Below are 57,671 nucleotides of genomic sequence, written 5' to 3' on the forward strand. Positions count from 1 at the left end.
ACCCCCAAAGTTTTTTACAGTATACCATACTGTCTAACTTTAGGGGTGCAGTTCACACATGGCAGATGGCTCTTGCATAACGGATTAATAAACTTTGTCCGGTTTTCGGGCATTGTTTTACCGCTTATTCACTTACGTAAGGCATCATAGCAAGGTGACGGGCACGCTTGATTGCTACGGTAAGCATACGCTGATGATGAGCGCAGGTACCTGTAACTCTGCGAGGAACAATTTTAGCTCTCTCAGAAAGGTACTTTCTCAGTTCAGCAACGTCTTTATAGCTGATACTCTCAGCTTTTTTCTGGCAGAACGCACAAACCTTTTTGCGGCCTTTTCTCATGCGGTTGCCTCTTTCAGGTCTCTCATTTCTTTCCACGGTACAAACCTCCTTTAAAATAGGTTACGTTAATACAAAATCACACTGGGGTTAAAAGGGGAGATCGTCATATCCCTCAACCTCTTGAAAATCCCCGACATCGCCGCTGGAATAAGCCACACCGCTATCAGCGGGGGCACCAGCCGGAGCAGGTGCAGAATAGCTCGATGTTCCCTCTGTTCTGGGAGCGCCCTCAACAAAGTTTACATTGTCGCAAACAACCTCGGTTGCTCTGCGCTTAATGCCCTGTTTATCTTCATAGCTGCGCACCTGCAATCTACCCTCAACGAGAATAGGCTTGCCTTTGCTGAAATATTTGCAGACAAAATCTGCGGTATTTCTCCACGCAACACAATCGATAAAATCGGCTTGTCTTTCCGCGCCCTTGGTAAAGGGGCGGTTTACAGCAACGGTAAAGGATGCCACAGAGACATTGCTCTGGGTTTGACGAAGCTCGGGGTCAGCAGTCAGTCTGCCAAGCAGCAGTACTTTATTCACTTAACACACCGTCCTTTAATTACTGCTCGTTCGCAACGATAAGAGTGCGAAGAACGCCGTCTGTGATTTTGTACACACGATCGAGCTCAGCAGGGAAATCAGGAACAGAAGTAAAGTTTACTACAAAGTAGTAACCCTCGGTCTCATCCTGGATGGGGTAAGCAAGCTTGCGTTTGCCCCAATCAGCCTCGCTGTCGATAGTACCGTTATCGCTGATCAATGTTTTGAACTTCTCTACGAGAGCGGTAACAGCCTCATCACCGTTTGTAGTGCTGAAAATCGCAACAGTCTCGTAGCTCTGGGTTGTTTTTGCCATTAAAATACACCTCCTTATGGACATTAGGCCCTGCAAAGCAGGGCAAGGATAGTTAGGCCGCACCCAAGCTTACACAAGGGCGGACAATAACAGACTGATTATAACAGAACACACCTGTAAAGTCAAGCTATACCCCATATTTTTTACAGATTTCCGCTAAATAGCTGCGAAAATCATCTCCAACCTCGGGGTGTGTCAGGCCAACCTCAACAATTGCCTGCAAAATACCCAACTTGTTGCCCATATCGTAACGTGTGCCTTCGTACTCCACACCCACCATGCCCTCAATCACTGCAAGCTCGCGCATGGCATCGGTGAGCTGAATTTCACCGCCTGCACCGGGCTTGAGATGCTCAAGAATCGAAAAAATTTTCGGGGGCAGAATACATCTGCCAAGAATGGCATAGTTTGAAAAAAGCTGCTCTCTGCGCGGCTTTTCAATCATATCGGTAACACTGTGACGGTTGCCCTCTAGGTGCTTTGTTTTCAGAGAGCAGTATTTCAAAATCTGCTCGGTAGGCACCTCTTTAATACCCACAACACCCTTGCCGTACTGCTCATACGCATCGCAAAGCTGCCCGCAAGCGGGTTTCTCTCCAATAATCACATCATCGCCGTACAGCACTGCAAACGGGTCGTTCCCAACAAAAGCCTTGGCACAATAAACAGCATGCCCAAGCCCTTTGGTCTCTTTTTGGCGGATGTATTGGATGTTGGCGAGATTGGAGATTGCAACCATCTCTTCATACACCTGTTCCTTGCCGGAATTGAGCAGCTTTTGCTCCAACTCGGGTGCACGATCAAAATGGTCTTCCACTGTGGTTTTGCCGCGGCTGGTAATGATTAAAATATCCTCAATGCCGGATTTTACCGCCTCCTCAACAATATATTGAATGGCGGGCTTATCTACGATGGGCAGCATCTCTTTGGGCATTGCCTTAGATGCAGGCAGTACACGCGTGCCAAGGCCCGCAGCGGGTATCACAGCTTTTTTAATCTTCAAGGTATCGTCCTCCTGTAGCAATCGATATTACAATATTTGATAGGTAGTGAGCAATAATACATAAAAAAGAATATAAGCCACAAGCAATGCTATGCCCAAAGCGACAACTAAAATCTTGTTGGTTCTGCCGCCAATTGCGAGCGCCTGTGCATATTCGTTTTCTGGCCTGCCGTTGTAATCTTTTTTAATATCACGCACACGGCTTGTTACAAAACGGTAGTAGATCTTATTGGCAAAAAAGCCGCTGCCCATGCATACTGCAAGGTATACATAGTGCAGTATGTTCGAAATCATCAGCAAATTGCTGTAAGGTGTAAAATCTACAGGCGGTGCATTTGCAATGATTAGGCTCTCCATAATATCGGGGAACGTATAGTAAACAAGCAAAAGGTTAGGCACCATACTCAGCACAAACAACGCCAGCAGTATCGTCCCAATCTTATACATCTTTCGGTTAAAATAATAAAAGAAATTGAAGATGATTGCTGAAAAATTCACGCTGACTGCGTTTTTTACCATATCAAACAGCTTAAAACGAGGCAGATAATAAAAGGTATTTTCGCCCACGAACTGGGCAACCTCCTTTACAGGAACACCGCCGATTTCATCCTCAAGTCCAATACCGAATTGCGCAGCACGCTGGCTTTGCTGTGTGTTCATATTGGGCTGATAACCGCCCTGAGATTGAAAATTACCCTGATAGTTCGGTATCTGTTGCGATCCAGTATCAAGCTTAATACCGCAGGTGCGGCAGAATAAGCTGCCAACTTCATTATTGTTGTTGCAGCGCGGGCAGGGAAGGGTTTCTTTACTATGCCCGGCAGGAGGCGCTGGGGTGCCTTCATTTGGGTTTTTCCAAAACACGCCCGATGCATGCTGCTCGGTAAATGCGCAGTATCCATGCTCCTTGTAGCAGGCTCTGTGATGGGGTGCGCCGCAATCCGGGCACACTACGATATCATCCCCGTTTTTAAAAGCCTTGCTGCAGATAGGGCAGGGGACACCAGTGTATTTATTCATCGGTCATTTTACCTCCATTTTGCAAACGCGATACATACCGCTTAAAAACCAATAATATTATTATAATATATTCTGGCAAAAAAACCAATATCAAAACAAATGAGTTTACAAATGTTCACAGATACGTTAGAATTGTAAGGATAAATATTTGTGTTGAAGGTGAGATAGATGATAGAATACGACGAACTGCGCCTAAAACTGCTCGATTTACAACCACAGATTGTCGACCTTGCCGATGCTATCGGTATGGAGGCATTGCAGGAGGAGCTTGATGAGCTGCATCAGAAAGCGGCTGCACCAAATTTTTGGAACGATATGGAGAATTCTTCTAAGGTTTTGCAGCGCACCCGTCAGATTGAAAATAAAATAGGTGCGTACGAAAGCCTTGTAAGTCAATGTGAGGATGCATTGACCATGATCGAAATTGCAAACGAAGAAAATGATACCTCGGTACTCGGAGAGATCAAAGAATCGGTGGAGAGCATAGAAACCAACCTGGAAAACGAAAAGCTTTCTACACTGCTCACCGGCGAGTACGATGCCAACAATGCCATACTCACATTTCACGCAGGTGCGGGTGGCACCGAAAGCCAAGATTGGGCACAGATGCTCTACCGTATGTACACCCGCTGGAGCGACCGCCATGGGTTCAAATATAGAATTCTTGATTACCTCGACGGCGATGAGGCAGGGCTTAAAAGTGCCAGCATCATGGTTGAGGGGCTCAACGCTTATGGCTTTTTAAAATCTGAGGCAGGCGTGCACCGTCTGGTCCGCGTTTCGCCGTTCGACTCTGCGGGCAGGCGTCATACCTCGTTTTCGTCGCTCGATGTCATGCCTGAGCTGCCAGATGACGCTGACGTGGAGATTAACGAGGAAGATATCCGTATGGAGGTATACCGTTCATCCGGTGCAGGCGGACAGAAGGTAAACAAAACATCCTCAGCGGTGCGTCTTATTCATATCCCCACAGGTATTGTGGTGTCGTGTCAAAACGAGCGCAGTCAGTTCCAGAACAAAGAGATGTGTATGAAGATGCTGCGTGCAAAGCTGGTGGAAATCAAAGAGCGTGAACACCTCGAGAAAATTTCCGATATTCGCGGGGACCACAGCGTTATCGCATGGGGCAGCCAAATTCGTTCGTACGTGTTTATGCCGTATACCCTTGCGAAAGATCACCGCACGGGCTTTGAAAACGGCAACATTCAGGCGGTAATGGATGGCGAGCTTGATGGCTTTATCAATGCCTACCTCAAAGCAGCAAGCCAGGGCGAACTCAATAAACAATAACACAAAAATAAAATGCGGGGCGAATGATTTTCGTCCCGCATTTATTTTTAAAAATATTTCAATCTTATATTGACATTTTTTTGTGAGCGGAATATAATACTAATAAATCATATAAGAATAGTATGAATTAAGTTGTAGAGGGATGATACTCATGCTTGAAAGCCGCAGACACTCTGTAAATGGTATAAAACGATGTTGTCGCTCACATAACAGAAACTATAAACAAACAATGGCATATAATATAAGGAGGAAATGATATGAAAATCGCAAAGCATCTTTATGAATTGATCGGCAACACCCCATTGCTGGAGCTCTCCAATTACAGTGAGGTAAAAGCTGTAGGTGCAAAAATAGTGGCGAAGCTGGAGTACTTTAATCCCTTGTCCTCCGTAAAGGACAGAATTGGAATTGCAATGATTGATGATGCGGAAAAAAAGGGGCTGCTGAAAGAGGGCAGCGTCATCATTGAACCCACCAGCGGCAACACCGGTATCGGTCTTGCTTCTGTAGCAACAGCAAAAGGCTATCGCATCATTATTGTTATGCCTGAAACCATGAGTATAGAACGCCGTAACCTGCTCAAAGCGCTGGGCGCAGAGCTGGTGCTCACCGAGGGTGCCAAGGGGATGAACGGTGCGATTGCCAAAGCAGAGGAGCTTGCAAAAGAAATACCGAATAGCTTTATTCCCGGCCAGTTTGTAAACCCTGCAAACCCCGCTATTCACCGCGCAACCACCGCTGAAGAAATTTGGCGCGATACCGCCGGCAAAGTCGATATATTTGTGGCAGGCGTAGGCACAGGCGGTACAGTAACAGGTGTGGGCGAGGGGCTGAAAGCACATAACCCAAATGTCAAAATTGTTGCGGTAGAACCGTCCGATTCACCCGTCCTATCGGGCGGCACGCCCGGTCCGCATAAAATTCAGGGCATTGGCGCTGGATTTATACCCGTTATTCTCAATAAAACCGTAATTGACGAAATCATCACCGTCAAAAATGAGGATGCATTTGAAGCAGCACGCAGTGTTTCAAAGAATGAGGGACTGCTTGTAGGTATCTCATCGGGTGCGGCAGTGCATGCGGCGACAGAGCTTGCAGCACGCCCCGAAAATAAGGGTAAGCTCATTGTAGTGCTGCTGCCCGATACCGGTGAGCGCTACCTTTCTACACCGTTGTTCGACTAGCCGCCTTGTGTAAAAACAAAATAATGTTCCTCTTGAAAAATGTACGGTGATGTGGTAAAGTAATCTCATATTGATACAAATGCGATGAGCAGGAGAAGTAATTTGCGCGCGCGCAGCAGAGAGAGGACATGACCCGCTGAAAGTGTCCTTAGCGTTTGCCGCAGATGAAATGCACCTGTTAGCAGTGTGCGACAAAGGCGTATTGCCGAGTATCGCAAACCGTAAGCCTGCGTTATAGGCTTTGAGTCCCAACCAGAGTGGAACCGTGGCATATTTGCCGCCTCTGCCTTTTCCATGTCATTGTGATATGGAAGGGCAGAGGCGTTTTTTATTTATAGGAGGAACGATTTATGTTTAAAGGTCTGCGAAAGGATGTACGCGCAATTCGCGAGCGTGACCCCGCAGCACGCAGCAGCGTGGAGGTGTTTTTACTTTATTCCGGCCTGCATGCACTTATTTTTTATCGCTTTTCTCATTGGTTTTATACTCACAGGCTGTTTTTTATTGCGCGGCTGATCTCTCAGTTTGCACGGTTTTGCACCGGCATTGAGATTCATCCCGGTGCGAAAATTGCACGCGGCGTGTTTATCGACCATGGCGCGGGCGTTGTCATCGGTGAAACCGCCGAAATAGGTGAGGGCTGTACCATTTATCAGGGTGTAACACTCGGCGGTACGGGTAAAGATAGGGGCAAACGCCACCCAACTCTCGGAAAAAATGTCATGGTAGGCAGCGGCGCAAAAATTTTAGGCCCTTTTACGGTGGGTGACAACGCGAAAATTGCTGCCGGTGCCGTGGTGCTGGAGCCTATCCCTGCCGATGCAACTGCAGTGGGTGTACCTGCCAGAGTAGTACGGCAGGGCAATAAAAAGGTCGCCCAGGATCTCGATCAGGTACACATCCCTGACCCTGTTTCACAAGAGCTGTGCAAGCTGATGATCAAAATAGCGGCACTGGAAAAGCGTGTGAAAGAGCTTGAAGACGGGGCAGAGTAATCGAAAAACAAAAGAACGTACGCAGCACTCTATGAGCTGCGTACGTTCTTTTATTTTTAAAGATGCAGTAATCTTTCTGCTATCGAAAAATAAATTACCAAAGAAAAAGCATCTACAACCGTGGTGATGAGCGGAGCCGCCATAATAGCGGGGTCAGCCTTCACCAGCTTTGCAATAATCGGCAGGATACCACCGATGGTTTTTGCAAGCACTACGGTTGCAAACAATGTGAGAGCCACGGTCAGCGCAACCATTTCGTTGCCGGGGTACGTAACCGCCAGCCGAACAAAATTTACCGCGCTGAGCACCACGCCTACCAGTACGCTGACACGTATTTCCTTCCACATTACCGCCAGCAGGTCTTTGGTGCTGATCTCAGAAACTGCCATACCACGTATCACCAAGGTGCTGCTCTGCGAGCCTGCGTTGCCGCCGGTGTCGGTGAGCATAGGGATGAATGTAACGAGTAAAGGCATCGCGGCAAATGCCGCCTCGTACCTGCCTAGGATGCTGCCGGTGATCATGCCTGAAATCATCAGTACCAACAACCACATAATACGGTTTTTGGCAAGGGTAAATACGCCCGTTTTCAGGTACGGCTTCTCTGATGGAATCATCGCCGCCATTTTCTCAAAGTCCTCGGTGGCTTCCTGCTCCATAACATCCACCGCGTCATCAACTGTGACGATACCCACCAGACGTCCCTCATGGTCGACTACGGGAACCGACAGCAGGTCGTATTTTGCGAACAGCTTTGCCACGTCTTCACGGTCTTCTAAGGTCGTTACCGAAATAATTTCGGTATCCATAATGTTATCAATGCTGTTTTCGTCGCTGCTGAGCAGCAGATCTTTCACGGTCACCACACCGTCAAGAATGCGCCGCTCATCAATGACATAACAGGTATAGACGGTTTCGCGGTCTTCGCCGGTACGGCGGATGTGTTTGATGGCATCCTCCACGGTCATGTTATGCCGCAGGTCGGTGAACTCAGCCGTCATAATGCTGCCTGCCGAGTTTTCGGGGTACTGTAAAAACTGGTTAATGAGCGCGCGGGTGTCGGGTGTCGCGTTTTTCAGTACACGTTTCACCACGCTTGCAGGCAGCTCTTCGAGCATATCTACGGCGTCATCCACGAACAAGTCCTCAACAATCACTGCCAGCTCTTGATCGGTGATCGATCCGATGATGTATTCCTGTGTGTCCGACGAAAAGTTTGCGAATACATCTGCTGCCAAACCCTTAGGCAGTGTACGGAAAGTAACAGTTGCTTTTTCTACCGGCAGCGATTCAATGAACAGCGCAATGTCCACCTCGTTCATGCCTGCGAGTATATCGCGCAACTCACGATAATTTCGAGTGTTAACAAGCTCTTCCAGCTTATCAAAATCAATGTAATTTTCCATTTCTGTCATCCTCCTTGTGTTTATTCCGAGAACCAAGGCAGGAAGCTCAAAAATGAACAAAACCGCACAGAAAAAAGACGGAATCTGCCTCCGTCCCGAAGTCTATACGGTGATATCAATTGCGTTTTTGTTTAAAGGCGTTTTAACGCACAGAAAAACAAGCAGGCATTGTGCAAGCCATACTGCGCAAATGATAATCACTGTCCATATTTGTACTTCGACCGCATATGTCCACTTGTCTTTCCCCCTTTAATACTATTTTATACAAAAAAAGTTGTGACGTGTTCCGTCACAACTCTAGTATACCTTTGTTTAACAAATTATGCAACCCTTTTGTTGTTTTTAGCGTGCACTCAGCATAATTCTGCGGATGTCATTCCCCTGAAATTGCAGTACATTATAGTTACCGATCATACGTGAAACTACGCGGTCGGCATATTGACTGTCCAACTCTTTAAAAGGTAGATTGGTACTGATAATAGTTGGCTTGCGATGGTTAATACGCGTATTGATAATGTTGTAAAGCATTGCGGTGGTAAAGCTTGTAACAAACTCCGAGCCCAGGTCATCCAGTATCAGCAGGTCGCACTCCAGCAGCGCTTCCAGCGTATCGTAGCTGGTGCCCTCGCGTGAAAACTTCTCGTCTTCCGCGCGGCGGAACAGATCTTGTACCGAGCCATAGATGACCTCATAGCCCTTGGCAATCACCTCGCTCGCAATGGCTAACGATAGATGTGTTTTGCCAAGTCCCGTTGCACCCAACATCAGCAAATTTTTATCGCAACGCTCATCAAAACCGGCAGCAAATTGCTGGCACAGCTTGAAGATATCTTCCATGCGCTTTCGCGGTGAAATACCGTTGTTGTCTGCCGCAGTGGGATAATAATCAAGACGAAAGTTGGAAAAGCTCGAAAGCGACAGGGAAGAGGTGGAGTTAAGCCGCCGCAGCTTCTCATCGCGCAGAATCTTCTCCATACAATCACACATTGTGCCACTAATGTAGCCCTCGTCCTTGCATTTTGCACACACAAATACCGGCTCAAGGTAATTTGCCTCCACGCCGGCATGGTGAAGCAGTGCGGCTCGTTCCTGCTGAAGTGTAAGATTTTTGCTTTTTACAGCAGCTACTGCTTCTTTGGTGTCTTTACCGCCTGCCATAACCGCATGCACCAGTTCCATCCCGGTGCCGGCCAATTCGTTTTCGATTTCACGCAGGCGTGGAAGATGGCGGTACAGCTCGGTCTTACGCGCCGAGGCTTTCGCTTTGGCATCGTTGCGCCGCTGATTCAATATACCCAGCGCATATTCAAATAGCTCCTTGGAATAGCTCACATCCTACACCTCCTTTAGTTCAGTTTAGGCGAGCTGTTCAGCAAATACTGCTCAAACTCGTCAATATCGTACGAGGATTTCGGCTTCTCCCGCTCGGCTTTTTGCCGTGCAAATGCTGCCTCCTCTTTGGTGGCTTGTTCGGGGGTTGAGATGTTCTGACTGTGCCAGTTGGTGAGTACCTTGTTGATATAAGGGAAGCTCACCTTACCTGTGTGCTCGATCGAACGCTCATAAGCGAGCTTGACGATTGCGATATCAAACCGATAATCCCGAAACCACGTTCTGACAAACTCATTTTCTTTCGAGGTCAATGCACGGTCATAAATGCCGAACGCTGTTTTAACCAGTTTAGTTTGTGCATCCGTCTCTAAGCTCTCTTTAATAAAATGCTCCGCCTTATCAAAGGTGTCAATGCCGCGCTCCTGCCAGCTTACCGCAACCTTTTCTATGTACCGCAGATTGGTTTTGCCCACCTGTTTGCAGTATTCAATCACCGTGAGCAGTACATCAACCGAAATCCCTGCCCAGTCGTATAGTGCTGCCAGAGTGGAGATGTCCGAGGAGGTGAGCGTTTTACCAAGGGCCGCCTCAGCCTCCGTTAGAAGGGCTTTTAATTCACTGCTTTTCTCAATCATCTGTGCGATCTCGGCAGGCCGCGGCTTTTGCAGCGGTGCACTGCCCACAGAATGCTTCACAGCTTTTTGCGTCTCCGTCGTTTGCTGTACTGTGCGGGCAGGGGGGAGTACTGCCTGTTGTGTTGCGGGCTCAGTCTTCCCTGCACTGAGTGCCATACCGTCTATGTCGGGCTGAGCACATACCACACCTGCTGCTATCCAGTAGTTGAGTGCATCCTGCGTGTCGCCCGCCGAAAGGTTCAGCAGCGCGGCAATATCCGCAAGCTGCATCTCGCCGCCCGCGTTTCGCAGCAGTATTAACAGCACCTTTAGTTGTGCCGCTCCGCACATCTTCATATGTTGATCTACAATCTGGGTGGGAACCGCAAATACCGAGTTCCACAACCCAAAGTCCAGTGAGTATTTCATTCGTAAGCTACCTCTTATCATCCATCGTTGCTGTTTCAGTATCTACCATTATAGCAGATTTTGACGAAACAGTCATTTGGAATCTTTTTTTAAGAAACAAAACTTTTTGAAATTGGTGGTTGACATGGTAAATAATCTTTGCTATAATAAACCAGTCGACAGATGACAGATGCGGGTTTAGCTCATTTGGTAGAGCGCCACCTTGCCAAGGTGGAGGTAGCGAGTTCGAACCTCGTAACCCGCTCCAACGCAGATTCTGCGTGATTAAATGCACTCACAGTTTTGTGGGTGCGTTTTTATTTTACTTTAATAAAAAAGAGTGTTTCGTACGAAACACTCTTTTTGTCATTTATAGATATTTTTTTATGACACTGTACTCCTTAACCATAGCCTCAAACGATACCCTGCAATTGGCAGGGCTGGTAGAGGGCAGGTAAAAGGCGGGATATTCCACTGCGCATGCAGCCAGCTTGGTGTACAGCTTGGTTGCTGCAGCCCCCGTGGTAAATACCTGCCGAATATCTGCCGTGGAGAAAATTCGGCTGAAATCATTTGCCACAGGCTTACGAATGCTGCTGTCATCTGCACCCTCAATCTCGCATTGCTGCAGAACATCCCACAGCGCAATGTGTTGGTCAAGCAAAAAGGCCTGCTTTTCCGAATTTGTTTGCGGCACAGCTGTATTCAGCACCGCCGCAGTTACCCGCCAAAAGCGGTTTTGCGGATGCCCGTAATAAAAGCCTACTTCGCGCGATTTGGGCGAGGGCATGGTGCCAAGAATTAAAATACGCGACCGTTCGTTAAAAACGGGAGACAAGGTATGCTGCACTTTATCCATTAGAATTCTATTTCCTTTACCTTGCTAAGCCCAATGCAGCTAAACACAATTGCAACGGCGCCGGCCGCCACTGCCACAATTCCTAAAATCAGCCCGGTAATTGAAAATCCTTTCATAATATCACCTCGTATTTTTTAGTATAAACCAAGGCGCGAATAACTGCAATACCTGTCTTGGCTCGTTTCTTTCATTAGCAATGCCATCGTGCAGAAAAAATGTCATCAATCTCTTTTTGCAAAGCGTCAATACCCGCTTTCCATTTTTCAATTGCATCATGGTCCTGTGCCAAAACAGCCCTACGAAGTCCTACCTTGTAGATTGTCAATCTGCTTTTTAAGGCGGAAAGATTATTAGACAAGAAAACACCTCCATTTACTTTATTATAACAGAATCAAAAGAATTAAGCAAAATAACCAAAATATTTTAAAAATGTTATTTTTATTTATAAAAAGGTTAATTTTGTAAATTATGTGCCGAACTGTATAATAAGGGTAATTATCGCAATAAGTCTAAGCAAGGTAGATAGCTAAAATTTAAGAGGAGTGTATGAAATGCTAAAGCGATTGAAAATTGGCCCCAGAATTCTCGTTAGTTTTGGTCTGGTATTTCTTTTGTATGCAATTACAATGTGTATTTCTCTGTTTAGTATCAGTAGTGTCGGCGAAAAATTGGATAATTTCTACAACAAAGATTTTTCGGTGGTAAATACAGCCTGGAACGTAAGGCTGTTAATGACAAGTGCTGAGAAGAATATATTTAGCTCGGTTACCGATGATAACCCGCAAAACACGGCAAATTTTTTAAAGCTGGCAAGAAAAAATCTTGAAGATTTAGAAGATGCGAACATGGAACTGAACGAAAAATTTACCGGCGATCCGGCACTTTTAGAAACGTACAACCAAGCTATGAAAAAAGCAAAACCTGTTCGAGAGCAATTAATTAACTCTATAGCAGGCGGCTATTGCACCATAGCGCTTCAAACAATGAATAAAGAATATTTGCCGCTGATGAAAGACGCAAACAGCGCGTTGGATCAAATTTCTGCCATCGCGAGCGATTCGGCAAAAACAGCGGTAGATGGCGGCGCAAAGATACGCAAGCAGGTTGTGGTTACGCTTTTGGTATTCAGCATAGCCAACCTGGTTGTCATTGCTTTTATTACCCTGGCTCTTACAAAAGGAATTGTTAAGCCCCTGAGTGAGATTGAGAAAGCGGCGCATGAGCTTGCCAAAGGCAATCTGCAAAAAGAGATTACCTACTCCGGTAGCGACGAGGTTGGCATGCTTGCACAAAGCATGCGTGAAACCATAGAAAAGCTGAAATTGGTGATTGAGAATATCGGCGTAGTGTTAGGCAAGGTTGCAGATTGCGACCTGACCGCCGAGGTTAATGTCGAGTATGCCGGCGACTTTGCCCCTGTAAAGGAAGCGATAGAAAAAATCCTTTGCGCAATGAACAGCACCATGCACCAGATTGAGCAGGCATCCGGGCAGGTTGCGGGCGGTTCCAATCAGGTTTCGGGTGGCGCGCAGGCATTGTCGCAGGGCGCAACCGAGCAGGCGAGTGCCATTCAGCAGCTAGCCGCGTCTATTAATGAGGTTTCAGAACAGGTCAAGGTTACCGCATCCGGTACCAATGCCACAAAAGAGCTTGTGCACATCACCGGAGATGCGCTAATCAAGAGCAACCAACAGATGCAGGTTATGCTTGGTGCAATGGAAAATATCAACAGCTCATCCAAAGAGATTGGCAAAATTATCAAGACAATCGACGATTTTGCGTTCCAAACAAATATTCTTGCACTGAATGCGGCGGTAGAGGCTGCACGCGCCGGGCAGGCGGGCAAAGGCTTTGCCGTGGTGGCAGACGAAGTGAGAAGGCTTGCCTCCAAGAGCGCCGAAGCAGCGAAAGATACTGCCGATTTGATTGAAAAATCAATGAAACAGGTTGCCGGCGGCACCAAAACCGCAAACGAAACGGCAAAATCCTTGCAGTATATTGTAGAAAATACAAAAAAGATAACGGGGCTGGTAAACGAAATCTCTGCGGCGTCCACCGAGGAGGCGGCGGCAATTACACAGATAACCCGAGGTATTGAGCAAATTTCATCCGTGGTACAAACAAACTCGGCAACAGCGGAAGAGAGTGCCGCCGCGAGCGAGGAGCTCAACGGGCAGGCGCAGCTTCTTAAGGGGCTTGTAAAAAAATTCAGCCTAAAAAAAGCCGATGTTAAGGATGAGGTTTGCCCTGAAGAGCCCTCTGATGAAGAGGCAGAAGAAATCATCACGTCTCTCGACCAATTTGAAGCAAAGGGGGACTCGGGGAAATATCATTTGTAAAAAGCTTTCGTTTACAACAAGTGATTTGGTCTTAGCAATCCATCGCTTTTTTGGGAAAAGTATCGAAAAAAGCGACTATTTGTAGAATTGCATAAATTATAATTAAATATTTGTCTATATTTGGATTAATTTTTACTTAACTTTTGGATTCAACCGTACGATATATGTAGTAGAACAGAAAAAATGCTGTTCGCAAGCCAAACAAGGACAAGGCGCCGTTCCTGTTTGGCAACACAAAGCGTTTTAGGGAAAGGATTCCCTGAAATAAAAAAAATACATGGAGGTAAAATTATGATTATTCAACACAACATTATGGCTCTTAACGCTCACAGACAGCTGGGCGGCAACAACGGTGCAGTAGCAAAAAACCTTGAGAAACTTTCTTCCGGTTTTAGAATCAACCGTGCAGGTGACGACGCTGCTGGTCTTGCAATCTCTGAAAAAATGAGAGCACAGATCAAAGGCCTTGAGAGAGCACAGGCGAACGCACAGGACGGTATCTCTCTGGTACAAACCGCTGAGGGTGCTTTGACCGAAGTTCACTCCATGCTCAATCGTATGGTAGAGCTGGCTACCCAGTCTGCAAACGGCACTTATAAAAATGACGTTGACCGTGAAGCTCTGCAGAGCGAAGTAGATTCTCTGAGCGCAGAAATCAACCGTATTGCAGAATTCACCGATTTTAACGGAATTAAATTGCTCGATGGCACCATGGGCGGCTACAAGGGAGCAGATATTGCTGCCGGCGTTGGTCATGCTGCAAACCCTGCAACTGTATCGGGCGGAAAGCTTGCTAATAACGATGCAATCAAATTCAGTGTTGATGCCACTGGTAAAGTAACTGTAACAGACCTAGGTACTAATGGAAGCGCTGATTTTCTTACTAAAGGTGTTACTGTCAACGGTGATGCTAAGAATCCTTCCGGTGCAGGTACATACAAGTTTACCATCTCAATGGATAAGACAAAAGCAACCGCTGAAGAGTACGAGAAGTGGAACGGCGTAGAAATTTCTTTTACATCCACCGGCAATGGTACCCCAACAGCAGCAACCTTTACCGTTACAGCAGATGCTGACGGAAACATCGGCGGCGGCCTGAACTTGCAAATCGGCGATTCTGCTGACCAGCAAATTAGTGTTGCAGTTGCTGACATGAGCACTAAGGCACTGGGCATTAATACAGTTGACATCGGCACAGAGGCTGGTGCTAAGACAGCAATTCAAACCATTAAAGATGCTATTAACAAAGTATCCACCAACCGCTCCAACCTTGGTGCTGTTCAGAACCGTCTCGAGCACACCATCAACAACCTCGGCGTAACCTCCGAGAACATGACCGCTGCAGAGAGCCGTATCCGCGACGTAGATATGGCAAAAGAGATGATGGCGTTCACCAAGAACAACGTCCTCACTCAGGCAGCTCAGGCTATGCTTGCTCAGGCAAATCAGCAGCCTCAGTCTGTTCTCCAGCTCCTCAGATAAGTTTTAACAAACTAAAAAAGAACCACCCTTTGGGTGGTTCTTTTTCTATGTTCCTAGTGCCTTGGGTTTGCCTTAACAACCAGTATCGCCTGCACCAGTGCGGTGGTTACCTCTGTACTGTGCTGCTGCTCAACAAGGCTGAGAACTGCCTTGTTTTTTTCGTTTATTACAACATATTTGGACGGAAGCTTATTTAGTGCTATGGCTACAATATCTTTTTTGCATTTATCGCATTTACAGCAGCTAAACCGCTCCAGTGCAGCCTCCAGCTTTGAAAACACAAGCCCCTCCATCAGGTTAATTAAGGTGTTTTCACCCTGTTCCTTCATCTGGGCATCGATACCGCTTTTGTACAGGCTGCCAATGGGCGTGGCTTCTTCCGGTGCGGGGGCTGCTTGCAAAGAGGTTGCTTCCGGTGCGGCAGCCTTGATGGAAGACGGCATAATCTTGCGGTACATGGCGTCTTTGTCTATTTCTTTTTTGCTTCGTGCCATACTGATTAAGCCCCCTTTGCAATCATCTCGTCAATCAAGGCGGTATAATCTGCCGTAACGTTGTTTTTAGGTGCATACTGCATCAAGCTGCGCTGCAGAGACTGTGCCTCGCTTACCGCAACGCTGTTGCGTATAAATGTGTCAAAAACAGGGATGTCCAAATCCTTTGCAATCAGCTCCACCGTGCCGCGGATTTCGCCGCTGAACAGGGTGCGGGGGTTGTGCTTGGTCAACAAAATGCCAAGGATTGAGATGGCAGGGTTGCAGCGCTTTTTAACTCGCTCAACCGTTTCATAAAGCTGGGTAATGCCCTGCAGGCTGAAAATATCGGAAAGCATGGGTACAATCACGCCGTCCGACGCGGTAAAAGCGTTGACGGTGAGAATACCAAGCGCCGGCGGGGTGTCGATAAAGATATAATCATAAAAGGGCAAAATGGGCTGCAAAGCATTTTTGAGTAAAAACTCACGGTCGGTGTCGGTGAATTCCAGCTCAATACTGCTGAGTAAAATGTTGGCAGCAATAATGTCGATCAAATTGGTTTTCTGTATCGCAAACTGGGTTTTCAATTCGCCCTTTAAAACGTCGTAAATAGTAGCGCTGGTTTCTGTGTCCGCACCCATACTGAAGCTCAGGTTCCCCTGCGGGTCTAAATCGATCACAAGCACCCGAAAGCCACGTTCTTTTAAACCGATGGCGAGCATGCCGGTAGTGGTGGTTTTTCCCACACCACCCTTCTGGTTGGAGACGGACATAATTTTACACATTGCAAAATTCCCCCTTGAAGTAGGTACTTCGACATAAAGCATTCTAAATCATATTATATAGTCTTTCTTTACGTTTGACAATATCTGAATAACAAAAGCAAAAGTTCAAAATAATTTCAGTCAGCTATTAAGTTTTTGCATAATGATACGAATAATTATTATAGAGGATCATGATTGGATTGAATGGATACGGCGCTGTTGGAAGCGCGGGAAAGGGTGTTAGTTATGGAGATTAAACCAACGGCAGGCTACAATATTTACAAAGCGAATATGCGCAATACAAGCAACCCCGAAAATTCTTCGGCGAAATCTGCTCCATCAGCAGCCACAGGCAAGATGGACACCATTTCCATCAGTGCACAGGGCGCGCAGCAGAAAGAAGCGGCAAAGCTCACAGCTGCTATTACCAAAGAGGTTACCGCTGACGCAGATGCCGCTAAGATTGATGCACTGAAAAAAGCGGTTCAAAACGGAACTTATCACATTCCTGCCGAAAAAATTGCACAGGCAATATTAAACGGGCTGTTTGCTTAGAAACAGCAGATGAAAGAACGGAGGTGAACGCGCTTGAACAGCAGACAAGAATTGTTGGATTTTTTATACGAATATGCCGGCTTTTTCAGTGAAATGGAGCAGACAGAAACGCAAAAGTTGGACAACCTGCTTTCACGGCAGCTGGAACGCATAGAGCATTCCATTTCAATGCAACAGGCAATGGATAAACGGCTACAAAACCTGGAAAAGCGTCGTGCAGATCTCCAAACGAAACTGGGCTTTGATGGAATGTCCTTCAAAAATATCATAGAAGAATTTCCCGAGGAAAACAGGGCGGAGCTCAGCCGTTTGTTTGAACGTATTGAAAATTCACTTGATAATATCAAGTTTTTAAATCAAAAATCTATGAACGTTGCAAAATCAAGGTTGGAGGAAATGGGGAGCAATGCTCAGTTTAAGGTTTCTGCCAATCTTTCAAATTATAGTGGATATACAACCAAAGACAGCAACCAAATGCCAGCACACTCTATTTTAGAAACGAAGGTATAAGACAATAGAGAAAATAATAAAGCAAGGGGGCCCATTGTTTTGAGACCTACATTTATGGGATTTGAAACTGCAAAACGCGGTTTAATGGCAAACCAGAAGGGTTTGGATATTACAGGACACAACCTGACCAACGTTAACACCAGGGGGTACACCAGGCAGAGAGTGGATTTTGTTTCGGTTACCATGTCGGGTCAAAATTCGCGCTATCCGGTTAATCAGGCTGCATTTGCAGGGCAGGGCGTAAATGTGAACGGTGTATCGCAAATACGCAACGCTTTTTTGGATAAACGCTTTCGTGAGGAATGCGGCGATGTCGGCTACTACGACCAGTCAGCCGCAATCTTAAGTGACGTTGAGTTGGCGTTGGATGAAATTCAGGGAACCGGTTTGCAGGGTGCAATGAAAAGCATAACCGAGGCACTCCAAAATTTCAGTTCCAATGCAGATCAAGTCACTCATGCAAACATCGTCCTTACATCTGTAAAAAATCTGACGCAAATTCTTCATCAGTTCGATACCAAGCTCAACAACATTGCAGAACAGCAAAAATTCGATTTAAATGTTGCGGTGAATGATGTCAACTCCATTTTAACGCGCATAGCAAACCTTAATAAAACCATTTCAGACGAAGTCTTTACAAATTCAGAATATACAAATGAATATTACGGCCCCAACGAGCTGCTGGATGAGAGAAATCTGTTACTGGACGAGCTTTCTACTTATGGCGCGCTCACAGTATACCCCAACAAGGATGGCTCGGTGAAGGTTGAGTTCAACGGGAAAACTGTAGTAGAGGGTTCTACCTATGATACTTTGGAGCTCCATGCCGGTAACACAGTGTCGCTGACATGGCAAAGCAGCGGGAAAAAAGCCGATTTGCCGACGGGCTCGCTAAAAGCATATGTCAATATGCTCAACGGTAGAGGAACCGCTGCTACAGGCGAAGAAAACTTTTCAAAGGGTATTCCGTATTTTAAAGATAAGATTGACGCTTTTGCACAGCAGTTTGCAAGGCTGTTCAATCAAACTGTACCCGATTGCGACGACGCCGGTACACCTGGGCATGACCCGCATGACCCTACCGGAACACGCTTTAAAGCACTTTTGCAGGGTGGTGCAGATGGAACAATCACCGCGGGCAGTCTTACAGTTACCGATGTATGGAATGACAACCCCGGTTATATTATTCCGCCGGGCTGTGTTTCGGGCGGTGAAAAAAACAACCCGCATATTTTAGCACTAAAAAATCGTTTTAACGAAAAAATTAGCTTTGGTGAATTCGAAGGCACCTTTGGTGAATATGTAAACTTCTACAATACAACAATTGGCCAAGAAGCTACATTCTATAGCACGCGCCTCAAAGCAACCGCTGCAATTGCAGATAATCTGCTTGATAACAGAGACGCAATCTCGGGCGTTTCCCCCGATGAAGAGGGTACAAACCTGATGCTGTATGACAAGGCTTATAAAGCAATTGGCCGTCTGATGACCGTGATGGACGAAGCACTGGATGTGCTGATTAATAGGACCGGAATGGTCGGCAGATAACAAGATTTTATGACATACGGAGGATTGATGAACAGTGAGAGTAACACAAAATTCATTAACCAGATCTTATATGAGAAACCTCAATAAAAATCTCTCTGATTTAGCAAGATCCAACGAGAGATTGACAACTGAGAGAAGGTTCAACCGTGTATCCGAGAGCACCTCGGATGCTGCACGTGCCTACACAATCAGAGATCAGCTTGCACACAACGATCAGTATCTCACCAATATCCGCGATGCCAAGGGTGAACTCTCCTCGGCTGAAAGCAATATGATGTCCGTAAGCGATATCCTGAAAAAAGCACAAGAGCGAGTACTGCAGGGCATTACAGGTACGAGTTCAGATGTACAACGCGAAATTCTTGCAAGGGAAATCGACAACCTTAAAGATGAGATGCTTCAGTTGGCTAACGCTAAATACGGGGATAAGTTTTTGTTCTCGGGTTCCAGCAACGATACAGCGCCATTTACCATAGTTAACGGTGATTTATTGTTTAATGGTGTAAGCGTTAACAATACCAACGATCGAAATTTGTTTAATGAAAACAACGACGTTTACCTTGATATCGGGCTTGGGCTCACAATGACAGGGCCAAACGTCGATACAAAAACAGCATTTAAAATTTCAACCTCGGGTGTTGATGTGTTGGGTTTTGGCACTACAATGATTAATGGTGAGGCTGCGCCAAACAATCTGATCAATCTACTGGATGAAATTTCCACAAAACTGCGTGCGGGTGATACCGATGCGGCTGGGTCGCTGATGGAGCATCTTAAAACAAGAAGCAATGATTTGTTGATTGCGATTACGGATATTGGCAATCGTGACAGCTTTTTGGGGCAGAATGTCAATCGCATTGAAAATGATATTCTAAATCTGAAAGAAACTCAGAAAAAGCTTGAAGGAATAAGCCTCGAAGAAGAATCCATCTACAACAAAAGCTATGAAATGGCATGGATGGTTACCTTGCAGCTTGGCTCCAAAATTATTCCCCCATCGATATTCGATTTTATGAGATAGTATTCATCTAACTGTATGAGATAGAGGTGTTATCATGCAACTGCTGAAAATCACAAGCGTTCCGATTAAAATTTCCATGAGGGTTGAAAGTCCGCGGCTGGAGATAAAGCAGCCAAAGCCGGAACTTACGATCCGCCGTGTACCCTCTAAGCTATCCATGGAATCAAAAAATATTAAAGCAAAAATCGATACTTATGAAGCACGCGATAGCCTTGGGTTTAAAACCTCAAGGGCTCTCAGCGATGCCGCAGCAGCAGAGGGAATGCAGGCAGCTGCCGAGGCAACCGCGCAATATGCGCAGATTGGCAACCAGATGGCAAAGATTCATAAAGGTGCAAACCTGCCTGATATTGTATATCCAAAGCTGCTTGATCAGCGCACTACTTATCTTAAGTTTCTGCCTGAGGTGGGCCCCAATATATCATGGGAACCCAATCAGCTGAGTATGGAGTATACCCCTACAGAGCTTAATTTTGATGCAAAAATTTTGCAGAATTCTATGGAATATATCCCCGGCCAAATACAGTTCGACGTTGAACAGTACCCCAAGGTTCATATTGAATATTTGGGTAAGCCGATGTATGTGCCGCCCAGTGCAAGCCCAGATTATGAAGAATAGTATATGAATACAAAAAAACAGCTATGCGTTAGAACAGTTCTTGCATAGCTGTCTTTTTCGTTGTATCATCAGCTGATTTTGTATATCAATCTGAAAGGTGTGGTTTTATGGTGAAAATTGAGACGAGAGATTTCGGCATTGTCGAGATCGATGAAAAAGAGCTGATTTATTTCAGTCAATCGGTTTATGGCTTTGAGCATCTTTCGAACTATGTACTTCTCGCAGACGAAGCTATGGGAGAAAGTATTCGGTGGCTTCAATCGGCAGAGGATAAAGATGTTTGCTTTATTGTAATAAATCCCGCCGAACTTTTTGCGGATTATGCACCTGTTATACCGCAAGAGATACGCCTTGAGCTGCATGCAAAACCAGGTGACCATCTGGATTGCTGGGCAATTGCGGTGATTTGCCCGGACTTTAAAAAGTCGACGGTTAATCTAAAAAGCCCAATTATCATCAATCGTGAAAAAATGAACGGCGTTCAGCTGATTCTGGAACAGAACTATTCCATTCGCACCCCCCTCTTTGACCAAAAGAAGGGGGTGTAAGAAGATGCTTATTTTATCGCGTAAAAGCGGTGAATCTTTGATGATCGGCAACGACATCGAGATTATTATAACCGAGATAAGCGGTGATAAGGTGCGCCTTGGCATCGTTGCCCCCAAAGATGTTGAAATTTACCGCAAAGAGCTATACCTCACCATAGAGAGCAACCGGCAGGCGGTTGATAAAGTTGACTCTAAGAATCTACTGCAGTTTATGAGCAGCTTCAAGCATCCTGACTAAAACTGCAGATCCTCAGGCAAAGCTTCTTTTTCGTTGAGCTCGGCCAGATAACTCTCCAAGTTTCTAACCGAGGCGGAGGAGATGCTTACTACTTTGCATAAATAGCTGGTTGCAAGCGAGCTAAAGCGAATTTTTTCGGTCACCTCCGCAACTACCTGCTTAAACACAAAGGGGCTGGTAAGGTTGACCATTAACTTTTGCCCAACGTCAATCTGCTCTATAGATAAAACCTTAATGGATTCTTCGCTCAAATAGTAGATGGTTCCAGATATTTTTGGTGCATGGTAGAACGAGAAAAAAGGTTTATACTCATAAAGTGCCAGTTTTGTGTGCACGCACACGTTTGCAGTGAAAATTTTCCTCGCCTGAGCCAAAAGCTCATCTGATATCGAGGTAATCCTCAGCAGCTTCCCCGAAGACAGATAAACAAGCCCTTTAAAGCAAAAGGACTCCTCACCGTTGAGCAACAGTGTGACTTGAACGGGAGTTTCTAATTTAAGCAAAGGGACAAATTCATTTTTAAAATCAACGGTGTTTCCCTCCGGGGGGATACAGACACTACCGTATTCCAACAGCTCATCGTCTTCAGATTTTAAGACGGCATCAAGAAAAATGGGGTACATATTATCGAATGGCTCCTCTCAAACTTGGAGCATCCCTGCTTTGCAAGGTCTGCCAGTTATTATTACTATCATATTACATAATCGGCATTTTGCATAGTATCATTAGTAAATTCATCAGATCATTTTTTTATGAGAAGTAATTTAGTTGATTTGCCGGAGGAAAGGCAGTAAGATTGTAAGCTCTTATCGTTTATCTTTTTTGCAAGATGAGAGCGCGGTTTTATTAAATTTTTTACACTCAAGGTGTTATATGCCGATGCTTAGCGGCAGAATGGAGCTTAATATGAACGATATTAAACATATCATGGACCTGCTTGGACAAAAGAAAGAATTGTTTACAGAATACGAAAGGATAACAAACGATATGCTTACCTGCTCGGTTGAGGAGCTGGAGGCTTTCATGAGCAGACGCGGAGAGCTGATTAAAGAAATAGATGCAGTCGTCAGGCAGATAACAGAGGTTTGCGAGCAGGATGACACCGGTTTGTATGGTCAAGCAGTTAAGAACAAATGCAGCAGAAGTGAACTGCCGGAGTATCTGGTTTGCATTTTTGATTTTGCGCAAACAATCTTTGCTGTAATGAACCGTGTGGCAAACATTGAGCCGCAAATTATGGAGCGTTTGCTGCAATGCAGAGACGAACTGGAACAGAAGATTAAAAGCACAAACAACGCACCTAAAATTGCGAAATACCTTACTACAGTAGACCCAACCTTTGAGGCCGGAACGTTTTTAAACTCAAAAAAATAAATAAAAATTATAAAAAACACTCTATTTTTGTCGAATCATTCCGATAATAGTATTAGAGTATAAAATTCACAGCTTTTTTCGATAGAAGCATTTTATAGTGAAAAAGGAGGATTATAGAAATGGCAATTAATTCTTTGACGGGCTATAGCTCCACAAGCAATGGGCTTTCAGGCCTTGTCTCCGGTATGGATACTCAATCCATGGTCGATAAATTGCTTTCAGGAACACAATCGAAAATAGATAAGCAAAACGCGGCGAGACAGCAGCTTTTGTGGAAACAGGAAATTTACCGCGATGTAATTTCCAGTATCCACAACTTTCAAACTAATTTCTTTAGCTTCTCAAAGCCGGAAACCAACCTTCTGTCCCAAAAGTTCTTTAACAGTATGGCCGCTGCCTACAAGTCAGATGCGGTAAAAATTTCCGCCACCAATTCTGCGCAGGCGGGCAAACTTACCATAAACAGCATCAAGCAGCTTGCCTCGGCTTACAAACAGACATCTACGCACCCGGTAACCGGTGAGCTGAGCGGTACAGTTAGTACAGATAAGTTTCAAGAAATTAGAGATATGAAACGAAAAATAACCATCAATGTCGGCGATACGACGGAAAGCATTGAGTTTTCGGGGGGCAGCAATGAAGCTGTTGTAGCTGACATCAATGCAAAAATTGCAGCAAATACCGAATTGAATGGTAAAGTCACGGCTAAACTAAGCGGCGGAAAACTGGTGCTCGAAGCAACAGATGCCAGCCAGTCGGTCAAGGTGAGCGGCTCTGCCGAAAATTTAGAAGTTCTCGGCTTGAAGGACGGGCAGTCCGGTACCGGTAGTATCAGCGGCACAATTGATCTTTCGAAGGCCGCGCCGAAAATCAAAGTAATTTTGGATGGTGTGGAAAAAACCATAGAATTAAGCGATGCGGCGGTAAAAGACAAAGATGGTAATACTCTTGTGGCAGGTACAGCCGCAGCAATAGCAGAAAACCTAAAAAACTCCATTACCAAAGCATTTGGCAACGGAATAGACGTTAAGTACGACGGTGGGAAAATCACGCTCAGCACCACTGGCAGCAGGCAGGTGACCGTCTCCGGCGCAGGAGGCTCCGCGGGGCTTGCTGTATTGGGTCTGAAGGAAGGTCAGTCCAATAAAACCAACCTGAATATGAAGTTGGGCGATATCAATTTTGGTCAAAAACTGCAGGGCAGCACCTTTAGTTTTACCATTAACGGAACAAAAATTGAAGCCACCAAGAACGACACACTTTCTTCGGTAATAAACCGCATCAACTCCAGCCAGGCAGGGGTAACGGTTTCTTATTCTTCTCTGCAAGATAGCTTTACCATGGAATCAAAAACAATGGGTGAGGGTGTAAAAATTGACATGGAGCAGGATGTCGGTAATCTGCTGACGGTCATGTTTGGTCAGAGTAGCAGCGGCAGTGCACTGGGCGTACCGATGAGAAACCCAAATATCCATGCAGAAAATAGCGTTAACATGCCCGCCGATTTAAAAACAGGCGAGTTCCGCCTCAATATAAATGGGCGAGATATTACCGTTAAGCTGCCGGAAAAAGAGGATGGCTCTGATTACACCGCGGAGGAGGCAGTTGCCCACATCAACGAAGAGCTCAAAAGCATAGCAGGCGTTGATAAAAATGGCAATGCAAATATTGGGCTGAGCCTAGATGCGGGCAAAGTCAGTTTAAAATCTGCTGAGGGATTTAACGTAACATTTTCTCAAGCGAATGTAGATGATGCTGCGTTTACAAAAGCACTGGGCTTTGCCGCGGGTCAAAATCAGCGTGTTACAGATACAACATCAATGAGTGATCTGGGGTTAACGTCCGGTAGCATACAAATTGGTGGAACAGCAATCAATTTGAGCAGCTATACAACTTTTGCCGATTTTAAGACTGCTTTGGATAACGCTGCTAAGGGAGCCGGCGGCTCTGTAGTGTTCGATGAACAGACGGGCGTACTGGGCATTATGGGTACAACGTCACAGTTTACAGTGGAAGGTAACGATGATGCTGGCAAGGCGGCGATGGAGAAACTTTTCGGCGTTGATCAAATGGTGCTTAACAGCACCGCGCTTTCCAGCCCTCTCGAAACTCAAGGTGAAAACGCAATTCTTACGGTAAACGGGCAAGAAATTGTACGTAACACCAACAGCTTTACCATTGATGGGCTAAATATTGAGCTAGTGGAGAAATTTAACGAGGCGAAAGACCCAAATCAAAAAATTGAGGTTAACACCACGCGTGATACCGAGCAAACTTATAAGGGCATTGAGAGCTTCGTCAACGAGTACAACAAACTAATCGACAAGCTCAATAAGCTCATAGATGAGGATAACGAATACAGCAAGTATCCGCCCCTCACCGCAGCCCAGAAAAAAGAAATGAGCGAAAAAGAGGTTGAGCTGTGGGAGGAGAAATCTAAAACCGGTCTTGTTCGTAAAGATTCAATTATTTCGAGCATTCTCGGTGATATGCGCATGGCGCTGTTCCAAAAGCCGGATGATGCTAAGTTTGCTCTATACGAAATCGGAATCAGCACCTCAAACAACTGGAAGGATAAGGGCAAACTGGTAATCAGTGACCCCGAGGCGCTTAAGCTTGCGCTATCAACCGATCCATCGGAAGTAGAAAAGCTGTTTACAGATACAAACAAAGGTTTGGCGGCAACAGTCAACGACATCATGGAAAAAGCCACGAAGGCAAACAGTGGTTCACCCGGTTCTCTGGTATCGCTTGCAGGTATCAAGGGGGCGACGCTTGATAAAAACAGCTCGTTGGATAAACAGCTGAAAGACATCGATGATAAAATTGCAAACCTGAAAAGAACTTATGAAACCGAGAAAACAAGATATTGGAAGCAGTTTAATGCAATGGAACAAATGATTTCTAATATGAACCAGCAGAGCTCATGGCTTATGCAACAGTTTGCTTCCTAAAACGAGGTGAAGATTTTTTATGGTAAATCCTTATGAAAAATACAAAGAACAGTCGATTATGACTATGACGCAAGGCGAAATGGTAGTGCGGCTGTACGAAGAGGTTATCAACCAGCTGAGCAGGGCGATTATTTGTATTGGTGAAAAGGATATTGAGGGCAGCAACATCTCTTTGCAAAAATCCCAAAGAATCATCAATTATCTGAAATCGACATTGAATTACAATTACGAAGTTTCGGGTAATCTTTCAAACCTGTACGATTTCTTCAACGAACAGATTATCAAAAGTAACATTAAAAAAGATGTTCAGCCAATTGACCAAATTCTTCCCTTAATTTCTGAATTAAAAGATACCTTCGCACAGGGCGAAAGGCTTTCGCGTATGCAGCAATAAGCTGTGTAAAGATTAATTGCCTATCAAAAAAGTTCTGCTGATGCAGAACTTTTTTGTATTTTCATTAATTTTTGTAGGAATGTGTCGATAAAAGGATTGAAGATAATTATAAAAATCCGAAAAGAATTCGGGGAGGATAGATTATGAAACGATATTTAGCTTTCTTCTTGGCACTGGTTTTGCTGTTTACCGTTCCCGAAGCAGCTTTTGTTACAATGGCAGCCCCTGCTTCGGCGGTGCCCGAGGTGAAGTTTGTGGGCAGCGAATCTGCTACTGCCGCCGACGTAATCGAGGGTAACGGGGCCGAGGTGTCTATCGGCACGTCTACTCAATATACCCTTGGCTCACCACCGTTTATCATTCAAGGCATGGGCGGTACGGCAGCGGCAGAGAACATTACTTACAACAACGCTACCAAAAGCTTTAGCACAAAAGAGGGAGCGGCAGGCACAAAACCCGAGGGCATGGAAAGGATGGAATCATATTCCATAACAGCAAACTTCTTTGCCATTACTGCGACGGGTACCGCCTTGGAAAGCTGGAACGATGGAGCCATGGCGGTTGATGTAACAAGCGAAAGCCGTATGGCGATTTTGGAAAAGAGTAGTATTAAAATTAAGGCAGATAGCGATGAAAAAGAAGGCAATGTAAGGTTTTCAGTCGTAGGCACCCCTACCGGTGCTTTTTCGCGGTATAAAGATGGTGCAACGATTTCAGGCCAAAGGGCAACAGGCGGCAAAGACCCCAGGCCGCTGGAGGTGAACTTTTGGGACGGCAGCAGTGAAGGGCAAAAAACCGACATCAAGCTGCTGGTTTACACCAAGCAAGGCACTATCATACCCGACAGCGTTCCCGAGAAAAAAGAATATAAAGTAACCGCAGGAACCACCTACGAAATTGTGTTCAGCACTGCACCCTCTAGCCCCATGATTATGCGTGTATGGAGTGCAAAAGCTGCCGCATCGCAGCTTGCTAAAGCAGTGGTAAACGATGTAACAAAAAGCAAGTACGTGATCCTCACCAATAAAAGTGATGATTACAACTGGATTACCACTGAGTTTAAGTTGGCAACCGAGGTACCGTACTTCGGTGCAAAGTTTGATATCGATTGGGTGTGGGAGTGGGATCAGAATGACCCGTATGGTTCTGCGGCCATCGAAAAAATTGATAACGACGGCAGTACCGATGACCAAAATAAAACCATAAAAACAACAAGAGCAAAAGTACATAAGCAGGAATCTGACGTAAAAGGCATACTAAAAGCAAAGATCACTTGCCTGATTGATGGAAAGCCCGTTGCGGACAGTGTAACAGAGGCAGAGGTTCCTATCACTGTAAAGGGTAAGGGGCGGCCTGCCTACATCAAGCTGCTGACCCAGCAGGTGGGCGGCAAAGACCCAACTAACATTGCTCCCACAGAAGGGGCATCGAATAAAATTGAAAACATCCCCAAAAACATGGATGTTTACGATAACTCGGTGACCGGTGCAACGGAAACAACCAACCTGCCTTACCGCTTTTATTCCACCATGTATATGGGCGAGAAAAATGCGGCGGCAGAATATGTTATCATTCACGCGGATGACCCCAACGTTCTGAAAATTTTTATGGATGGACAGCCCGCTGCCTATGCCTACAATACAAAGGTGAACAACCCCAACCCTAAAGGCGTTGGCAGTATAGACCTTGAATTTGTAGCAGCGAAAGAGGGCAGTACCCGTATTTTCTTTGATTTTTATTGCAAAGGCAACGGCGGACGTATTGAGAAATACCAAACCATTGAAACTCCCATCATTTCGGTGCAGGACACTACTCCGCGTAAGGACGCTACGCTTGCATCTCTGACACTGCGTCGAAACAATGACAAGTTGTTTGGGCTGATTGCGGGTGAGGAGTATGATTACGGCTTTAAGCCCGAAACCACACAGTATAAGTTTGAGGTACCCTTTCGTGATACAGCTAAAATTACACTGGTGCCTGTATTGAATGATAAAAAGGCAAAGAAAACAATAGAAGTTGAGATTGTGGCTGTTGATGGCACAAAGCAAACATCAGAAGTGGAAAGCGGCAAGCCAATCACGGTGAACCTGCCCGACGAGGGTGATACCGCAACGGTGCGCATTACGACCACTGCTCAAAACCCTTCGATTAAAATGATCTACAAGCTGGAAATTACAAGGGCATATAAAAGTATAGACTCTACGCTCAAGGATCTGAAAATCTCGAACAGCAAGGACACCGCGCAGAAAAACTTACTGACGGGCTTTAAAGGCAGCCAGACAAGCTATGAGCTTTCCGTACCATACAGTGTGAAGCAGGTGCGGGTACAAGCCACCCCCAACTTTATTGAGGCAAAGGCTGAAATTATAAGCCCCGAACCAAAAAAGCAGAACATACTGAGCAGCACAGCCGATTTAATAGACCTTGGCTACGGTGAGGGCGTCAACCCTACAGACATTAAGGTTAAGGTAACGGCTGAAAACGAAGCTTATGCAACCGAGTACTCAGTTGCCGTGCGCCGGCTTGATCCAAGTACAATTGCTACGCTCGATAGTCTCATCATCACCGATAATGCGGAAAACCCCATCACCTTTACCCCAAAGTTTAATAAAGATACCTTGGTGTATGAGATGCAAATCCCTTATGCAGTAGACTCAATTAAGGTGAAGGCAAAGCCGACTGACGCTAATGTCAGCTCCATCAAGGTGCGTGATGTTTACAAGAGCGATGATGAAACCAAACAGTGGGTTGATCTGAAATCCGATGTGCTTTCGGCAAAAATCCTCGTAGACAGCACTACGGACGAAAAGCCTGTGTTCAATATTCCCATCAAGGTTACTGCGGAAGATGAGAAAACTGAAGTAATCTACGAGCTGGAAATTACCAGAGAAAAACCCAGTGACGAAGCGTCGCTTACCTCGCTGGATATCGTAGACCAGAACAAAAAGGTTATTGAATACGATTTCTACCCCGATACCATGCAATACACCATTCCGGTTGCATACGAATCGGAAAGTGTCATGTTTACCCCAAAGGCGGCTTTTTACGCACCGTACGAAATTACAATCAACGGCAAAAAAATTAAGAACGGGCAGCAAAGCTATGCGTTTAAACTAGGTAAGCACCCGGAGGTTACCAGGTTTGAAGTTAAGGTTACCGCTGAGGACAAGACCACAATCAAAACCTACGTGATAGAAATTGCAAGAGCGAAACCCAGTGCAGATAATCTTCTCAAAAGCCTGTCGATTACGGGGCTCAAGGAGTTTAAGCCGATCTTCGTTCCCAGTAAGCAGAGCTATAAAGGAATCATCGCAGATGGCGGAAAATCGGTTGTCGTAACCGCTACTGCCAACCACCCGTATGCCATTATCAAGATTAACGGTAAAAAGGCCGAGAGCGGAAAACCGTTTGACGCCATTGATGTGGTTGAAGTGGACAGCACAATAAACATTGAGGTTATTGCGCAAAACGGCACGGACAAGCGCAGCTACGACGTCAAGCTGACGAACGAGAACCTGATTGATAAGAGCAGCAATGCCGATTTGAGAAGCCTTGAAGTAAAAGATGGATATATGTCACCGGAATTTAAGCCGTCTATCTCCACCTATGAGGTTTCGGTTAAAGATGAAACCTCGTTTGTTGACATTATTCCGAGCGCAGCAGACAGATTGGCAAAGGTGCGGGTGCTTTCGGGTACGAAAGAAATCGGCGATGAGTACGGAGATTATTCTGAGGCGATTACAAACGGTGAGAACAATTTCACAGTGGAAGTCACTTCGCCCGATAAAACCACAGTAAAAAAATATTACATTAATGTTTTTCGCGGAGATGAGGAAAAGCAGGGCTTGCTAAAACCGATTACTCCGGATATAATTGATTTCAAAGGTTCCGACAATATTGTGGTAGATATTTCAAAATATGCCATGGTATCCGCAGATGTGTTTAACGAACTGAAAAAGTACCCGAACAAGGTCATTACCTTTGTGGGCAACGATTATTCCCTCCAGTTTAAAGCACGAGATATCAAAAAAATAATCCCGCATGAAAAGGTGTACGATTTCTCAATGTTGTTCACTTCGCCCGATGAGGAAGCGATCTATGATTTGATGAGGGAGAAATCGGCAAACGACAAGCTGGAGCCGGTGATGATCTACTTTAAGCATCATGGTGAGCTGCCTGCGCCGACGACCTTTACCCTAAGCCTTGGGCAGAAGTACAAGAACAAAAAGCTGTATTGGCACTACTACAATAAAGAACGCGACAGAATCGACTATTATGGCTATTTCAACACCAATTCTAAAGGTACGTTTGCCATAAAACTGGACCATTTTTCGACTTATTTTATTACAATTAAAATTGTAGTTGGCTCCGAAGACAAGAGTGGGGCAAACGGTGCTATGGGCGGAGGCAATTTAGGCCTTGTCGACCGTGTGAATCCCGATACCGGTGAGATGCATAGGCGGTACGGGATAGGGGGAGATAAGCCATGAGAAAAGTATTGGTTTCGATTCTGGTTGTAGTAGTTGTTGCTGGTCTGGCGGTGGGGGGGTACCTTTTGATGGGCAACCTCCCGACATCTGCCGAACAGCCTGCCGAGCCGGCAAGTGTTGTGTTTGCAGACGTGCGTGGGCCGATGCTGCCAACCGGCTCTCAGGCAGACACCAGCTTTTATGAGGTCACGCTCGCTCTGCAGCATGCTACCAGCCAAAACGAGGACACGGTTGGCTGGCTCCAGATTCCCAACACCGACATTAACAACAGTGTTCTGCAATCAAACAACAACATGTATTATCTGCGGCGGAATGAGAAAAAAGAAGATGACATCTACGGATGCTATTTCACAGATTATGCATCTGAATTTGAAAGCAGAGATGCGCTTTCCGCCAATACCGTTATTTATGGGCACAGTGACCTGAAGGATAACCCCGAAGGTCCCCGTTTTTCACAGCTTTTTCGTTTTACACAAAAGGAATTCGCGGAAAAGAACCGCACGGTTTATTTTTCGATTGACGGTGAGCAGATGCAATGGCAGATTTTTGCAGCATTCTACACCGACCTGGACTTTAATTACATTACCCCCGATATGGATAGCGGCGCTTTAATTGCGATGGCCAACGAGGCAAAGGTGCGGTCTCTTTACGATTATGGTGTTTCTGTCTATCCCAATGATAAGGTACTTACCCTTTCTACCTGCAGCGTCAAATACGGCGACCGACGAGACCAGCGCTTTGTTCTTATGGCAAAGCTGCTGCCTGCCGATGGTGCACCTGAGCAAGCAGTAGAACTAAAAGAAAATCCAAGCCCGAAGCAGCCTGTGTTTGCTTCGGCCACATAAAGGAGGAAGGTCAATTGCTGTACAACAATATGGAGTTTAAAGCAATGCAAAGCAGTCTGGACGCTCTTTGGATGAAGCAGAGGGTCATCAGCGATAACATTGCAAACTATGAAACCCCGGGCTATAAGGCCAAGGCTGTAACATTCCAAAATGTTCTCAGCGACGCCGTTAAGTCACAAAGCGGAAAGAACGAATACCATTTTCAGGCGACCGTTTCAACCGATACCACAACATCTGTGCGCCCGGATGGTAATAACGTCAATATGGAAAAAGAAACAATTGAACTGTGGAAGAGCTATGCGCAATATTCTTATCTCACACAGAAAATCAGCGGGCAGTTCAGTAACATTCGTTATGTGCTCAATCAGGCAATGAAATAAGGAGTGAAAGCAATGGCATTTCTCAATTCGCTTAATATTGCGGGTTCTGCGCTTACCGCAGAACGTTTTCGCACCGATATTATTCTTCAAAACTTGGCAAACAGCACCACGACCAGAACCGAAAACGGTGAGCCCTACCGCAGAAAACAGGTTGTGTTTGAGGAGCGTGGAATGACTTTTGAACAGAACCTCAAACAGGAACTGAACAAAGCAAATTCGGGTGGTGTTCGGGTTGCACAGGTTGTAGAAAGCCAAAATCCGTTTACCCCCGTTTATGACCCTACCCATCCGCATGCAAATGAAGATGGCTACGTTATGATGCCAAATGTAAATACGGCGGAGGAGCAGGTTGATTTAATGGCTGCAACAAGAGCGTATGAAGCAAATGCTACTGCGCTAAATGTTGTAAAGGCGATGGCGCTTAAGGCGCTGGAAATCGGTAAATAAAGAAGAGGCAAAATAAAAAGCAGATAACAAGCTGATGTTGTTATCTGCTTTTATTTGTATAAATTATGTTTAGAAGGAAAAATTTTATCCAAATTTTTATTATCGTTTACAGCTTTAAGCTTTTTGCTAGAAAATGATATAATTATTTGTTAAAAATTGTATTTAGCAATAATTTTCGTAAAACTATCGTAAAAAATGCGTTAATTCTACAATAATTCTAAAATTTAGAAGAAAATATGCTGAAATAGTAAAATTTATTTACAATTTATTATTAATTTTTTCGACAAATATTGACACATATTAGATTCTGGTTTATAATCAACAGTAGTAATGATATTATATTTTAAAACCATGCATTGATTCTGGAAAGTTATACAAATTTGATGATGTTTCCATAAGTCTTCTATTGACGGACAGTTACCCCGGTTTATTTAGTGGCATAGCAGAAAACCAATTAAAAAAATGTGAAAAAGGCAGGATTAACGAAAGTTAATTGCGCAAAGCTATAGGGTCTAAGTTCTTAGGAATATGACAGCCAGTTACCATAATTTTTAACATATGCAATTTTGCATATGTTGATAGTGGTATGCGCTGTTTTAAATAAAGGAACTTACCTTTTATCTGCTTAAAAAATATTAAGGATAATAGGTGGAAATATGAAAAAGAATAGATATTACATTTGACAAAGTTGATTATTACAGCGATAAGACGTTTTATTACTGTAGTGACAACTTTTTTATATGTCTTTTTTTAATGAACACTTTTTATTACTTCAATACGGAGGAATCGTTATGTTTATCGTACCAATCTCTCAAATGCCCGCTATTGCTCCTATCGAAAAAAGCGCGGTGCAGGCAGCTCGACCTGAAGCCAACACAGGAATGCCCTTTAAACAAATATTTGAAGAAGCGGTCGATAACCTGCGCGAAACTCAGGCTCAATCCAATGAGGATGCTTATCGCCTTGCAATGGGGCAGGCAGACGACCTGCACAATATTATGATAAACTCGGAAAAAGCGGCAACAGCGCTGGAGCTTACTGTTCAGCTTACATCAAGAGCGGTCGCGGCGTATAACGAAATCATGAGAATGCAGATATAGTTTTATAGCTTTCGTTCTCAGCATTTTTTGTTTACAGCGGATGATGTTCTAAAAATATAATTGATAGTTTGGGTGAAATATGGTTGAACAAGTAAAAAAGGGAATTCAGTCAACGAAAGAATACTGGACAAAACAGACGAAAAAGAAACAAATAATTATTGGCGGCACTGCTGCCGGAATTATACTTTTTGCAGTTGTTGTAGCTGTTTTGATTAATTTGGCAAATGTTTCCTATAGCATCTTGTATCCGGGGATGAACCCCGAAGAAAGTGCAGAGGTTTTTGCCGCATTACAAAGCAGGTCCATTCCCGTACAACGCAATGCGGCGGGCGAGGTGTTGGTTCCGAGCGACCAAGTTGGCAATGCAATGTTGGATATGTCGGCACTGGGGTACCCAAAAACCACACTTCCGTTTGATATTTTTTCAAACAATGCCGGTTTCACAACAACAGAATTTGAGAAGAAGCAGTATCTGCTGATGAATCTGCAGGATCGAATCGAAAGAACTTTAAAGCAGATGAATGGTGTGAAAAATGCGGTTGTCACACTGAATGTTCCGCAGGAAAGCACCTACGTTTGGGACGAGAAGACGACGAAAAGCACAGGTTCTGTTTCTTTAAGTCTGCTTCCGGGGTACAACATGTCACCGGAAAAGGTATCTGCACTTAAGAACCTTGTGGCCTCCAGTGTGCCGCAACTCCTTCCGGAGGATGTAACGATTATCGATTCTGCTACAATGAAGGAGATTCCCTCGGCTGAAGAAAGTGCCAGTAGCAGCCTGTTAGGGTTGGAGCGGCTGGGCTTTGAAGCGGAAGTGGAAAAGAAGCTGGAAGAAAAAATCCTCAAAGTGCTTTCGCTAGGTTACGGGCCCGACGACATTATGGTCGCTGCCACCGTTGTCATCGATTATGATCGAATGATTACCGAAAACATGCAGTATGTTCCCGAAGCAAACGGAAACGGCATCAAGGAACATGAAAATGAGCAATACGCTATGGATAAGGACAAGGTGGCACAGGGGATTCCGGGGGAAGAAAACAATACCGATATTCCGGAATACGTCGATCAAGACGGTGACGGAACGTTGGATTATATCGACTACACAAAAGATGTAGATTATTTGGTGAGCTACATAAAGCAGCAGATTGAAAAAGACTATGCTCAGCTGAAAACAGCATCTGTTGCTGTTACCGTGAAAGATGCAAACCTCACCCCACAAAAGAAAGAGGCTTTGGTTGAAACAGCCTCAAAGGCTACCAACATTGCCCCTGAGAATATCTCTGTAAACAACTTTATAATAGATAACGGCAATGCGGTACCCGCGGGCGGCGGGGCGATTACCCGAATACTGCAGTCGAAACCGTTCTGGATTGCAGGAGCAGTCGCAATTCTTACCCTCATAATTGTGTTGATACTCCTTCTCACCCGCAAGAAGAAAGTTGTTGAAGAAGAGGATGAAACCCAACCAGAGATTGAAATGCCGAAAGTAGACGTTTCGGCAATGCAGAAAGAAATTGATGAGCACCGCAAGAATCTGCGGGAGCAGGCACAGGCATTCAGCTCTATGGATAATGCAATATCCGATGAGGTGCGTGAATTTGCGAAAAACAATCCCGAAATTACGGCAACGTTGATTCGAGCATGGCTGAAGGAGGGCGAATAGCTGTGGCACTACGAACACAATCTTCTATCGAAAAAGCAGCAGCTGTCGTCATTGCACTGGGCGCAGAAAACGCTTCAAAGGTTTATAAATACCTACATGAAGACGAAATAGAAATGCTCTCTCTCGAAATTTCCAAAATGAGCACCTTGCCTGCGGATGATATGAAAGAGATCATTGAAGATTTCTACGGACTTTGCGTTACCCAAAAGGTTATGACCGAGGGCGGTGTAGAATACGCGCGGGACGTACTGGAAAAAGCGTTTGGACAGCAGCAGGCACTTTCACTGATGGAGCGCGTGTCAAAGTCTTTACGTACAAAAGCATTCAACTTTATCCGCAAGGCAGACTACAAAAGCCTTATGAATATTATTCAAAACGAACATCCGCAAACAATTGCATTGCTTTTATCCTATGCAAGGGCAGACCAGGCATCTATGATTATTTCAGAGCTGTCTAAGGACAGGCGAATTGATGTAGTGGAGAGAATTGCAAAGCTCGACAGAGCGTCTCCTGAGATCATCAACCTTGTTGAGCGAGAGCTGGAGAAAAAATTTGCCGCAATTGTTTCGGTGGATCTGATGGAGATTGGCGGACTCAACTATGTGGCTGATATTATGAACCACGTAGACCGCGGTACCGAAAAGAATATCTTTGATGAGCTAAACAACAAGGACCCGCAGCTTGCCGAGGATGTCAGAAAGCTGATGTTTGTTTTCGAAGATATCACATTCCTCGACAGTATGTCGATTCAGCGGTTTATCAGGGAGATCGATACCAAAGATCTGGCGGTTGCGCTCAAGGCGGCAAATCCCGATGTATCAGCAGTTATCTTCCAGAATATGTCCAAGAGAATGCAGGAGTCTATCCGTACCGATATGGAGTATCTGCACAATGTAAGGCTGCGTGATGTAGAAGATGCACAGCAAAAGATTGTATCGATTATCCGCAAGCTGGAAGAGGAAGGCGAACTGGTAATCTCCAAGGGAGGAAAGGATGACATCATTGTCTAAGATTATTAAATCTGCCAATGCGTTTGAAGTTGAAAGTACGGTCATGCTCAGCGATGTGAGCATCCCAGCTCAAACCCCTGATATTTCGGGGCAAGAAGACGACGACTGTGCTGCAGAACAGAAAAGAGAAAGCTTAGATATTGATTTGCAGTTAGCCCAAGTAAAAACGATGGGCGAGGCAATTCTAAGCAGTGCAAAAATAGACGCGGACAGGCTTATGGCACAGACAATGGAAACCCTTAGTCAACAAAGAGAATCTATGCTGCGGGAGGTTACCGCGCAGGCAGAGAAAATTCGTTTGCGAGCGTATGAGCAAGGGCGGGCCGAAGGGATGCAAAATGGTCTGAACTCGTTCGATAATGAACTCACCCAAATTAATACCATGGTTTCACAGCTGCAAGATAAACAGGCAGAGCAGCTTGCGTTACTTGAAGACAGTGTAGCAACGTTCGCATTGGAAATTGCAGAAAAAATCTTAAACAAGCAAATTCAGCAAGATGAATGCGAAATGGAGGAACTGGTTCGGGCCGCAATAGCAGCAGGTAAAGAAAGAAACAACGTAACGGTTGAACTTTCTCAAGCAATGCCACAGCTAATTTCTTCGTTGCAGCAAAAGCTCTACGGTCTAAACACAAGTTGCGAAACGGTGGAGTTGCGGGCTGTAGATTTGCCCGCAGGCACCTGCCGAATTGAATCGCCGGATGGCATTGTAGATGCGTCTATCTGGGTTCAGCTGGAGAATTTAAAAGCACAATTGGAAGACATCGGGCAATAGAAATGCTGCCCAACAATTAACATACAAAGTGTGGTGATGGGATTTGGAACTTTCAAAGTTAAGGCAGGTTGTACAATCCGCCGACTTGTATACACGAATGGGGCGGATTGATAAAATTGTCGGAATGACTGTGGAGGCGACAGGTCCTGCCTGCAATATTGGCGATGTATGTCATATAGAGTATCAGGGCGGCACTTGTACCGCGCTTGCCGAGGTTGTCGGCTTTAAAGAGAACAAGGTGCTTCTCATGCCATATGAAGAGATTGAGGGCATCGGCTATGGTTGCCTTGTAAAAAACACAGGGGACAAGCTCAAAATTAAAATGAGCGATGACTTAATCGGCAGAACAGTAGACGCAATGGGAGTTCCCATTGATGGAGGCCCGCCGATTCAAGCGGAGAAATTCTATTCCATCAACGGTACTCGTTCCAACCCCATGGATCGCCCTAGAATCGATACAGTCATCCAAATGGGCGTCAAGGCGATAGACGGAATGCTCACGATTGGAAAAGGGCAGAGAATGGGTATCTTCGCCGGCAGCGGTGTGGGAAAAAGTACACTGATGGGTATGCTGGCTAAAAATGTAAAAGCAGATGTCAACGTAATTGCATTGGTGGGCGAAAGAAGCCGTGAGGTTGTGGAGTTCATCAAGCGAGACCTTGGTGAGGAAGGTGCAAAGCGCTCAGTGCTTGTGGTAGCAACCTCCGATCAGCCTGCCATGATGCGCTCAAAATGCGCTCTCACAGCCACGACGATTGCAGAGTATTTTAAAGATCAGGGCAAAGACGTATTGCTGATGATGGATTCCCTCACTCGTTTTGCAATGGCACAGCGTGAAATAGGGCTCAGCATTGGCGAACCACCCGTGGCACGCGGTTATACGCCATCCATCTACTCGGCAATGCCGAAGCTGCTGGAACGATCCGGCAATTTTGAGAAAGGCTCTATTACTGGAATTTACACAGTTTTGGTGGAGGGCGACGACTCAAACGAGCCTATTTCAGATACAGTACGCGGTATCATCGACGGGCATATTATGCTTTCGCGTAAGGTGGCAATGAAAAACCACTACCCCGCAATCGAGGTGCTTGCCAGTGTCAGCCGTTTGATGAATGATATTTCCGACCCGGAGCATAAGGCGGCGGCGGGAAAAATTCGCAGGCTGATGTCAATTTATGAGGCGAATGCCGATCTTATTTCCATCGGTGCTTACAAAAGCGGGTCAAACCCAGAGCTGGATTACGCCATCACCCGCATTGATGCAATCAATCAATTTTTGCAGCAAGGTGTGGATGAAAAATACAGCTTTGAAGAAACAGTAGAACAGATGAAACGCCTTGTTGAATAGGGGGAAAAGCAGTGAAAAAGTTTGAATTCTCACTCAGCAAAATGCTGAACTTTCGCGAGCAGCTGCTTGAGAAAGAAAAGAATGCTTTAAGCCAGCTTTTCATACAAAAAAATGCGCTCGATCATCATGTACAGAGCGTTACCGAGCAGCTTGAACAAGTTAGAACAAGGTTAGAGCAAAAGACACGCGAAGGCGTTATCATCAGTGAGCTAAGGTCGTTAACATTTACATTAGAGAACGGCAAAAAGCAGTTAAAGCAGCTGCAAAAAGATCAGGCACTATTGAATTCTTCGGTTGAGCTCCAGCGAAACGCAGTGGTGAAGGCCTCACAGCAGGTCTCCAAGCTGGAAAATCTTAAGGAAAAACAGTGGGAAGAATATCAATACACTTTAACAAAAGCGGAAGAGCTGCTTATTTCAGAGCATGTAGCCTCAACGTTGATTCGACAGGTCAACTCTTAAAAAAGTGGGCTTGTCCTTCATAAAATTAAAAATGATGAAGGAGGTGAAGAGGATGGAAGTGAATATGAACACGCAGGTTGTTACGGCAAGGGATATTGCAGCAGGCGCGGTGAGCCATGCAGGAGCGCAAGGAAGCGGCCAGGCTGGCGGCTTTTTGGAGTTGATGATGCAGCTTTGCGGCTCAGCAAAAAGCGGGCAGCAGGTAAACACGGTACAATCGCAAGAGGGTCTGCTTGCAGCGCTGAAGAAAAAACTCTCGCAAGAAACCTTAACCGATGACACGCTGCAGATGATTGCACAGATGCTGATGATGACCCCCGAATTTGCGGCAGAAAACCTGCAGCTAGCGGGCGATTTACCGGCATTGGTAGAACAGATTACCGCAATGGGTGTGGATGTGCCGCAGCTGACGAATTTACTCAGCAAACAGGAACAGCTTACACCCGAAATGCTTACCTTGCTTGAATCGCTACAGTCACAACAAGACATGCCTGCATTTACGGCGGTGAAAAATGAAGCACAAGCCACACAAACTCAAGATGTACTAACGGGACAAAGTGAGTTTCAAACCGCGGTGCTAAAGGCACAGTCTATGATGGGTGGTAAACCTACTGCTCAAGCGATAAAAGAAGAAACACCTGTGAACATTGAGACCTTGCAGAAGGATGTAGAGTCGGGCAAATACCTAGGTGCGGCAGCGGCAGTACAGCCAAACGGTATCAGTGAAAACTCGTTTGTCAAACAGCTTGATACGCAAACGGTATCCCCGCAGAACGTTCTTGAACAAGTGAAAACAGGTATAGAACAGGGCGTTAAATCCGGTGCAAACGAGTTTGTCATTAAGCTAAAGCCCGAGGGCTTGGGCGAAATCACGGTACATATGGTGTCAACGGGTGGTAAAATTGCACTGAACATTGTTACATCCACAGCGCAGACAGAAAAATTGCTTAACAGCGAACTAATTAATCTGAGAAGTATTCTTCGGCCGATGAATGCAGAGGTTCAGCAAATCAGCAACCAAAACAGCCATTCGTTTGATTCGGCAACCTATCACCAGAGTTTGTTCCAGCAGCAACAGCAAAGTGCTTATTCCAACCGTGGCGGCAGAAACTTCCTGCCTTACGGGCAGTTTGAAGCGCAAGAGGAAAACAGTTATGTACCGCAGCAAAGCTACATAGCCGGTACATCGGCACTCGATCAGTATATCTAACTAGCATAGAAAATTTTCAGGAAGGAGGAAGACAATGGGTTATGACAGCATCAGTGGGGTTGGAAACAACAGCTACAGAACCAATCAAACAAGCGGCGGGCAGACGATTGACGCAGTTTACGGAGATGCAAAAGACAAACAAATTTCAGTCGATAATTTTTTGCAGCTTATGATCGCCCAGCTTAAAAATCAGGATTTTACAAACCCTGTGGATGATACCCAGTATGTCACACAGCTTGCGCAGTTTGCCACCATGCAGCAGATGCAGGAGTTGGCATATCATTCGAAATCCAACTTTATGATGTCACTGGTTGGCAAGGATGTTACCGTTGCAAAGCTTTCTATCGGCGGAAACGTAAATAAGGTAATTGGCCCGGTAGAGAGGATTTCTTTTGTAGGCAACGAATTTAAAATCTATGTCGCCGGAAAAGAATACAGTGTTGACCAGCTGATGGAGGTTCACGGAACATCATCAGACGGCAGTGATAAGCCTCAGGTAGATCCGTCGAAATACACAATTCTTCCGAAAAACAAAACAGACACAACAATCGACCTTGCGTGGCCGGTGCCAACATCGGACGAGGTGATTGCTTCTAAGCTGAAATACACCGTCTATTATTCAACCGGTTCGGCGTTCGACACAGTAGACGAGGTAAAAGCGGGTATACGCTTTGGTTCTTCTGAGCGTGGCGGTTTAACAAGCGAGACTATCACAGGGCTTGAGCCGGATACCACCTACTTTATCAATGTTGTGGTAAAAGACGGCAACGGCAAGGAAACAGTTTATCAAAAAACAACTGTAACCACCAAACCGCAGGGCGAGTAGCAGGATAGGAGGCAGAAGTGGGCATGGATCCTCTTTTTTACAACCGATTTTCTGTCCCTGTCGTTACGGGTACTCCTCAGGTTCCGGCATCTCAAGAAAAAAAGACACAGGCAACAGGTCAAATAGAGGAAGTATCCTTTCGAGATATCCTGCAGCAGCAGATCAGGGCAAACAGCAATCTGGAATTTTCAAAGCATGCAGTAAACAGAGTGGTACAGCGCAATATTGACATCTCTGAAAGCAAAATGGCGCGCCTGAACGAGGGTGTGCGTATGGCAGAGGAGAAGGGGCTGAATGAGCCATTAATTCTTGTAGACTCCACAGCGTTTATTGTAAATGTAAAAAACAATACAGTGATTACAACTGTAAGCAGCAATGACTTAAAGGGAAATATATTCACCAATATCGACGGTACCGTAATTATTTAGCCGGACCTTTTTAGGAAGCTAAAACTTCATCTTGACTGACTGAAAGATGAAACGGTATTCAAAAAAAGGAGAGTAACAGTATGGTTCGTTCCATGTATTCGGGCGTATCGGGCATGAAAGCCCATCAAACCAGAATGGACGTTATCGGTAATAACATCGCAAACGTGAATACATATGGTTTTAAAGCAAGCAGAGCGTCCTTTAAGGATGTTTACTATCAGACAATGAGCGGTGCGTCGGGCGGCACGGCAGTGCGCGGCGGTACCAACCCAAGCCAGGTTGGTTATGGCTCTAAAATTGGCAGCGTAGATGTTCTGCAGACAAGATCAACCCTGCAGATGACCGACAATGGTATGGACGCGGCAATCGCAGGTGAGGGCTTCTTCCAGGTACAGGATACCGATGGCAACATTTTTTATACCAGAGCAGGTATGCTGAACGTTGACTCGGCAGGCAACCTTGTAGATTCCAACGGTAACTTTGTACTGGGTGTATCGGGCAACCCGCTTGGTAAATCGCCCTCCAACGAAAAAATCCAACTTATGATTCCGTCGGTTCCCCCTACACCCGCAAATGTGCAGGAAACAATCAATGGTGTTAAATTTACATTCTCCGCACAGAACTCCACCAAAGACGGTAACGTTACCTTCAACTTTATGTTAGACGACAGCCTGCCCGGCGGTGTTGACGTCAGCGTACAAAAGGATGAGATGTCATCTTCTTCCATTACGGTTCGTGTCAACAAGAACAGTGTTTTCACCAGTATGGAGGATTTCACAGCGAAAATGAATGCCGCTATCACCGAGGCCAACGGCGGCAAGCCTCACCCGGGCGGAGATTTTTCAATCACTACCGACCCAGCCACCGGGTTGTTCCCCGTAGACGGGCTCACAGGTGCAGAGCTCATCGGCAAAGACTTTGACGTAAAGATGGGCAGCCTCACAGGTATCCCCAATACCGGAATTTTTGGCGGTATGAAGTTTAAAGGCACCAGCACCAGCCCAATGTTTGATTCTGACAGTGATCTTACATTTGCGTCAACCTATGTCACTCCCGGTACTGCAACTGACCCCGAGGGCTGGAAAATTACCGCAACAGATGCCGCCGGTAAAGTCTATACAGGCCATGTCACCACATTGATGACCGGTGCCGGATCTGTACGCATGAAGGCGGCAGATGGCACTTATCTGGACATGACTCATCCCGGTTTAACGGCGATGAATGCAGCATACAACACGGAGGAAGGTACCCCCGGCGCCGATATGGCTAACGGTAACGCCTTTGATGCGCTTGTAGATGCAATCACTGCAAAACCTGCTCAGAAATCCAACGACCTCGGTCTTATGAGCAAGCCGATCATGCTGTCAAAGGGTACCGAGGGCGGCTCGCAGACCGTAGCGGATCTTTCCAGTATCGCAATCGGTGCAGACGGTGTTATCGAAGGCGTTCATCCCGTACATGGCAGGCTTCAGCTCGGCAGGCTTGATATCGTTACCTTCGAGAACCCGCAGGGACTTGAGCAGGTGGGTAACTCTTACTTCTCTTCTACAGGCAACTCGGGAACAGCCAACTACTGTCAGCCCGGTTCCTCCGGCTCGGGCGCGCTGGCGGCCGGCTCGCTGGAGATGTCCAACGTTGACCTATCCAGAGAGTTTTCCGATATGATCATCACGCAGAGGGGTTTCCAGGCAAACTCCAGACTAATCACAGTATCCGACGAAATGCTCAATGAGCTGGTTAACTTAAAACGATAATACATACCTACAGCAGGCGGCAGCGGCGCACTGCGTCGCTGCTGCAGGTCATTGGAAAAGCAGCTTTTCCAATGACCTGCAGCAGCGAAAATCTTGATTTACAAAGCTAAAATTACCGATGAGGAGAATGTGAATATGATTACTCTAACCAAGCTTAATAAAGATCTATTTGTTTTAAACTGCGACCTTATCGAGAGCATAGCTGAGAATCCTGATACTACCATTACTCTTACAGGAGGTAAAATTTTTATTGTGCGTGAGTCAATGCAAGAGGTTGTGCAAAAGGTTGTTGATTACCGTAAAGAAACGTTTGGTAATTTTATAAAAATGATTCTTAAGTAATTTACTATAAAAAGACAATTGAGCAGTAAAGGATGAGAGCAGTTATGGATTTTATGTCTATTATAGGTTTAATACTCAGTTTCGCTTTGGTCGTTTTTGGTATGGTGTTCGATCAGGACGCAATGCAGGTTGTATGGGGCAATCTTGGGGCTTTCATTGATTACCCAAGTATGGCAATCACCTTTGGCGGTACGATTGCTGTTATGATGATGTCCTTCCCACTCAGCAGCTTTAAAAAAGTCGGAAAGCACCTGAAAATAATTTTCTTTCCAAACAAATACAATCCGCTCCACTTTATTGATCAGATTGTTGAGTTTGCAAAGGAAGCAAGAATGAAGGGGCTGCTTTCGCTGGAGGACAAACTCAATGAAACAGATGATTTGTTTTTACGTAACAGCCTAATGCTGGTAGTGGATTCGGTGGAGCCGGAAAAGGTAAAAAATTTGCTTGAGTCAGAACTTGAATACCTGGATGAGCGCCATGCGCAGGATAGAGCCTTTTACGACAAAGGTGCTGCATATGCCCCTGCGTTTGGTATGATTGGTACTCTGATCGGTCTTGTGCTTATGCTTGGTTCACTTGAGGACGTAAGTGCGGTAGGTTCTGGTATGGCCGTTGCACTGATAACCACCTTTTATGGTTCAATGCTTGCAAATATAATTTTCTTACCAATTTCTAATAAGCTTAAGGTACGCCATGAAGAAGAATATCTTTGTAAAATGATTATTGTTGAGGGTGTACAGGCGATTCAAGCGGGTGAAAACCCAAAATTTATTAAAGAAAAATTAACCAAATTCTTGCCCGCTTCAATTATGAAAAAGAGCAAAGGTGAATCAGATGTGGAGGACGACGTACCACTTCAGAAGAATGTTAAAGTTAAAAGAGGGCGCTAAAAATAACCTTGCCGATACCGGCGTAAAGGTGGTGTGAAAGATATGGCAAGAAAACAACGTGAAGAAGAAAAAACGGACGGGTGGCTGAATACCTACGCGGACATGGTAACTCTTGTTCTTACCTTTTTTGTCCTGCTATTTACGATGTCCTCAGTGCAGGAGGAAAAATTTGAGCAGCTTATTAAAGTATTTCAAGATCGCATGGGTACTGCGACGCAAATTGTATATCAAAATGACGAAAACGGCGGCGAGTTTTCACCGGGAAGCACCTCCGAAGAGCCGTTTAAGGCAAACGGTGACGGCATGATAGAGGAAACCACGGGCTTGCCTGCTACCTTTGACGAGCTGTATGAATATTTGAAAAGTTATGTGCGTGAAAACAATCTTGAATCCGATATAGATGTTCAGAGAAATGAGAATTTTGTCTATATTCGTTTTAACAACAATATCTTTTTTGATGCGGACAGTGCGCAGCTGCGTCATGCCAGTGTGGATATTCTGAATTATCTCGGCGATTGCTTCAAGAGTATAGAGAAAGACATCCTTGCTATCCGCATCAATGGGCATACCGCGGCGGTTCCGGGTGTTGAAAACTATAAGGTTAACGACAGAATTTTGTCCTCTGACCGCGCGAACAATGTAGCAATTTATTTTGAGGATGTTAAAATGATTGAGCCTCAAAAGCTGATCTCACAGGGCTACGGAAAGAATCAACCGATTGCAGAAAATGATACTGCAGAGGGAAGAGAGAAAAACCGGCGCGTGGATATGATGATCCTCAGCAATAACTTTAACATTGCTAATTCCGGTATTACAGATACCGAGGAATTATATAACTTCTTACAGGGTAACTACGACATCAGTATGTACAACGACCCTCTCACGCCCGCAAATATTATTATTCCCACTGAAGGGGAGGAATTAGCAGCTGATGACGGCGCAAATGAAGAAAGTCAGCAGAATTAACTACACTACCGTAAGGATGTGACACAGGAAAATGCCTGAAATCTTATCACAAAGCCAGATTGACGCATTGCTGACGAATCTGGGTAAAGGCGAGCCCATTAGTCCGCAAGAGTCTTCTGCAGGGGGAAGGCGGATTAAGGAGTACGACTTTAAGTCCCCTAAAAAATTTACCAAAGAGCGGCTTAGAACGTTGGAAAGCATGCACGAAAATCTGGCGCGCTCAATCACCTCATATTTTACTAGTATGCTTAGGGAATACTGTGAAGTCAGTGTGCTGCAAATTGAGGAGCAACGATATTTCGAGTACAGCAATGCTCTTCCGGATATCGCCTTAGTCGGCCTGATTGATCTGAACCCTCTCGATCCTAATATTAGTGAGACAACACTGACTATGGATATGTCCACCACAATCGGCTTTTTTATGATTGACCGTTTGCTGGGCGGCGCTGGTGAAGGTTACAACCTGGACAGAGAATTTACCGACATTGAAAAGACAATATTGGCCTATGTCTATGAAAAATTTGCGCATTATGTTGAGGAAGCTTGGGGCACTTCAATTGATGCGAAAGCGAGTTTCCGGGGATTGGAGACAAACTCGCGATTGCTTCAGGTTAATGCACAGGAGGACATTGTTGTTATTGTTGTGCTCAATGCAAAAATCAGAAATGTCACAGGAAAAATCAGCATTTGTATTCCTGCAACCAGTTTGGAAGAAATGTCAGACAGCTTTAGCTCCAAATATACGCGTTCAACCCGTAAGATGGATGCGGATAAAGAGAAACAGAGAAAGCAAGTCATTATGAATTCCATTATGCATTCTGACTTGGAGCTGAAAGCACGGCTTCATGAGTTTGAGCTGGGTATGCACGATGTCTTACAGCTCCAGGTAGGGGATATTATTCCGCTGAATAAAAATATTAACAGTGATATTCAGGTGTTGGTGGAGGACGTGCCGTGGTTTACGGCAAAGCTAGGCAAGATAAAGACCAGAAAAGCTGTTAAAGTGAATAAATTTATGTAAGAACGGGAGGAGTTGTGGATATGGAAATTCCGCAGACTCATTTGTCTGAATTGGAAACAGATGCGATTGGTGAAATCTTAAATATCAGTATGGGTTCAGCAGCGACAGCAATGTCAACTATGCTCGATAAAAAAGTGGACATTACAACGCCAAAAGTATCAGTAAAGCCCTTAAAAGAAATCGATTATACTGAACTGGAACCCGCAATGATTGTAAAAATCACCTATATTGAGGGGATATCCGGTTGCAGCGTCATGGTATTCCGCCAACGGGATATGCAGCTGCTTTTAAACCAACTGATGGGAAACAACGATCTGCCCCAGCCGGATTTTGAATTCGATGAGTTATCTATGAGTGCAGCATGCGAAGTTATGAATCAAATGATGGGTGCATCTGCGACGGCTCTTTCAACATTCCTCGGAAAATCAATTAATATCTCCACTCCGGACGCATATGTCATGGATGATGATCACACCTTTAAAGACGCGATCGGAGTAGAGAATACCGATGAAATTGTTGCGGTTCGATTCCGCCTGAGCATTGACGAAATTATGGACAGTGAGTTTATTAATGTAATGTCAATTGATCTGGCAAAAAGTTTGGTCGGTCAGTTTGTACAGCCGGTACAGCCAAAGGTTGAGGCCCAGCCGCAGCCTGCACCGCAACCGCCCCAACCGCAATACCCACAACCACCACCGCAAGCTCCCGTACAGCAGGCCCCTGTGGCTGCACAAGCTATGCCGCCGCAGCAAGGGCAGTCTTTCTATGCTGAAAACCCTTATTATGCCCCGCCGCAAATGCAAAATGGGTATCCGATGATGGGCTATCCGCAGGGAGGCTACCCCATGTATCCCAACAATCCCACAATGCCTGTGAACCAGCCCCCTGTTAATGTGCAGGGTATTCAAGTTCCACAGTTTTCTACGCAGGCCCCTGTTTCACCCACAGGAATGCCCGGTGGAAATATGGATCTGATTATGAATGTTCCGTTGGGTGTTTCGGTTGAAATCGGTAAAACCAAACGCAAGGTAAAAGAGATTTTAGATTTCACTCAGGGAACAGTCATTGAGCTGGAAAAACAAGCAGGTGCACCGGTTGATATTATTGTCAACGGGCAGCTGATTGCACGAGGCGACGTGGTGGTTCTGGAAGATAACTTTGGCGTTCGTATTACCGAAATTTTAAACACCAGGGATATCCTGGCCAACAATGAGCAGAACTGATTTATTTTAGGTATAGAGGAGAACGATTATGTCTAAGAAAATAATGATTGTAGATGACGCTGCATTCATGAGAATGATGATTAAAGATACGCTTTCTAAAAATGGTTTCGATAGCTTTGTAGAAGCTGGTGACGGGCAAATTGCGTTGGGAATGTATGAGCAGGAGCGCCCCGACCTTGTAATTATGGATATTACTATGCCGAATATGAATGGTATTCAGGCATTGCAGGCTATTAAAGCGCTAGATGATTCCGCAAGGGTGATTATGTGCTCTGCAATGGGACAAGAGGCAATGGTGGTAGAAGCCATTCGTTTGGGTGCACTTGATTTTATTGTAAAACCGTTTAAATCAGATCGCATTTTGCAAACGGTAAACAAGGTACTGGCTTAAAAGCGGTACCGCACAGGAGGTTTACAGCGTGCCGGAGTTTTTATTTTCGCTCGTAGTGCTCATTTTGATTTTAGTCCTTGCGTACTACACGACAAAATGGATTGGAAAAAAAGGTTCCATGCAAAGTGGTTCCAGAATGATTAAAGTTCTGGATAGAGTGATGGTGGGACAGGACAAAATGCTGATGATTGTTCAGGTGCAGGATCAAACCATGCTAGTAGGCATGACCTCGCACAGCGTACAAAAGCTTTGTGATATTGAAAACGCCGATGAGCTTATTTTACAGGCGAAAACATCAGATACCGATTTTTCCTCAATTTTAAACAGTGCCTTGCACGAAGGCTGGGCTGCGAAGCTTATGGGGAAAAAGAAAAAGGGGGATGATGCAGAGTGAATACACGCAAAGTAAGCCGTGCGGAGCTTAAAAAGCATCTTCTGTTCTTTACAATATCTCTGCTTATGGTGGTGGTATTGTCGTTTGTGTTGTGTACCATTACATATGCAGCCCCCGGTATTTCGATTGATTTAAATGCAGGCGAAGATGCAGGCGGTACCATGGGTACCATTGAGCTATTGTTTTTAGTAGCGATTCTTGCGTTGGCACCGTCCATTTTAATTATGATGACCAGCTTTACAAGAATCATCATTGTCCTGTCGTTTTTAAGAAATGCGTTGGGCACGCAGCAGTCCCCCCCCAATCAGATTTTGGTGGGGCTTGCGCTGTTTTTAACACTGTTTATTATGTCCCCTGTTGTCAGCGAGATTAACCAAACCGCTTATATCCCCTATAAAGAGGGGGCAATCACGCAAGAAGTTGCCACCGAACGGGCAGTAAAGCCAATCAAGGTGTTTATGCTCAAGCAAACACACAAAAAAGACCTCAACCTGTTTCTGTCCATCTCGAAAAGCCCTGTACCGCAGTTGCAGGAAGGACAGAGTATCGAAGCTTTCACGGAGCTTGGTTTGGAGGTAATCATCCCGTCGTTTATCACAAGCGAATTAAAACGTGCTTTTACCATGGGCTTTTTGCTATTTATTCCATTTCTCATAATTGATATGGTGGTGGCAAGTACATTGATGTCCATGGGTATGGTAATGTTACCCCCCGCAATGATTTCCCTTCCGTTTAAGATAATGATGTTTGTATTGGTAGACGGATGGGGATTGTTGATGGGAACCCTCGTAAAAAGCTTCCGTTAGCAAGGCGGTATTTATGACAGATGAAATTTATGGAGAGGATTGGTACTTTTGACACAGGGCGTCGCACTGGATATTCTCAAAGAAGCGCTGCTGATTGCCTTTAAGCTTGCAGGACCAATGCTCGCTGTCAGCATTATTGTTGGTTTGGTGATTGCCATATTTCAAGCGGCAACACAAATCCATGAGCAAACCCTTACTTTTGTACCCAAAGTTATTGTAATATCGCTGATACTGTTGTTTCTTGGTTCATGGATGATTACACTTCTTTCTGAGTTTACGCAGAGGTTGTTTGAAATCATGGCGGGGTTATAGCGGCTATGTGGAATGAGTTGTTTGCCTATCTGGACGTTTTTATGCTGGTCTTTGTCCGGATGAGCGGTATGATCCTATTCAATCCGCTTTTTGCCCGGCGCAATGTACCCACTCAGGTTCGTATGGGGCTGATTCTTGCTCTAACCATTGTAATTACACCAACGGTTGACGGCGCCCCTATTGCGGGCATGCTCGAGCTGGAATTTATATTCGCCATGTTCAAGGAGTTGTTTCTTGGCTTTGTGTGCGGGTTTGTGTTCCAAATATTCTACTACCTGCTGTTTTTTGCCGGGGATATTATGGATATGGAGTTTGGTCTTTCTATGTCCAAGGTGTTTGATCCATCCTCCAATATACAGATGTCTACCTCGGGCAACCTACTGAACCTGCTTTTTATGTTCTATATTTTTGCAACCAACAGCCACCTGATTATGATCAAGATTTTTGCAACCTCCTATCAGGTTGTCCCGGTAGGTGCAGTGGGGCTTTCCACAGCTATTGGTGAACATATCGTCAATCTATTCATCTCGGTGTTTGTGTTGGCATTAAAGCTGGCCCTGCCTTTTATAGCGGTAGAATTTATTTTAGAGATTGCAATGGGTATTCTGATGAAAATCATTCCGCAAATTCATATTTTCGTCATCAATATCCAAATGAAAGTATTGGTAGGTATCATTCTTCTGTTTGCGTTTGCCCATCCGGTAGGCTCTTTTATGGATAATTATGTGGTGGTAATGCTAGAGAATATGCAGCGTGCCCTGTTTGCCGCAATGGCATAAACAAACGAAAGCGGTGGAAAAGGGGGGATTTGATTGGCTGGCGAAAAAACCGAGAAGGCGACCCCCAAACGAAAGCAGGACGAACGAAAAAAGGGTAATATCTTTCAAAGCCGTGATGTGATAGCTGTTTTTTCGCTGGTAATCATGTTTTACAGCATCAAAGCGCTGTCGCCTCATATCACCAATTATCTCAGCAAATGCATTCGAGATTTTTTTGAATTAGCAGGCACGATGAAAACAATCAGCGTTATGGATACACGGCAGTTGCTGCTGGACGGATTACTTATCTTTGCTCTGACAGCCCTGCCGCTGTTGATGCTCAGCTCTGTGCTGGCAATTGTATTAACGGGCATGCAAACAAAAATGCTTTTTTCGGGCGAGGCAATGCGCTTTAAGGCAAGCCGAATCAGCCCTCTGCAAGGCTTTAAGCGCATGTTTTCCATTCGTTCGCTTGTTGAAATTATCAAAGCAATTTTAAAAATCGTCCTGCTCGGCTGGATTGTATACAACAACTTTATAAAACGTATGGTGGGCTTTCCCAGGCTGCTGGATATGTCCGTGCAGGAGGCTGTAGTGTTTATTGGGGAAAGCATTATGTCGCTGGTATCCACCACTGCAATGGTGTTTGCTTTTATTGCAGCATTCGACTATTTCTACCAGTGGTGGGATTATGAGAAAAATCTGCGCATGAGCAAGCAGGAAATTAAGGAAGAGTACAAACAAACTGAAGGTGACCCCCAGATAAAAGGAAAGATTAAAGAAAAGCAGCAGCAGATGGCACAAAAGCGTATGATGCAAAACGTACCAAGCGCCGATGTGGTTATTCGAAACCCGACCCACTATGCTGTTGCAATTCAATATGATCCCGAAAAAAACCGAGCACCGGTTGTAGTCGCCAAGGGCGCTGACCGTGTTGCGCTGAAAATCATCGAGATAGCCGAACAGCACGATGTTGTCATTACAGAAAACAGACCGCTTGCTAGAGGTTTGTACGAGACGGTTGATCTTGACAGAGAAATTCCCGATGAGTTTTATCAGGCAGTTGCAGGTGTGCTTGCATTTGTGTACAACCTGAAGAAAAAGGATTTGAAATAGTTGAAGAAATTTAATTTTATCGTGTCGGTTTTTGTTGTGACGATCATCTTCTTAATAATCGTACCGCTTCCGCCTTTCTGGCTGGATTTGATGTTCATCTTAAACTTGACATTATCGTTTGTTATTTTGATTACCAGCATGTACATAAGAGAATCGCTGGAGTTCTCCATTTTTCCATCAATACTTCTGATTACAACTCTGTTTCGTCTGGCGCTTAATATATCTTCCACCAGACTAATTTTGTTGGAAGACGGTAATGCCGGACAGGTTGTAAAAACATTTGGAGAGTTCGTCATCCGCGGAAATGCCGTGGTGGGCTTAATTATATTCCTCATTATCGTATTGGTTCAGTTTATCGTAATCACCAAAGGCTCAGAGCGTGTGGCCGAGGTTGCCGCCCGTTTTACCTTGGATGCAATGCCCGGTAAGCAGATGGCAATTGACGCAGACCTGAACTCAGGACTGATTGATGAGCAGCAGGCAAGGGAGCGCCGCTTAAAGATTCAGCGTGAAGCAGACTTCTTTGGCTCGATGGACGGTGCGTCAAAGTTTGTAAAGGGCGACGCAATCATGTCCATTATCGTTACGTTCATCAATCTCATCGGCGGTATAATTATGGGCTTTATCAATAATGTGGGCAGCTTCTCCGAAATCATGCAGATTTACACCACCGCCACGGTGGGTGATGGCCTGATCTCACAGCTGCCGGCACTGCTGATTTCTGTTGCAACCGGTATGATCGTTACTAGGTCCGCATCAGAAAGTAACCTCAACGAGGAGGTTAGCAAACAGTTCCTGTCACAGCCTAAGGTACTGATTATGGCGGGTGTCGCTGTGGGTGCATTGTGCCTGATACCGGGCTTCCCGCGCCTGCAGATACTTACCGTTTCTATCGGGCTAATTTCGTTGGGCATCGTTTTACAACGCAAAGGCAGTCCTGTGGTACAGCCGGAACAGGGCTTGCTCCCCGAAACAGAGGTTACCAGCGAAGCATCGTACTACAAAAATATTGACAATGTCTATGGTCTGCTCACAGTAGAGCAGATTGAAATGGAGTTTGGATACAGCTTGATTCCGTTGGTGGATGAAAGCAATGGCGGCAGCTTTATTGACCGTGTTGTTATGTTCCGCAAACAGCTCGCGCTGGAAATGGGTATGGTTATCCCGTCTGTACGGCTGAAAGACAGCGGTCAGCTTAATCCAAACCAATACAGCATTAAGTTTAAGGGCGAAGAGGTCGCACGCGGAGATATCCTTGTCGACCATTATCTTGCGCTTTCTCCAGGTGAAATCGCAGAAGAGATAGAGGGCATCGACACCATAGAGCCTGCATTTAATATTCCTGCAAAATGGATCAGCGATGACAAAAAGATTAAGGCGGAGCTTGCCGGATACACCTTGATTGACCCCACCTCTGTAATCATTACTCACTTGTCAGAGGTTATTAAAATGCACCTGCATGAGCTGCTCAACAGGCAGGAGGTCAACAACCTGGTCTCCAATCTGCGTAAATCAAACGAGACCATTGTTAATGATACGATTCCGGAGATTATCTCGATTGGCAACCTACAAAAGGTGCTCGCCAACTTGCTTCGAGAGGGTGTACCTATTCGGGATATGGAGACAATTGTGGAGACGCTGGGTGATTACGGTGCTCAGATTAAAGATACCGATATGCTCACCGAATATGTACGTCAATCGCTTAAGCGCACCATTTCTCATAAGTTCTCAGAAGCCGGGCAGATGAAAGTGGTCAGCTTAGATGCACAGATTGAGAATATGATTATGGGTTCTGTAAAGAAGATGGACAGCGGTTCTTATCTTGCTCTTGACCCGCAGGCGATACAGAATATTGTCTCGGCAACCACTACCGAAATCAATAAAATTAAAGATCTGGTTCAGGCACCTACTATAATTACTTCTCCCGTTGTTCGTATCTACTTTAAAAAGCTGATTGATCAGTTCTATCCCAACATTGTGGTGCTGTCTTTCAGCGAAATTGATAATAACATACAGATACAGGCGCTTGGGAATATCAGCATAGTATAACAGAAAAGGAGGTGAGCCCCTGTGTCAGAAAGCCAATATAAATTGGATGACCCTGTTGAAGAAATGAAAAACTATCAAGAAAACCGAAGTGTAGAGATTCGCAACCGACTAATTCTTCATTACAGTTACATTGCACGCTCCACAGCAATGCAGATGAGGGGGATCGCCTCCAATTACGCACAGGTTGAGGACATAGTAAATCAAGGGGTACTCACACTGATCGACTGTATTGAGAAGTTTGATCTGGAAAAGGGCGTTAAGTTTGAAACCTATGCATTTATGAGGATACGCGGCTCGGTCATCGATTTTATACGCAAGCAGGATTGGCTGCCGCGTAGAGTACGCAAAACGGCAAAGGATATCGACCGAGCGTACGATGAACTTTCCAACCGCTATATGCGCGAGCCAAGCGCAAGCGAGATTGCGCAGCACCTGCAGATGTCAGAGGAAGCGTTGAGCAAGCACTATAGCGAAATTTCCAACTCGGTTTTGCTTTCTTTTGAAGGGGTTGTGCAAAACACACTGCAGATGGATTTTAGCGAAGAAAGCAGCACAGCGGGCGAAGACTCTCAGCCAGAAAGCCATGTCTTCCGCCAAGAGATGAAGGAAGTGCTTGCAGGTGCAGTCAGCGAACTTACCGAAAAAGAGCAAACGGTGCTTTCGCTTTATTACTACGAGAGCCTTAAATATTCCGATATTGCAAAGGTGCTCGAAGTCAGCGAGTCCAGAATCTGTCAAATACATACGAAAGCAATCTCAAAGCTTAAAGGAAAAATGCAGCATTATATGAAAGGTTGATGAGACATGTTCAGCGGGTTTTACACGGCGGCATCCGGTATGTTTATGCAACAGCGTACATTGAATGTGCTATCCAACAATATTGCAAATGTAAAAACACCGGGTTATCGCAGCAAGCGGGTGGTGAGCAGCACCTTTGAGCAGGCGCTGCTTGCGCGGCAGGAAGCAGGCAATTCTACGCAAATCGGCTCCGGTGCTCCTATTCGCATTGTCGACTCGGTGCCGACACAGTTTGATCCTTCCTTTCTGCAGGAAACATACAGACCATTCGATTTGGCGATTGAGGGAGACGGCTTCTTCACCATACAAGGGGGAGAACAGCAATACTTAACCCGAAATGGCAATTTTGATATCGACGAAGAAGGCTACCTGGTGCTGCGCGGGCAGGGCAGAGTGCTTGGTGAGGGCGGCGAAATCTTATTGAACTCCTCTGCATTTACTGTAGGAGAAGACGGTACCGTGTATAATGCCACGGGCAGACGCATTGACCGCTTGTTGCTGGTGCAGCCGCAGGATTATAACGCTTTGCAGGATTTTGAAAACGGTATGTACGGTGTCGATCCGGCGCAGCAGGGCAATTTGCAGACAGGTAATATCCGTGTTGTGCAGGGTGTACTGGAGCAATCCAATATCGATATGAACCGCGAAATGTCAATGGCAATGGAGGTTCAGCGTGCATTCCAGTCCTGCAGCAAGGCACTTACCACCATCGATCAACTGAATCAAAAAACTGCCAATGAGTTGGGCAGATTATAATTCCAAAAAGGATGGGTGAAAAATGAATATTGCATTTTATACCGCTGTTTCGGGAATGACAGCCTTTCAAAAGGATATGGATCTGATTTCCAACAATATGGCGAATATCAGCACGGTAGGCTACAAGCCGCAAAAATCCTCTTTTAGTGATATTTTGTATACGCAAATGGATACAAGAGCAAATGAAAACGCGATGCAAGGGCATGGCGTTAAAATAGAAAACATTGACCTTTTGTTTAAACAGGGTATGCTCAACCGCACCGAATATGGTTTGGATTTTGCACTGGTTGGCGAAGGCTTTTTCTGTGTGGACAGAGGCGGAGAAAATCCGGAATATACGCGCAACGGTGCATTTACCATCGGTATGGATCGTGATCGTGCTTACCTTGTCACCACAGACGGCGGCTATGTGCTGGATGAACGCGGCAGAAGAATTGAGCTGAATCTAAAAGATGGCAGCAATGTTGCAGATATTACCGGTGTGGAAGAACGCATTGGCATCTATACATTCTCCAACCCCTACGGTTTAAAGCCAATTGGAAATACAAGCCTTGCAGCAACACCGCTTTCCGGCGAGGCAAGAGCCAACCGCAGAGACCGCGACGAAAGCACAACAGAGCTGATTTCCGGCGCACTCGAGCTTTCGGATGTTGATATGTCCACCGAAATGGTGAATGTACTGCAAACCCAGCGTGCATTTCAGCTGAATGCAAAAATTGTTCAGACTGCCGACCAAATTGAAGAAATGGTAAATAATTTAAGATAATTTCAAAGGAGGTGGAGATATGCAGGGGAACATTTATCAGAACCTAGGCGTGGCGCAGATTGACATGCTCGCTGAGATTGGTAACATCGGTTCAGGCAACGCCGTAACCTCGCTGTCTATGCTGCTCAGTACCAACGTAACAATTCAAAGCCCCACCGTTAAAATTATGGAAATTAATAAAGCGGCGGATATGCTTGGGGGGGCAGAAAATGTCGTCATCGGCATACTTTCTATTATGCAGGGCGATGTGGAAGGCATGATGCTGTTTTTAATGGAAAATGATTTTGCCTGCAAGACGCTCAACGTACTCCTTGAGCAGAATTATCAAAGTTTTTATGATATTGATGAGATGGGGCGCTCGGCACTGATTGAGATTGCCAACATCATGGCGTATTCCTACGCAAATGCACTTTCGGCACTTACCGATTTTTTCATTACTTTATCCGTGCCGTCCATGTGTTTTGATATGTTGGGAGCGATACTCAGCGAACCCAGTATTGTGTTTGCTGAGGTTGGCGACCAGCTCATGTTTATCAAAGGGGATATCAATATTGATGGCGAAAAGATGAAAAGCCATATGTTATTGATTCCGGAAGCAAAATCACTAGAAAAAATTATAAAAAAGTTGGGCGTATCAGGATGAGCGAAGTAGTGACAGTTGGAATATCAGATATTAACCTTGTTTATGCGCCGGACGTGTTGGTTACTTACGCACTGGGTTCGTGCGTGGGAATTTGCCTTCTTGATCCGTTAACTCGGCTGGGGGGGCTTGCGCACATCATGCTTCCGTCAAGCAAACAGCTTCCTAATATGCCCCCATCTAATAAATTTGCAGATACCGCAATCTATGCACTTATACAAAGAATGGAATTGTGTGGTGCAAGTAGAGCACGCTTAAAAGCTAAAATTGCAGGTGGTGCCTGCATGTTTAACTGTGCAAGCAATTCGGCTATTTCTAATATTGGAAAACGAAATGTGGTAGAGGTAAAGAATATACTTGCAGGGCTTGGAATTCCCATTTTAGCAGAGGATACAGGAAGTAACTATGGAAGAACCCTGTTTTTTTATCCCGAAACAGGCGTAATGCGCATCAAGTCGGCGCTGAAAGGCGAAAGCATGTTATAGAAAAAACCATATGTTATCTGTATATCTGGGATCACAACAAAATAGTTTGGAGGCATAAGACATGAGTAAAGATGAGATAAAAAACGGAGACATCATGCAGTCGGAGCAAGAAACAGAAACTAAATCCGCTGAAAATGCCGTGCCACAATCAAAAACGGAGGGGTCTCAGAGCTTTCTTCTCAGCCTTTTTAACAAGTTTTCGAAACAGAACAGTAAACAAAAACAGAATCAAACTGTGGATGAGGTGCAGGACGAAGTTCTTTCGGAATCGACAGTAGAAACAGAAGAAACGATATCTTATGAAAACCAGCAAGAAGAAATATCAGAGCAGCCGGGTGACACCGCCGAAGTAGCGGATACTCCTTCGCAAGAAGAGGAAACCGAGCTGGAAAAAGAGCCGGAGTCGATGCCAGAGCCTGTAGACGCTGAGGTAGAGATACTGCTGGAAAACAATAAGATGGCCGCTACTATTTGTGTTACTTCCCCCAAATATGGCGGTAATGAAGTAACACACGAAATGCTAACCGATGCACTCAGCAAGAATGGCATTGTTTATGGAATCAATCAAGACCGACTTAATGATATTGCTGAAAATAAGCTGTATAACAGATTATACCGCATTGCAGAGGGTACACCTGCGATAGATGGAAAAGACGGCGGGATTAAAGACTATTTTCCCAGAGAGCGAAAGCTGAATTTTGCAACCCGTGAGGACGGTTCTATTGACTTTAAAAGTCTTAACCTGATTCAAATTATAAAAAAAGACACTCTGATTTGTGAGCTCATTCCACCAATAGACCCAATTGACGGAAGCGATGTTCTGGGGAATCCATTCAATGGTAAGAAGGGCAAGGTAGCAACCCTTCCGCGCGGTGAAAATACGGTGTTATCAGAGGATAAGACGCAGCTTCTCGCCGGTTGTGAGGGAAATCTTGTATTTTCTCGTGAGCGTTTTCAGGTTCAAAAAACATTTGAAGTAGCAGGAAATGTCGATAATGCTGTGGGAAACATCGATTTTTCGGGAGATGTGATTGTTCGAGGCGATGTATTCGAGGGATTCGTCATTAAATCCCAAGGTAATGTTACCATAACAGG

The 57,671-nt window shown here is 45.2% G+C and carries 60 protein-coding genes, 1 tRNA gene and 1 riboswitch (1 of these 62 running past the window's edge); of the genes, 48 read left to right on the forward strand and 13 right to left on the reverse strand.

The annotated features are described in order from the left end of the window. Positions 1–124: 124 nt before the first annotated feature. The 5 genes from rpsR to RTV33_RS09485 all read right to left on the reverse strand — a co-directional run bounded on the left by rpsR (position 125) and on the right by RTV33_RS09485 (position 3,213). Positions 125–340, reverse strand: a complete 216-nt coding sequence (gene rpsR, locus RTV33_RS09465) for a 30S ribosomal protein S18 (protein WP_312643854.1) — start codon at positions 338–340, stop codon at positions 125–127. Positions 341–427: 87 nt separating this feature from the next. Next, positions 428–874, reverse strand: a complete 447-nt coding sequence (locus RTV33_RS09470; protein ID WP_312643729.1) for a single-stranded DNA-binding protein — start codon at positions 872–874, stop codon at positions 428–430. A 19-nt stretch (positions 875–893) separates the two neighbouring features. Beyond that, positions 894–1,190 (reverse strand): 30S ribosomal protein S6, encoded by a 297-nt coding sequence (gene rpsF / locus RTV33_RS09475; protein WP_312643731.1) that lies wholly within the window; start codon positions 1,188–1,190, stop codon positions 894–896. Positions 1,191–1,317: 127 nt separating this feature from the next. Continuing rightward, entirely contained in the window at positions 1,318–2,193 is an 876-nt protein-coding gene (galU, locus tag RTV33_RS09480) for a UTP--glucose-1-phosphate uridylyltransferase GalU (RefSeq protein ID WP_312643732.1), read from the reverse strand. Between the two features lie 27 nt (positions 2,194–2,220). Next, positions 2,221–3,213 (reverse strand): RING finger protein, encoded by a 993-nt coding sequence (locus tag RTV33_RS09485; RefSeq protein WP_312643734.1) that lies wholly within the window; start codon positions 3,211–3,213, stop codon positions 2,221–2,223. A 168-nt stretch (positions 3,214–3,381) separates the two neighbouring features. On the opposite strand from RTV33_RS09485, the gene prfB reads away from it, so the two are divergent. The 3 genes from prfB to cysE all read left to right on the forward strand — a co-directional run bounded on the left by prfB (position 3,382) and on the right by cysE (position 6,682). Further along, positions 3,382–4,503, forward strand: coding sequence for a peptide chain release factor 2 (gene prfB, locus RTV33_RS09490; RefSeq protein WP_312643735.1), 1,122 nt, complete (start codon positions 3,382–3,384; stop codon positions 4,501–4,503). 257 nt (positions 4,504–4,760) lie between these two features. After that, entirely contained in the window at positions 4,761–5,687 is a 927-nt protein-coding gene (gene cysK, locus RTV33_RS09495; RefSeq protein WP_312643736.1) for a cysteine synthase A, read from the forward strand. Positions 5,688–6,037: 350 nt separating this feature from the next. Further along, positions 6,038–6,682 carry a serine O-acetyltransferase gene (cysE, locus tag RTV33_RS09500; RefSeq protein WP_312643737.1) on the forward strand — a complete coding sequence of 215 codons (645 nt, stop codon included), beginning with the start codon at positions 6,038–6,040 and terminating at the stop codon, positions 6,680–6,682. Between the two features lie 56 nt (positions 6,683–6,738). On the opposite strand, the gene mgtE is transcribed toward cysE, so the two are convergent. The 3 genes from mgtE to RTV33_RS09515 all read right to left on the reverse strand — a co-directional run bounded on the left by mgtE (position 6,739) and on the right by RTV33_RS09515 (position 10,463). After that, complete coding sequence (gene mgtE / locus RTV33_RS09505) at positions 6,739–8,088, reverse strand: magnesium transporter (protein WP_312643738.1); 1,350 nt, start codon at positions 8,086–8,088, stop codon at positions 6,739–6,741. Between the two features lie 342 nt (positions 8,089–8,430). Next, complete coding sequence (locus RTV33_RS09510; protein ID WP_312643739.1) at positions 8,431–9,420, reverse strand: ATP-binding protein; 990 nt, start codon at positions 9,418–9,420, stop codon at positions 8,431–8,433. A 14-nt stretch (positions 9,421–9,434) separates the two neighbouring features. Continuing rightward, the gene (locus RTV33_RS09515; protein ID WP_312643741.1) at positions 9,435–10,463 is read right to left on the reverse strand and encodes a DnaD domain protein; all 1,029 of its coding nucleotides are present in this window, start codon (positions 10,461–10,463) and stop codon (positions 9,435–9,437) included. A gap of 171 nt (positions 10,464–10,634) precedes the next feature. Here RTV33_RS09515 and RTV33_RS09520 point away from each other — a divergent pair. Beyond that, positions 10,635–10,710 (forward strand) — tRNA-Gly (locus RTV33_RS09520). A 102-nt stretch (positions 10,711–10,812) separates the two neighbouring features. On the opposite strand, the gene RTV33_RS09525 is transcribed toward RTV33_RS09520, so the two are convergent. Together RTV33_RS09525 and RTV33_RS09530 are read right to left on the reverse strand one after the other, a co-directional pair. Next, positions 10,813–11,301: a DNA-deoxyinosine glycosylase gene (locus RTV33_RS09525; RefSeq protein WP_312643742.1), complete on the reverse strand. Its 489-nt coding sequence runs from the start codon at positions 11,299–11,301 to the stop codon at positions 10,813–10,815. A 190-nt stretch (positions 11,302–11,491) separates the two neighbouring features. Next, entirely contained in the window at positions 11,492–11,659 is a 168-nt protein-coding gene (locus tag RTV33_RS09530; protein ID WP_312643744.1) for a hypothetical protein, read from the reverse strand. 193 nt (positions 11,660–11,852) lie between these two features. Here RTV33_RS09530 and RTV33_RS09535 point away from each other — a divergent pair, with 193 nt between their 5' ends. Together RTV33_RS09535 and RTV33_RS09540 are read left to right on the forward strand one after the other, a co-directional pair. Continuing rightward, positions 11,853–13,640 carry a methyl-accepting chemotaxis protein gene (locus RTV33_RS09535; protein ID WP_312643745.1) on the forward strand — a complete coding sequence of 596 codons (1,788 nt, stop codon included), beginning with the start codon at positions 11,853–11,855 and terminating at the stop codon, positions 13,638–13,640. A 291-nt stretch (positions 13,641–13,931) separates the two neighbouring features. Then, positions 13,932–15,122, forward strand: coding sequence for a flagellin (locus RTV33_RS09540; RefSeq protein WP_312643747.1), 1,191 nt, complete (start codon positions 13,932–13,934; stop codon positions 15,120–15,122). 53 nt (positions 15,123–15,175) lie between these two features. On the opposite strand, the gene RTV33_RS09545 is transcribed toward RTV33_RS09540, so the two are convergent. Further along, positions 15,176–15,616, reverse strand: a complete 441-nt coding sequence (locus RTV33_RS09545) for a late competence development ComFB family protein (protein ID WP_312643748.1) — start codon at positions 15,614–15,616, stop codon at positions 15,176–15,178. A 5-nt stretch (positions 15,617–15,621) separates the two neighbouring features. Beyond that, positions 15,622–16,383 carry an AAA family ATPase gene (locus tag RTV33_RS09550; RefSeq protein ID WP_312643749.1) on the reverse strand — a complete coding sequence of 254 codons (762 nt, stop codon included), beginning with the start codon at positions 16,381–16,383 and terminating at the stop codon, positions 15,622–15,624. Between the two features lie 225 nt (positions 16,384–16,608). On the opposite strand from RTV33_RS09550, the gene flgM reads away from it, so the two are divergent. The 7 genes from flgM (at position 16,609) to csrA (ending at position 21,401) form a co-directional block, all read left to right on the forward strand. Then, entirely contained in the window at positions 16,609–16,917 is a 309-nt protein-coding gene (gene flgM, locus RTV33_RS09555) for a flagellar biosynthesis anti-sigma factor FlgM (protein WP_312643751.1), read from the forward strand. 33 nt (positions 16,918–16,950) lie between these two features. Then, entirely contained in the window at positions 16,951–17,427 is a 477-nt protein-coding gene (locus RTV33_RS09560) for a flagellar export chaperone FlgN (protein WP_312643752.1), read from the forward strand. Between the two features lie 39 nt (positions 17,428–17,466). Then, a complete protein-coding gene (gene flgK, locus RTV33_RS09565) occupies positions 17,467–18,975 on the forward strand; it encodes a flagellar hook-associated protein FlgK (protein WP_312643753.1) in 1,509 nt (502 codons plus the stop codon). A 34-nt stretch (positions 18,976–19,009) separates the two neighbouring features. Then, complete coding sequence (locus RTV33_RS09570; RefSeq protein WP_312643754.1) at positions 19,010–19,996, forward strand: FgL, flagellar protein; 987 nt, start codon at positions 19,010–19,012, stop codon at positions 19,994–19,996. A gap of 34 nt (positions 19,997–20,030) precedes the next feature. Beyond that, positions 20,031–20,615: a DUF6470 family protein gene (locus RTV33_RS09575; protein ID WP_312643755.1), complete on the forward strand. Its 585-nt coding sequence runs from the start codon at positions 20,031–20,033 to the stop codon at positions 20,613–20,615. Positions 20,616–20,722: 107 nt separating this feature from the next. Then, complete coding sequence (gene fliW / locus RTV33_RS09580; RefSeq protein WP_312643756.1) at positions 20,723–21,163, forward strand: flagellar assembly protein FliW; 441 nt, start codon at positions 20,723–20,725, stop codon at positions 21,161–21,163. 4 nt (positions 21,164–21,167) lie between these two features. Continuing rightward, positions 21,168–21,401 carry a carbon storage regulator CsrA gene (gene csrA, locus RTV33_RS09585; RefSeq protein WP_312643757.1) on the forward strand — a complete coding sequence of 78 codons (234 nt, stop codon included), beginning with the start codon at positions 21,168–21,170 and terminating at the stop codon, positions 21,399–21,401. Here csrA and RTV33_RS09590 read toward each other — a convergent pair. Next, positions 21,398–22,024: a hypothetical protein gene (locus tag RTV33_RS09590; protein WP_312643758.1), complete on the reverse strand. Its 627-nt coding sequence runs from the start codon at positions 22,022–22,024 to the stop codon at positions 21,398–21,400. The genes csrA and RTV33_RS09590 overlap by 4 nt on opposite strands. A 283-nt stretch (positions 22,025–22,307) precedes the next feature. On the opposite strand from RTV33_RS09590, the gene RTV33_RS09595 reads away from it, so the two are divergent. The 35 genes from RTV33_RS09595 to RTV33_RS09765 all read left to right on the forward strand — a co-directional run. Next, positions 22,308–22,775: a hypothetical protein gene (locus RTV33_RS09595; RefSeq protein WP_312643759.1), complete on the forward strand. Its 468-nt coding sequence runs from the start codon at positions 22,308–22,310 to the stop codon at positions 22,773–22,775. Between the two features lie 119 nt (positions 22,776–22,894). Beyond that, complete coding sequence (gene fliD, locus RTV33_RS09600) at positions 22,895–25,729, forward strand: flagellar filament capping protein FliD (RefSeq protein WP_312643761.1); 2,835 nt, start codon at positions 22,895–22,897, stop codon at positions 25,727–25,729. A 19-nt stretch (positions 25,730–25,748) separates the two neighbouring features. Then, a complete protein-coding gene (gene fliS, locus RTV33_RS09605) occupies positions 25,749–26,123 on the forward strand; it encodes a flagellar export chaperone FliS (RefSeq protein ID WP_312643762.1) in 375 nt (124 codons plus the stop codon). 143 nt (positions 26,124–26,266) lie between these two features. Further along, entirely contained in the window at positions 26,267–30,613 is a 4,347-nt protein-coding gene (locus RTV33_RS09610; protein WP_312643763.1) for a cadherin-like beta sandwich domain-containing protein, read from the forward strand. Then, positions 30,610–31,458: a class B sortase gene (locus tag RTV33_RS09615; protein WP_312643764.1), complete on the forward strand. Its 849-nt coding sequence runs from the start codon at positions 30,610–30,612 to the stop codon at positions 31,456–31,458. Before RTV33_RS09610 ends, RTV33_RS09615 begins: the two co-directional genes overlap by 4 nt. A gap of 14 nt (positions 31,459–31,472) precedes the next feature. Continuing rightward, positions 31,473–31,838: a flagellar basal body rod protein FlgB gene (gene flgB, locus RTV33_RS09620; protein WP_312643766.1), complete on the forward strand. Its 366-nt coding sequence runs from the start codon at positions 31,473–31,475 to the stop codon at positions 31,836–31,838. Positions 31,839–31,850: 12 nt separating this feature from the next. After that, positions 31,851–32,285: a flagellar basal body rod protein FlgC gene (gene flgC / locus RTV33_RS09625; RefSeq protein WP_312643768.1), complete on the forward strand. Its 435-nt coding sequence runs from the start codon at positions 31,851–31,853 to the stop codon at positions 32,283–32,285. A gap of 462 nt (positions 32,286–32,747) precedes the next feature. Then, positions 32,748–32,832: riboswitch (cyclic di-GMP riboswitch) on the forward strand. A gap of 244 nt (positions 32,833–33,076) precedes the next feature. After that, positions 33,077–33,385, forward strand: a complete 309-nt coding sequence (gene fliE, locus RTV33_RS09630) for a flagellar hook-basal body complex protein FliE (RefSeq protein ID WP_312643770.1) — start codon at positions 33,077–33,079, stop codon at positions 33,383–33,385. A 79-nt stretch (positions 33,386–33,464) separates the two neighbouring features. Continuing rightward, on the forward strand, positions 33,465–35,048 hold the full coding sequence (gene fliF, locus RTV33_RS09635) for a flagellar basal-body MS-ring/collar protein FliF (RefSeq protein ID WP_312643772.1): 1,584 nt from the start codon (positions 33,465–33,467) through the stop codon (positions 35,046–35,048). Positions 35,049–35,050: 2 nt separating this feature from the next. Next, positions 35,051–36,058 carry a flagellar motor switch protein FliG gene (fliG, locus tag RTV33_RS09640; RefSeq protein WP_396327275.1) on the forward strand — a complete coding sequence of 336 codons (1,008 nt, stop codon included), beginning with the start codon at positions 35,051–35,053 and terminating at the stop codon, positions 36,056–36,058. Further along, positions 36,042–36,833 (forward strand): FliH/SctL family protein, encoded by a 792-nt coding sequence (locus RTV33_RS09645; RefSeq protein WP_312643776.1) that lies wholly within the window; start codon positions 36,042–36,044, stop codon positions 36,831–36,833. The genes fliG and RTV33_RS09645 overlap by 17 nt, the downstream gene beginning before the upstream one ends. Positions 36,834–36,876: 43 nt before the next feature. Further along, positions 36,877–38,181, forward strand: coding sequence for a flagellar protein export ATPase FliI (gene fliI, locus RTV33_RS09650; RefSeq protein ID WP_312643777.1), 1,305 nt, complete (start codon positions 36,877–36,879; stop codon positions 38,179–38,181). Positions 38,182–38,192: 11 nt separating this feature from the next. After that, positions 38,193–38,642 carry a flagellar FliJ family protein gene (locus tag RTV33_RS09655; RefSeq protein ID WP_312643779.1) on the forward strand — a complete coding sequence of 150 codons (450 nt, stop codon included), beginning with the start codon at positions 38,193–38,195 and terminating at the stop codon, positions 38,640–38,642. Positions 38,643–38,694: 52 nt separating this feature from the next. Beyond that, positions 38,695–39,852, forward strand: coding sequence for a flagellar hook-length control protein FliK (locus tag RTV33_RS09660; RefSeq protein WP_312643781.1), 1,158 nt, complete (start codon positions 38,695–38,697; stop codon positions 39,850–39,852). A 34-nt stretch (positions 39,853–39,886) separates the two neighbouring features. Further along, on the forward strand, positions 39,887–40,678 hold the full coding sequence (locus tag RTV33_RS09665) for a flagellar hook capping FlgD N-terminal domain-containing protein (RefSeq protein WP_312643782.1): 792 nt from the start codon (positions 39,887–39,889) through the stop codon (positions 40,676–40,678). A gap of 23 nt (positions 40,679–40,701) precedes the next feature. Continuing rightward, the gene (locus RTV33_RS09670; protein ID WP_312643784.1) at positions 40,702–41,106 is read left to right on the forward strand and encodes a TIGR02530 family flagellar biosynthesis protein; all 405 of its coding nucleotides are present in this window, start codon (positions 40,702–40,704) and stop codon (positions 41,104–41,106) included. 80 nt (positions 41,107–41,186) lie between these two features. Further along, positions 41,187–42,860 carry a flagellar hook-basal body complex protein gene (locus RTV33_RS09675; RefSeq protein WP_312643786.1) on the forward strand — a complete coding sequence of 558 codons (1,674 nt, stop codon included), beginning with the start codon at positions 41,187–41,189 and terminating at the stop codon, positions 42,858–42,860. Positions 42,861–42,995: 135 nt separating this feature from the next. Further along, on the forward strand, positions 42,996–43,202 hold the full coding sequence (locus RTV33_RS09680) for a flagellar FlbD family protein (protein WP_312643788.1): 207 nt from the start codon (positions 42,996–42,998) through the stop codon (positions 43,200–43,202). A gap of 44 nt (positions 43,203–43,246) precedes the next feature. Then, complete coding sequence (locus RTV33_RS09685; protein WP_312643791.1) at positions 43,247–44,095, forward strand: motility protein A; 849 nt, start codon at positions 43,247–43,249, stop codon at positions 44,093–44,095. 42 nt (positions 44,096–44,137) lie between these two features. Then, positions 44,138–45,061, forward strand: a complete 924-nt coding sequence (locus RTV33_RS09690; RefSeq protein WP_312643793.1) for a flagellar motor protein MotB — start codon at positions 44,138–44,140, stop codon at positions 45,059–45,061. A 31-nt stretch (positions 45,062–45,092) separates the two neighbouring features. Continuing rightward, positions 45,093–46,082: a flagellar motor switch protein FliM gene (gene fliM, locus RTV33_RS09695; RefSeq protein ID WP_312643795.1), complete on the forward strand. Its 990-nt coding sequence runs from the start codon at positions 45,093–45,095 to the stop codon at positions 46,080–46,082. Positions 46,083–46,102: 20 nt separating this feature from the next. Further along, a complete protein-coding gene (gene fliY / locus RTV33_RS09700) occupies positions 46,103–47,305 on the forward strand; it encodes a flagellar motor switch phosphatase FliY (RefSeq protein ID WP_312643797.1) in 1,203 nt (400 codons plus the stop codon). A gap of 28 nt (positions 47,306–47,333) precedes the next feature. Continuing rightward, on the forward strand, positions 47,334–47,696 hold the full coding sequence (locus RTV33_RS09705; RefSeq protein WP_312643798.1) for a response regulator: 363 nt from the start codon (positions 47,334–47,336) through the stop codon (positions 47,694–47,696). 28 nt (positions 47,697–47,724) lie between these two features. Next, the gene (fliO, locus tag RTV33_RS09710; RefSeq protein ID WP_312643800.1) at positions 47,725–48,090 is read left to right on the forward strand and encodes a flagellar biosynthetic protein FliO; all 366 of its coding nucleotides are present in this window, start codon (positions 47,725–47,727) and stop codon (positions 48,088–48,090) included. Beyond that, on the forward strand, positions 48,087–48,896 hold the full coding sequence (gene fliP / locus RTV33_RS09715; protein WP_312643802.1) for a flagellar type III secretion system pore protein FliP: 810 nt from the start codon (positions 48,087–48,089) through the stop codon (positions 48,894–48,896). The genes fliO and fliP overlap by 4 nt, the downstream gene beginning before the upstream one ends. Before the next feature lie 48 nt (positions 48,897–48,944). Next, positions 48,945–49,208, forward strand: coding sequence for a flagellar biosynthesis protein FliQ (fliQ, locus tag RTV33_RS09720; protein WP_312643804.1), 264 nt, complete (start codon positions 48,945–48,947; stop codon positions 49,206–49,208). A 5-nt stretch (positions 49,209–49,213) separates the two neighbouring features. Beyond that, complete coding sequence (gene fliR, locus RTV33_RS09725) at positions 49,214–49,987, forward strand: flagellar biosynthetic protein FliR (protein ID WP_312643806.1); 774 nt, start codon at positions 49,214–49,216, stop codon at positions 49,985–49,987. Between the two features lie 33 nt (positions 49,988–50,020). Beyond that, positions 50,021–51,082, forward strand: coding sequence for a flagellar biosynthesis protein FlhB (gene flhB / locus RTV33_RS09730; protein ID WP_312643808.1), 1,062 nt, complete (start codon positions 50,021–50,023; stop codon positions 51,080–51,082). Continuing rightward, positions 51,083–53,131 carry a flagellar biosynthesis protein FlhA gene (flhA, locus tag RTV33_RS09735; RefSeq protein WP_312643810.1) on the forward strand — a complete coding sequence of 683 codons (2,049 nt, stop codon included), beginning with the start codon at positions 51,083–51,085 and terminating at the stop codon, positions 53,129–53,131. 21 nt (positions 53,132–53,152) lie between these two features. Then, positions 53,153–53,929 carry a FliA/WhiG family RNA polymerase sigma factor gene (locus RTV33_RS09740; protein WP_312643812.1) on the forward strand — a complete coding sequence of 259 codons (777 nt, stop codon included), beginning with the start codon at positions 53,153–53,155 and terminating at the stop codon, positions 53,927–53,929. Between the two features lie 6 nt (positions 53,930–53,935). Continuing rightward, positions 53,936–54,685 (forward strand): flagellar hook-basal body protein, encoded by a 750-nt coding sequence (locus tag RTV33_RS09745; protein ID WP_312643814.1) that lies wholly within the window; start codon positions 53,936–53,938, stop codon positions 54,683–54,685. A gap of 22 nt (positions 54,686–54,707) precedes the next feature. Continuing rightward, on the forward strand, positions 54,708–55,451 hold the full coding sequence (locus RTV33_RS09750; protein ID WP_312643816.1) for a flagellar hook-basal body protein: 744 nt from the start codon (positions 54,708–54,710) through the stop codon (positions 55,449–55,451). Positions 55,452–55,470: 19 nt separating this feature from the next. Further along, positions 55,471–56,094: a chemotaxis protein CheC gene (locus tag RTV33_RS09755; protein ID WP_312643818.1), complete on the forward strand. Its 624-nt coding sequence runs from the start codon at positions 55,471–55,473 to the stop codon at positions 56,092–56,094. Then, positions 56,091–56,576, forward strand: coding sequence for a chemotaxis protein CheD (locus RTV33_RS09760; RefSeq protein WP_312643820.1), 486 nt, complete (start codon positions 56,091–56,093; stop codon positions 56,574–56,576). The genes RTV33_RS09755 and RTV33_RS09760 overlap by 4 nt, the downstream gene beginning before the upstream one ends. 61 nt (positions 56,577–56,637) lie before the next feature. Then, positions 56,638–57,671, forward strand: partial view of a FapA family protein gene (locus tag RTV33_RS09765; protein ID WP_312643822.1) — the 5' portion only. The gene runs 694 nt beyond the window's last position; 1,034 of the gene's 1,728 nt are visible here — the first part of the coding sequence; the start codon lies at positions 56,638–56,640; its stop codon lies off the right edge, out of view.

The organism is Hydrogenoanaerobacterium sp. (assembly GCF_032017025.1).
Taxonomy (GTDB): domain Bacteria; phylum Bacillota; class Clostridia; order Oscillospirales; family Ruminococcaceae; genus Hydrogenoanaerobacterium.

Bases quoted from the DNA above. Each gene is read 5' to 3' on its own strand.
- RTV33_RS09750 (WP_312643816.1), top strand. From the start codon at position 54,708: ATGAATATTGCATTTTATACCGCTGTTTCGGGAATGACAGCCTTTCAA.
- RTV33_RS09760 (WP_312643820.1), top strand. From the start codon at position 56,091: ATGAGCGAAGTAGTGACAGTTGGAATATCAGATATTAACCTTGTTTAT.
- flgM (WP_312643751.1), top strand. From the start codon at position 16,609: ATGGAGATTAAACCAACGGCAGGCTACAATATTTACAAAGCGAATATG.
- rpsF (WP_312643731.1), bottom strand. From the start codon at position 1,190: ATGGCAAAAACAACCCAGAGCTACGAGACTGTTGCGATTTTCAGCACT.
- fliE (WP_312643770.1), top strand. From the start codon at position 33,077: ATGTTTATCGTACCAATCTCTCAAATGCCCGCTATTGCTCCTATCGAA.
- RTV33_RS09665 (WP_312643782.1), top strand. From the start codon at position 39,887: ATGGGTTATGACAGCATCAGTGGGGTTGGAAACAACAGCTACAGAACC.
- RTV33_RS09675 (WP_312643786.1), top strand. From the start codon at position 41,187: ATGGTTCGTTCCATGTATTCGGGCGTATCGGGCATGAAAGCCCATCAA.
- RTV33_RS09525 (WP_312643742.1), bottom strand. From the start codon at position 11,301: ATGGATAAAGTGCAGCATACCTTGTCTCCCGTTTTTAACGAACGGTCG.
- RTV33_RS09540 (WP_312643747.1), top strand. From the start codon at position 13,932: ATGATTATTCAACACAACATTATGGCTCTTAACGCTCACAGACAGCTG.
- RTV33_RS09595 (WP_312643759.1), top strand. From the start codon at position 22,308: ATGAACGATATTAAACATATCATGGACCTGCTTGGACAAAAGAAAGAA.
- fliS (WP_312643762.1), top strand. From the start codon at position 25,749: ATGGTAAATCCTTATGAAAAATACAAAGAACAGTCGATTATGACTATG.
- RTV33_RS09670 (WP_312643784.1), top strand. From the start codon at position 40,702: ATGGATCCTCTTTTTTACAACCGATTTTCTGTCCCTGTCGTTACGGGT.
- cysK (WP_312643736.1), top strand. From the start codon at position 4,761: ATGAAAATCGCAAAGCATCTTTATGAATTGATCGGCAACACCCCATTG.
- RTV33_RS09610 (WP_312643763.1), top strand. From the start codon at position 26,267: ATGAAACGATATTTAGCTTTCTTCTTGGCACTGGTTTTGCTGTTTACC.
- fliD (WP_312643761.1), top strand. From the start codon at position 22,895: ATGGCAATTAATTCTTTGACGGGCTATAGCTCCACAAGCAATGGGCTT.
- rpsR (WP_312643854.1), bottom strand. From the start codon at position 340: ATGAGAAAAGGCCGCAAAAAGGTTTGTGCGTTCTGCCAGAAAAAAGCT.
- RTV33_RS09685 (WP_312643791.1), top strand. From the start codon at position 43,247: ATGGATTTTATGTCTATTATAGGTTTAATACTCAGTTTCGCTTTGGTC.
- RTV33_RS09515 (WP_312643741.1), bottom strand. From the start codon at position 10,463: ATGAAATACTCACTGGACTTTGGGTTGTGGAACTCGGTATTTGCGGTT.
- RTV33_RS09535 (WP_312643745.1), top strand. From the start codon at position 11,853: ATGCTAAAGCGATTGAAAATTGGCCCCAGAATTCTCGTTAGTTTTGGT.
- RTV33_RS09755 (WP_312643818.1), top strand. From the start codon at position 55,471: ATGCAGGGGAACATTTATCAGAACCTAGGCGTGGCGCAGATTGACATG.
- RTV33_RS09590 (WP_312643758.1), bottom strand. From the start codon at position 22,024: ATGTACCCCATTTTTCTTGATGCCGTCTTAAAATCTGAAGACGATGAG.
- fliW (WP_312643756.1), top strand. From the start codon at position 20,723: ATGGTGAAAATTGAGACGAGAGATTTCGGCATTGTCGAGATCGATGAA.
- cysE (WP_312643737.1), top strand. From the start codon at position 6,038: ATGTTTAAAGGTCTGCGAAAGGATGTACGCGCAATTCGCGAGCGTGAC.
- fliM (WP_312643795.1), top strand. From the start codon at position 45,093: ATGCCTGAAATCTTATCACAAAGCCAGATTGACGCATTGCTGACGAAT.
- prfB (WP_312643735.1), top strand. From the start codon at position 3,382: ATGATAGAATACGACGAACTGCGCCTAAAACTGCTCGATTTACAACCA.
- RTV33_RS09575 (WP_312643755.1), top strand. From the start codon at position 20,031: ATGCAACTGCTGAAAATCACAAGCGTTCCGATTAAAATTTCCATGAGG.
- RTV33_RS09645 (WP_312643776.1), top strand. From the start codon at position 36,042: ATGACATCATTGTCTAAGATTATTAAATCTGCCAATGCGTTTGAAGTT.
- RTV33_RS09615 (WP_312643764.1), top strand. From the start codon at position 30,610: ATGAGAAAAGTATTGGTTTCGATTCTGGTTGTAGTAGTTGTTGCTGGT.
- RTV33_RS09485 (WP_312643734.1), bottom strand. From the start codon at position 3,213: ATGAATAAATACACTGGTGTCCCCTGCCCTATCTGCAGCAAGGCTTTT.
- mgtE (WP_312643738.1), bottom strand. From the start codon at position 8,088: ATGGAAAATTACATTGATTTTGATAAGCTGGAAGAGCTTGTTAACACT.
- RTV33_RS09545 (WP_312643748.1), bottom strand. From the start codon at position 15,616: ATGGCACGAAGCAAAAAAGAAATAGACAAAGACGCCATGTACCGCAAG.
- RTV33_RS09550 (WP_312643749.1), bottom strand. From the start codon at position 16,383: ATGTGTAAAATTATGTCCGTCTCCAACCAGAAGGGTGGTGTGGGAAAA.
- fliY (WP_312643797.1), top strand. From the start codon at position 46,103: ATGGAAATTCCGCAGACTCATTTGTCTGAATTGGAAACAGATGCGATT.
- RTV33_RS09680 (WP_312643788.1), top strand. From the start codon at position 42,996: ATGATTACTCTAACCAAGCTTAATAAAGATCTATTTGTTTTAAACTGC.
- fliR (WP_312643806.1), top strand. From the start codon at position 49,214: ATGTGGAATGAGTTGTTTGCCTATCTGGACGTTTTTATGCTGGTCTTT.
- flgC (WP_312643768.1), top strand. From the start codon at position 31,851: ATGGCATTTCTCAATTCGCTTAATATTGCGGGTTCTGCGCTTACCGCA.
- RTV33_RS09705 (WP_312643798.1), top strand. From the start codon at position 47,334: ATGTCTAAGAAAATAATGATTGTAGATGACGCTGCATTCATGAGAATG.
- csrA (WP_312643757.1), top strand. From the start codon at position 21,168: ATGCTTATTTTATCGCGTAAAAGCGGTGAATCTTTGATGATCGGCAAC.
- RTV33_RS09690 (WP_312643793.1), top strand. From the start codon at position 44,138: ATGGCAAGAAAACAACGTGAAGAAGAAAAAACGGACGGGTGGCTGAAT.
- fliF (WP_312643772.1), top strand. From the start codon at position 33,465: ATGGTTGAACAAGTAAAAAAGGGAATTCAGTCAACGAAAGAATACTGG.
- RTV33_RS09660 (WP_312643781.1), top strand. From the start codon at position 38,695: ATGGAAGTGAATATGAACACGCAGGTTGTTACGGCAAGGGATATTGCA.
- RTV33_RS09745 (WP_312643814.1), top strand. From the start codon at position 53,936: ATGTTCAGCGGGTTTTACACGGCGGCATCCGGTATGTTTATGCAACAG.